The organism is Variovorax sp. Soil_C_39, from assembly GCF_057656815.1.
In genome coordinates this window covers 112,923-168,219 of sequence record NZ_JBDGJQ010000006.1, presented here as the reverse complement: position 1 = coordinate 168,219, position 55,297 = coordinate 112,923, and the positions used below count along the sequence as shown (strand labels likewise).

Sequence of the window (55,297 nt, the reverse complement as noted above, 5' to 3'; positions counted from 1 at the left end):
ACCTGGTCGAAGTGCCGCGTGATCCGGTCCAGCTTGCTGGTGACGTAGGTGCGCAAGGCAGGCGTGACGTCGAGGTGATGACCGCTGATCGTCAAATTCATGAAAGACCTCCTGAGAATTGACGGTTGGGAAAATGGCCACGCTGCGGAATGAAGCGTGACCGACGGAAATGAGTTAGGTGCGGGAGTGGGGAAAGAGAAGAAGGTCGATTCACTATGCCGAAGCTGTCACACCATTGCAATAGCAGAGTTGCCCGGGTGGCGGTCTGGCGCCGGCCGTGGCCCAATCCGCTATGGATCGGATAGCTGCCAAGCCTGCCGCCCCAGCGCCGCGGCGATCGGCAGGTCACGTGTTTCAAGCTGTGAGGGGGCGCTCAGTGACCCCTGCGCACGAAGGGCCAAAAGCGCGCCAGCCCAGCGACGCTCACTGCCAGGCGGCCCGCATGCGGTTGCGCAGATCGATCACGGCCGCGGGCGGCGGCACCGCGGGCGGGCGCACCGGCGGCGGGGGCCAGGTCTGCTGCTCGAAGCCTTCGAGATCGCGGTCGGAAATGAAGCGCGTTCGGTTGGCGTAGAGGTGCCGATCGCCGCGCACGGCCTGCTGCGTGACGTAGAAGCGCTGCGGCACCAGCAGGTGCAGGTGGTCGCGGGCCCGGGTCATGGCCACGTAGAGCAGCCGCCGTTCCTCTTCGAGTTCGTGCGCGCCCTGCGCCACATCGGCAGGCAGGCAGCCGTCGACGACGTTGAGCACATGCACCGAGTTCCATTCCTGCCCCTTGGCCGAATGGATGGTCGACAGGATCAGGTAGTCCTCGTCGAGCAGGGGCGGACCGGGCCGGTCGCTCGTGGCCTCGGGCGGATCGAGCGTGAGCTCGGTCAGGAAGCGTTCGCGCGAGCCGTAACCCGACGCCAGCCGCGCCAGCTGCTCGATGTCGGCGCGCCGCACGCCGGACGGGTCGTCATAGAGCCGCTCGAGATGCGGCAGGTACCAGCGCGCCGCCAGGTCCACGTCGGCAGGCCAGGACAGCGACGGATCGCGCAGGGCCGCGTAAGCCTCGGCGAACACGGCCCATTCGGCGCGCGCGGCGGCCGGCGGCACGAAGCCGCGCACCACCGCCGCCGGATCGGCCGCGCCCTCCATCGCGTCGAGCAGCCGGGCGCCCGTGGCGGGCCCGATGCCCGGGATAAGCTGCGTGACGCGAAAGCCCGCCATGCGCCCGCGCGGGTTCTCAGCGAAGCGCAGCACCGCGAGCAGGTCTTTCACATGGCCGGCCTCGAGGAACTTGAGGCCGCCGTACTTCACGAACGGAATGTTGCGGCGCGCAAGCTCGAGTTCGAGTGCCGCGCTGTGCGTGGAGGTGCGAAACAGCACCGCCTGCGACTTGAGCGCGAGCCCGCCCTCGCGGTGTTCGAGCACCTTGTCGGCCACCCACACCGCCTGCTGCGCCTCGTCGGGCACGAGCACCAGCTGCGGCCGCCCGGCCGAGGGCTTGTCGGTCCAGAGCGTCTTGGCATGCCGCTCGGCGGCCTGCGCGATGACACGGTTCGACACGTCGAGGATCGGCTGCGTCGAGCGGTAGTTGCGCTCCAGCGTGACCACGCGCGCGGCCTGCGAGAACTGCGACGGGAAGTCGAGGATGTTGCGCACCGTGGCGCCGCGGAACGAGTAGATCGACTGCGCATCGTCGCCCACCACGGTCACGCCGCGCCCGTCGGGCTTGAGCGCCTGCAGGATCGAGGCCTGCAGCAAGTTGGTGTCCTGGTACTCGTCGACCAGCACATGGTCGAAGCGTGCGCCGATCAGCGCTGCGAGCGAGGGCTCGGCCACCATCTCGGCCCAGTAGAGCAGCAGGTCGTCGTAGTCGAGCACGTTCTGCTGCTGCTTGGCCTCGACGTAGGCACCGAACAGGCGCTTGAGCTCTGCCTCCCACTCGGCGCACCAGGGAAAGGCCTCGGCCAGCACGCGCTCGATCGGCGCACGCGTGTTGACGCAGCGCGAGTAGATCGACAGGCAGGTGCCCTTGCGCGGAAATCGGTTGGCGGTGGACGACAGGCCGAGCGCGTGGCGCACCAGGCCCATGAGGTCCTCGGCATCGCCGCGGTCGTGGATCGTGAAATGGTCGTCCAGGCCGACGTGGGCCGCATATTCGCGCAGCAGCCGCGCGCCGATGCCGTGGAAGGTGCCGGCCCAGGGCAGCGCGGGTGGCTTTTCGGAACGCAGGCCGAGCACGCGCGCCAGCACCTGCCCGGCGCGCCGTTCCATTTCCTGCGCCGCACGGCGCGAGAAGGTCAGCAGCAGCAGGCGCTGCGGATCGACCCCATCGGCGATCAACCGCGCCACCCGGTGCGCGAGCGTGCTGGTCTTGCCGGACCCGGCGCCGGCGATCACCAGCAGCGGCCGGTCGTCGCGCCCCGCGACGGCGCCGACGCCGTGCTCCACCGCGGCGCGCTGCGCGTCGTTGAGGGCCGACAGCGCGGCAGCGAGGCGCTCGGCCTGGGTGGCGGCGGTGGCGGGGAGGACGGGAGGCGCAGTGGTCTGCATGGGTGCAACTCTACTGTATGTCCATCCAGATCGCCCGCGTCGTGACACAGGGCCGATGACATAATCGCGGCCTTGCTGCCACCCGAGACCGCACCATGGAAACCGCTCCGTCTCTGCAGCTTTCAACTCCCACCTGCTGACGCCTTCTGCGAAGCGCCGGCGCGGGGCCGGGATTTGAAAGCGCCCCTTCCCTGCCCCTCCGCCACAGCCATTTCAAGGGAGTGAGCCCATGCTCAATATCTTCACGCTCGCCAACGGCCGCCTTGTCCAGGAAGAGATCGAGGCCCTCGAGGAGCTGTCCAAGTTCCAGCCCATCTGGGTCGACCTCGAGTCGCCCACGCTCGAGGAAAAGCGCTGGATCAAGCAGTACTACGGCCTCTCGATTCCCGAAGACGCGATGGACGAGGACATCGAGGAGTCCGCGCGCTTCTACGAGGAAGACAACGGCGAGCTGCACATCCGCTCCGACTTCCTGATCGACGACGACGAGGATCCGCGCTCGGTGCGCGTGGCCTTCATCCTGAACCAGCACAACACCGAACTCCGCAGCTGCGGCGTGCTGTTCTCGATCCACGACGAGGACGTGCCGGTGTTCCGCCTGCTGCGCATGCGTGCGCGCCGTGCGCCGGGCCTGATCGAGGACGCGAAGGAAGTACTGCTCAAGCTCTTCGACGCCGACGCCGAATACTCGGCCGACACGCTCGAGAACATCTACGACGAGCTCGAGATCGCGGGCAAGAAGGTGCTCGAAGGCAACGTCAGCGACGAGCTGGCCGGCGAGGTGCTCGGCGCCATCGCGCGCCAGGAAGACCTGAACGGCCGCATCCGCCGCAACGTGATGGACACGCGCCGCGCAGTGAGCTTTTTGATGCGCAGCCGCATGCTCAACGCCGAGCAGTTCGAGGAAGCGCGGCAGATCATGCGGGACATCGAATCGCTCGACAACCACACGGCCTTCCTGTTCGACAAGATCAACTTCCTGATGGATGCGACCGTCGGTTTCATCAACATCAACCAGAACAAGACCATCAAGATCTTCTCGGTCGCGAGCGTCGCATTGCTGCCGCCGACGCTGATCGCGAGCATCTACGGCATGAACTTCAAGTTCATGCCCGAGCTCGACTGGGCGATCGGCTACCCGTATGCGCTCGCGCTGATGGCCGCGAGCGCGCTGGGGCCGATGTGGTACTTCCGCCACCGCGGCTGGCTCAAGTAGGGCCTGCTAACCCTGGGCAAGGGGTCGCGCTGCGAGCCAGCCGCTGACGAGCGCGAGGCTGTAGCGGCTCGCCACCTCGGCGACGAAGCGCGCGAAGTCGCCATGCGCCGCGTCGTCGGCGCGGTCGGATATGGTGCGCACCGCTGCGAAGGGCACGCCGTGGTCGTGGCACGCCTGGGCCATCGCTGCGCCCTCCATCTCCACCGCCAGCGCCTCAGGCAGGTCGCGGCGCAAGGCGGCGCTCTCGGCGCTGGTCGACACGAAGCGGTCGCCGCTCACGACCAGGCCGCGGTGCAGTTTCGGCGCACGCAGGCCGAAGGCATCGACCGCATGCCGCCCCAGCAGCGCCACGGGGTCGCGCAGCATGCCCTCGGCCGCCGCGGCAATGCCGTCGCTGATCGACGCATCCGCGGCGAAGCGCGACAGCCCCATGAGCGGCACTTCGTACTTCGGGAAGATCGGCGAGGCATCGAGGTCGTGCTGCAGCAGTTGCGTGGCGACGACCACGTCGCCCACCGCCACGCCCGGTGCCAGCCCGCCCGCCACGCCCGTGAACACGATCGCGCGCACGCCGAAGCGCTCGATCAGCACCGTCGCGGTGATCGCCGCGGCCACCTTGCCGATGCGCGACAGCACCGCGACGACCGGTTGGCCGTGCAGATGGCCGAGCCAGAAATCGCGCCCGGCCGCGCGCACGCGCTGTTCATCGGGCATCTGCGCGAGCAGCGCGCCGAGCTCCTCGTGCATGGCCGCGACGATGGCGACGGGGCCGCTCATCGGTCGGCGGCTACTTTTTCGCGTCGCGCAGCTCGCGGCGCAGGATCTTGCCGACGGGCGTCTTCGGCAGGTCGGTGCGGAACTCGATCACCCGCGGCTGCTTGTAGCCCGTGAGGTTGGCGCGGCAGTAATCGCGCACCTGCGCCTCGGTCAGCGAGGGGTCCTTCTTGACGATCACGAGCTTCACGGCCTCGCCGGTCTTCTCGTCGGCCACGCCCACGGCCGCGCACTCGAGCACACCGGGTATCTGCGCCACCACGTCTTCGACCTCGTTCGGATAGACGTTGAAGCCCGAGACCAGGATCATGTCCTTCTTGCGGTCGACCACCTTGAAATAGCCGCGCTCGTCGACCATGCCGATGTCGCCGCTCTTGAAGTAGCCGTCGGCCGTCATGACCTTGGCCGTCTCGTCGGGACGCTGCCAATAGCCCGCCATCACCTGCGGGCCCTTGATGGCGATCTCGCCGGGCTGGCCCGGCGGTACTTCGCGGCCCTCGTCGTCGAGCAGCTTGAGCCAGGTGCCCGGCAGCGGCAGGCCGATGGTGCCGGTGAAGGCCTTGCTGTCGGTCGGGTTGCAGGTGGCCGAGGGCGAGGTCTCGGACAGGCCGTAGCCCTCGCAGATCGGACAGCCGGTCTTCTCGAGCCACAGCTTCGCGACCGCGGCCTGCACCGCCATGCCGCCGCCCACCGACACCTTGAGGTTCTTCCAGTTGACGGTGTTGAAGTCGGGGTGGTTCGCGAGCCCGTTGAACAGCGTGTTGACGGCCGGAAAGCTGTGGACCGTGTGCTTCGAGAGTTCTTTGAGCACGCCCGCGAGGTCACGCGGATTCGGGATCAGGATCAGCTTGCCGCCCGTGCGCATGCTCAGCATCATGCCCACGGTGAACGCGAAGATGTGATACAGCGGCAACGCGCAAACGCCCGTGGGCTGCTCGCCCGCCGGCACCTGCGCCATCACGGGCTCGTTCCAGGCTTCGGACTGCAGCACGTTGGCGATCACGTTGCGGTGCAGCAGCACGGCCCCCTTCGAGACGCCCGTGGTGCCGCCGGTGTACTGCAGCACGGCCACGTCGTCAGGCCCGATGGCGGGCACCTGCAGCGTGCGGCTCGCGCCCTGGTCGAGCGCGTCGTTGAAGCGCACCGCGCCGGGCAGGCTGAAGTGCGGCACGAGCTTCTTCACGTTGCGCACGACGTAGTTGACGATCGCGCCCTTCAGGAAGCCGAGCCGGTCGCCCATGGCGGCCAGCACGATGTGCCGGACCGGCGTGGCCGCGATGCACTGCTGCAGCGTGGTGCCGAAGTTCTCCATGATGACGATGGCTTTCGAGCCCGAATCCTTGAGCTGGTGCTCAAGCTCACGCGGCGTGTAGAGCGGGTTCACGTTCACCAGGATCAGGCCGGCGCGCAGGATGGCCGCCACGGCGACCGGGTACTGCGGGCAATTGGGCATCATCACGGCCACGCGGTCGCCCTTGACGAGCCCCAGGCCCTGCAGGTAGGCCGCGAAGGCCTTGCTGAGCTTGTCGGTTTCGCCGAAGCTGACGTCCTTGCCCATGAAGCTGTAGGCCGTGCGGTCGGCGTACTTGGTGAAGCTCTCTTCCATGAGCGCCACCAGCGACGGGTACTGCGAAGCATCGATATCGGCAGGCACGCCTTGCGGGTAGCTGCTGAGCCAGGGACGGTCGGACATGGACTTGTCTCCTCCAAATCGGGTTATCTGAGATGGCAACGAAAAGCGGCGCACTGGAGTGCGCCGCAAAGATCTTGCGCGGATGGGCCTATTCGATGGCCTTGCCCATATCTTCCACTACTTTCTTCGCGTCCCCAAAGACCATCATGGTCTTGTCCATGTAGAAGAGTTCGTTGTCCAGGCCCGCATAACCTGCCGCCATCGAGCGCTTGTTCACGATCACGGTCTTGGCCTTGTAGGCCTCGAGGATCGGCATGCCGTAGATCGGGCTGCCCTTGGTGTGGGCGGCCGGGTTCACCACGTCGTTGGCGCCGAGGATGATCGCGACGTCGGCCTGGCCGAACTCGCCGTTGATGTCTTCCATCTCGAACACCTGGTCGTAGGGCACCTCGGCCTCGGCCAGCAGCACGTTCATGTGGCCCGGCATGCGACCCGCGACCGGGTGGATCGCGTACTTCACGGTGATGCCCTTTTCGGTGAGCTTGGCCGCGAGTTCCTTCACCGCGTGCTGCGCCCGCGCCACCGCCAGGCCGTAGCCCGGCACGATCACGACCGTCTCGGCATTGCCGAGCACGAAGGCCGCGTCGTCGGCGCTGCCGGTCTTCACGGGGCGCTGTTCCTTTGCGCCGCCCGTGGCGGCTGCGGCATCGCCGCCGAAGCCACCGAGGATGACGTTGAAGAACGAGCGGTTCATGGCCTTGCACATGATGTAGCTCAGGATCGCGCCCGAGGAGCCCACCAGCGAGCCGGCCACGATCAGCATCGCGTTGTTCAGGCTGAAGCCGATGCCCGCCGCCGCCCAGCCCGAATAGCTGTTCAGCATCGACACCACCACCGGCATGTCGGCGCCGCCGATCGGGATGATGATCAGCACGCCCAGCACGAAGGCCAGTGCCAACATCGCGAAGAATGCGGGCCAGTTCTCGGTGAACATGAACACCAGGCCCAGAGCCACCGTCGCGAGCCCCAGCACGAGGTTCAGCATGTGCTGGCCCGCGAACTGCACCGGGGCGCCCTGGAACAGGCGGAACTTGTACTTGCCCGAGAGCTTGCCGAAGGCGATGACCGAGCCGCTGAAGGTGATCGCGCCGATCGCCGCGCCGAGGAACAACTCGAGCCGGTTGCCCGCGGGGATCGGGTCGCCGCGCAGCGTGATGCCGAAGGCGTACGGCTCGGCCACGGCCGCAACCGCGATGAACACCGCGGCCAGGCCGATCATGCTGTGCATGAAGGCGACCAGTTCGGGCATCTTGGTCATCTCGACCTTGTTGGCCATGAAGGTGCCGAGTGCGCCGCCGATGACCAGCGCGACCAGCACGTAGCCCAGCCCGCCGAGGTTGCCCGCCGAGAGCTTGTAGATCAGCGCACCGGTGGTCAGCATGGCGATGGCCATGCCGGTCATGCCGAAGACGTTGCCGCGGATCGAGGTGGTGGGATGCGACAGGCCCTTCAAGGCCTGGATGAAGCAGACGCTGGCAACGAGGTACAGCAGCGTGACGAGGTTCATGCTCATTGGGCGGCTCCCGACTCGGCCTTGGGCGCCGCGGGCGCGACCTTCTTTTCCTTCTTCTTGAACATCTCGAGCATGCGCCGCGTGACCAGGAAGCCACCGAACACGTTCACTGCCGCGAGCGCCACCGCCAGCACGCCCATGGTCTTGCCGAGCGGGGTTTCGGTCAGCGCGGCCGCGAGCATGGCGCCCACGATCACGATCGCCGAGATGGCGTTGGTCACCGCCATGAGCGGCGTGTGCAGCGCGGGCGTGACGGTCCAGACCACGTGGTAGCCCACGTAGATGGCCAGCACGAAGATGATCAGGTTGATGACGGTATGGGAAACGATGTCCATGGGCTTCTCCTGGGCCGGCGTTGTTGTTTACTTCTTCGTGACCTGGCCGTCGTGCGCGACGCGGCAGGCAGCGACGATGTCGTCCTCGAGGTCGATCTTGAGCGCGCCCTCCTTGGTGACGATCAGCTTCAGGAAATCGAGCACGTTGCGCGCGTAGAGCGCCGAGGCATCCGCCGCCACCAGCGCCGGGAGATTCGTCTCGCCCACGATCGTGACGCCGTGCTTGACCACCGTGCGGTCGGCTTCCGAGAGCGGACAGTTGCCGCCCACGCCGTCGGCGCCCTTGCCGGCGGCGATGTCGACGATGACCGAGCCGGGCTTCATCGACTTCACCATCTCTTCGGTAATGAGCGTCGGTGCCGCGCGACCGGGGATGAGCGCCGTGCTGACGACCACGTCGGCCAGCGCCACGCGCTTGGCGACCTCGGCCTGCTGGCGCGCGAGCCAGCTCGGCGGCATGGGCCGCGCGTAGCCGCCCACGCCTTCGGCCGCGTCCTTTTCTTCCTGCGTCTCGTAGGGCACGTCGATGAACTTGCCGCCGAGCGACTCGATCTGCTCCTTGACGCTCGGACGCACGTCGGAGGCCTCGATCACGGCGCCGAGGCGCTTGGCCGTCGCGATCGCCTGCAGGCCCGCGACGCCAACCCCCAGGATGACCACGCGCGCCGCCTTCACGGTGCCCGCGGCGGTCATCAGCATCGGGAAGAAGCGCTGGTACTTGTCGGCCGCGATCATCACGGCCTTGTAGCCCGCGATGTTGGCCTGCGAGCTCAGCACGTCCATGCTCTGCGCACGCGTGGTGCGCGGCGCGGCCTCGAGCGCGAAGGCCGTGAGGCCGGCGGCCGCCAGGCGCTGCAGGCCGGCCGCGTCGAACGGGTTGAGCATGCCGATCACGACCGTGCCCGGCTTCATGAGCGCGGCTTCGTCGTCGCCGGGCGAACGCACCTTGAGCACCATCTCGGCGCCGAACGCAGCGGCGCGGTCGACGATCTCGGCGCCGGCGGCCTGGTAGGCCGCATCGGTGACGCTGGCCGCCACCCCGGCCCCTGACTGCACCCGCAGGGCATGCCCCGCAGCGACTAGTTTCTTCACCGTCTCGGGCGTGACGGCCACGCGGGTTTCGCCGGCCGTCGTTTCGGCTGGCACGCCTATCAGCATAGAGATCTCCTCAGGGCAGGGGGCAATACGGAACGCGGGCTGAGCTTACAGCAAGATTACACCGATCACTGTCGCTTAAATCTACCGTCTGTTCCGGCGTTGATGACCGCAGTCATTGCGTTTGCAGCTACATAAATGCTAGCGAATTGATGCGCGCGACGACCGCCCAGGTGCCGCCCAGGCCTGCGCTGCCATCAGCCCCGGGGGCGCGAGTTGAACTGCGCATTTGTTTGCAGTGATATGCAAAAACTCTGTTACCGAGGCCGAAATTCCCGAAATTGCGAATTAGTTGCGGGCCGCATTTACCCCTCCAGATGCAGATAGATACACTCCGCGCTGAAAAGCCCGTAGAGGCAGGATTGCACTAGAAAAGGGGACGGAATGCGCATCGCAGTACTTGACCAAGAGTCCGATCAGCGCCAGCTGATCAACGAGGCTATTGGCGGCCTCGGGCACGAATGCCACAGCTACAGCGAAGGCGGGCAGTTGCTGCAGATCCTTCGGCGACAGACCTTCGATCTCATCATCCTCGAGCGGTGTCTGCCCGATATCTGCGGACTCGAAGTCGTCCGGATCGCGCGCACCGAACTCAAGAGCCGCGTCCCGGTCCTCGTCGTGACCAGCCGCTGCGGCGAGGCCGATGTGGTCGAAGGCCTCAATGCAGGCGCCGACGATGTCATGGCCAAGCCGGTGCGCGCGCACGAGCTCGAGGCGCGGGTCACGGCCCTGCTGCGCCGCTCCTATCCGGCGCAGCACGAGCCCGAGCTCGTGTTCGGCCCCTACCATTTCTATCCGCCCTCGCGCACCCTCAAGGTCAGGGGCCAGCCAGTGGCACTCAAGAACCGCGAATACGAACTCGCGCTGTTCCTGTTCCAGAACCTCGGGCGATTGCTGTCGCGCGAATACCTGCACGAAGCGGTCTGGGGCGTCGGCGTGGAGGCGCTCTCCCGGTCGCTCGACACCCATGTCTCGCGCCTTCGGACCAAGCTCGGCCTGCGCCCGTCGAGCGGATTCCTGCTGCTGGCCATCTACGGCCTGGGCTACCGGCTCGAGATGGTCGACGCCAAGTCGCTGCCCGGCAGCTTCGCGCGCTGAGCGCGCCACGTCCGGCCTGCAGCCGGCATCTCCGTCGCGAATGGGTTCCAATCGGTTTCGGCCACGGGGGCCACCAAGGAACGGAGCCGAAATGACATCGCGCTGGAAACCCAACGTCACCGTCGCGGCGGTGATCGAACAAGACGGCCGCTTCCTGCTGGTCGAGGAACACACCGCCGACGGGCTGCGGCTCAACACGCCGGCCGGACACCTCGACCCCGGCGAATCGCCAGCCGAGGGCTGCGCGCGCGAGGCGCTCGAGGAAACCGCCCACGCCTTCGAACCGACCGCGCTGATCGGCATCTACATGGCCCGTTCGCGCCGTGCCGGCGACGAAGAAGACGACGAAGACCCCGTGGACGTGACCTACATGCGCTTTGCCTTCACCGGCACCCTGGGCCCGCGCGAAGCGGGCCACGAGCTCGACACCGGCATCGTGCGCACCCTCTGGATGAGTGCCGACGAGATCCGCGCCAGCGTGGCGCGCCACCGCAGTCCGCTGCTGCTGCAATGCGTCGAGGACTACCTGGCCGGCCGGCGCTTTCCGCTCGACCTGGTGCACGTCGACCCGTCGGTGCGCTGAGGGACCCGGCGCCCGCGCGTCAGACGATCACGCCGCCGCCCAGGCAGCGCTCGCCGTCATAGAGCACCGCCGACTGACCCGGCGTGACGGCCCACTGCGGCGCGTCGAAGCGCAGCATGAAGCCCGCCGCAGCCTCGCCACCCTGGGGCGCCGCATCCATTTCGCATCCCGCGTCCGCCTGTCGATAGCGTGCCTTCGAACCGTAGCGGCCCGGCGCGGGCGGCTCGCCCGCGGTCCAGCTGACGTCGCCCGCCACGAGCGACGACGACAGCAGCCAGGGATGGTCGTGGCCCTGCACCACCCAGAGCGTGTTCTTCTCGACGTCCTTGCGCGCCACGAACCACGGCGAGTGATCGCCCGCACCGCGCTGTGCGCCCTTCTCCTTGACGCCGCCGATGCCCAGGCCCTGCCGCTGGCCCAGCGTGTAGAAGCTCAGGCCCTGGTGCTCGCCGAGCTTGCGGCCGCGGTCGTCCTTGATCGGACCCGGTTCTTTCGAGATGTAGCGGTTGAGAAACTCGCGGAACGGGCGCTCGCCGATGAAGCAGATGCCGGTCGAATCCTTCTTCTTCGCATTGGGCAGGCCGATCTCCTCGGCGATGCGGCGCACCTCGGTCTTGTGCAGTTCGCCGACCGGGAACAGCGTCTTCGACAACTGCGCCTGGTTCAGGCGATGCAGGAAGTAGCTCTGGTCCTTGGCGGGATCAAGCCCCTTCCGCAGTTCGTGGCGCCCCGAGGCCGCATCGAAGCGCACGCGCGCGTAATGGCCGGTGGCGATCTTCTCGGCGCCCAGGCGCATCGCGTGGTCGAGGAAGGCCTTGAACTTGATCTCGGCGTTGCACAGCACATCGGGGTTCGGCGTGCGGCCCGCCTTGTATTCGCGCAGGAACTCGGCGAACACGCGGTCCTTGTAGTCGGCCGCGAAGTTGACGTGCTCGATCTCGATGCCGAGCACGTCGGCCACGCTCGCGGCGTCGACGAAATCGATATTCGACGAGCAGTACTCGCTGTCGTCGTCGTCTTCCCAGTTCTTCATGAAGATGCCGACCACTTCGTGCCCCTGCTGCTTGAGCAGGTGCGCCGTGACGGCGGAGTCGACCCCGCCGCTCAGTCCCACCACGATGCGTTGCTTTGCTGCTGCCATAAGCGCGCCATTGTCCCAGCCCCGCGCCAGGGCCCGGCGGCGTGGGGGAAATCAGCCCTGCGCGCGCAGGCCGGCCAGCAGCTCGTAGGAGCGCAGCCGCGCCGCATGGTCGAAGACCTGCGAGGTGATCATCAGCTCGTCGGCCCCCGTGCGCTCGATGAAGGCGCGCACGCCTTCGCGGACCGTGGCGGGCGATCCGACGGCCGAACACGACAGCACCGAGTCGAGCAGCGCGTTCTCGGCCGGGCCCACCTTCTCGCGGTAGCCCTCCACGGGCGGCGGCAGGCGCCCGGGGCGGCCGCTGCGCAGGTTCACGAAGGCCTGCTGCCACGAGGAGGCGCGAAATTCGGCTTCGGCATCGGTGTCGGCCACGAACACGTTGAAGCCCAGCATCACGTACGGCTTCTGCAGCTGCGCCGACGGCTTGAATGTCTCGCGGTAGATCTGGATCGCCTGCATGAGCTGCTGCGGCGCGAAATGCGACGCGAAGGCGTAGGGCAGGCCCAGGTGCGCGGCGAGCTGCGCGCCGAAGGTGCTGGAGCCGAGGATCCACACCGGTACCTCGAGCCCCGCGCCCGGCACGGCGCGCACGGCCTGCTGCGGATTCTTCGACATGAAGTCCATCAGCTCGACCACGTCCTGCGGGAACTGGTCGGCGTCGGACTCGAGGTTGCGCCGCAGCGCGCGCGCGGTGCGCTGGTCGGAACCCGGCGCACGGCCCAGGCCGAGGTCGACGCGCCCCGGGTACAGCGACTCCAGCGTGCCGAACTGCTCGGCGATCACGAGCGGCGAATGGTTCGGCAGCATCACGCCACCGGCGCCGATGCGGATGGTCGAGGTGCCCGCGCCGATGTACGACAGCAGCACCGCCGTGGCCGCGCTGGCGATGCCGGGCATGCCATGGTGCTCTGCGAGCCAGTAGCGTGCGTAGCCGAGCGCCTCGCCATGCCGCGCCAGCGAGAGCGAGTTGCGGAACGACTGCGCAGCGTCGCTGCCTTCGGTGATGGGCGAGAGGTCGAGGATCGAGAACGGGATCATGCGCCCGATGATCGCGCGAACGCGCGACCCTTGCTGGCGCAGGCCATTGCCGCTGCGCCCGCAAGGGCCACGCTCAGGCCCGCGGGCTGCGCTTGCGCCACTGGCCGAGGTCGGCTTCGATGCGCTCGCTGACGTTGCCGCTCCAGCGCGCCTCGAAGCCCGCCGACTGCAGCAGCTCGACGATGCGCCGGCCAACCGCCACGGTGTTCGCCTCGCGCTGCTCGAGCTCGGGGATCATGCCGCCGCTGAACGCCAGGTGGAGCCTTCCTGTGCGTACCGCCGTATCGAGGTCCTGCGCGTGATAGAAGCAGCACCCGCGGATGCCGGAGTCCATGCGCCCTGCCGCGCGCCACTGCTCGCGCACGTCGTCGTGGCCGTCGGACAGCGTGTTGCCCGCGCGGTGCAGCGCGATGATCTTCTCGGCGCGCAGCTGCACGAACACGGCCTCGAGCCGGTCGTGCTCGGTCTGGGCGGGCCAGCCGGCCTCTGCAGCGTGCTTCTCGGCGCAGGCGCGTGCGGCCTCGGCCTTGATCCAGGCGCGGTCCTCGACCGTGAGCTCGTCGGGATCGAGGTACTCGTCGGTGACCATCCACTCGACGTCGGCATCGGGATGAAAGCCGCACCACACCAGGTCGTGGATGCGCGCGCGTGTGTCTTCGGGGTCGAGAGTGAGTGCCATGCGTGTCGGAGCGCCACCGGTGCGGCGACGGATCATGCTTTCTTTCTTTTTTCGCAGCGGAAGCAGTCCGGCATTCTCGCGTGAGCCGGGCACCACGACCTATAAGGCGAAAGCATGCGTTGCGCGATACCCAGCGGCGCACAGGCATGAAAAAGCCGGCCCCGCTTACGCAAGGGCCGGCTTTCGGGGGCGGGCAGCAGGTGCCCGGGCCTGCCGTGGATTACAGCGGCAGCGCGTCGCCGTGAGCGGCAGCGCGGGCTGCGGCACGCACCGTGGCGCGGTCGACGGTGCTGGCGACGAGCGGTGCCACGCCGGACGAAGCGCCTTCGGCATACGGGTCGGCGCTGCGTGCGGCGGCCACGGCTTCGGCGCGGACTGCGTCAACGCTGGCGGTCGAGATGAAGGCGCGGGCCGGGCCGGCCTGGGCACCGGTGGCGTACGGGTCGGCGCTGTGCGCAGCGGCCACGGCTTCGCTGGCGACTTCGGCGCGGCTGACGCCCGAGGTCAGGGGGTGCACGCCTTCATAGGTTTCGGCGTGGGCGGAACCGGCAACGGCCATGAGGGCAACGGCAACGGCGGAGAGGATCTTCGAGGCGGTCATTTTGATTTCCTTCAGTTCAGTTCAGTTTTCGTCTGGATGATTCGAACCGGTCTTGGGTAGGTCACCGCCCCTTGCCGGGGCAGGCACCTCGCTCGGGGGCCTTGTTCACCCAGGTCAGCGGGTGGCTGGCCTGTGAGATGAATTGTGCGCCGATCCCTAGGTAAAAACCCTCATTAGAAGGAACCACGGTGTTCACGGAATCGAAACAATCACAGCAAAAGGAAGGGGCGATGCGGTCCAGCTTAGAGTCTGGCCATGTCATCGGCTTCCTTATCGACTTCCGCGGCCTGGGGTGCGCCTGACCAGATCTTCGACCGCCTGGAGGGTCTCTGGACGCTGGCCCGCACGATCGTGGGCCAGGCCACGATGCAGGGAAAGGCCGAGTTCAGGCGCGATGCCGCAGGCCGGTTGGCCTACCGTGAGGCCGGGCGGGTGCAGTTGCTCGCCAGCGGGCAAAGCTTCGAAGGCCGCCGCGACTACCTGTTCGAGCGCAGCCCCGGCGGCTTCTCGGTGTTCTTCGCCGAGACGCCGCCGCGGCTCTTTCACCGCATCGCGCTCGCGCCCGATGGCGACGCGCTCGCCGGATCGGCCGGGCACCTTTGCGTGGCCGACCAGTACGACAGCCGCTACCGCTTTCGCGCCGACGGCACCTTCGAGGTCGAGCACACCGTGGCCGGCCCGCGCAAGGACTATCTCTCGCGCACCGTCTTCACGCGCGTCGGATAACCGCGAATACAACCCAGTGCACCCGTGGATCGGGCTCCGCCCGTCCACCGGGTGCGCCCCCCAGTGGGGGGAGGCGCCGCAGGCGCTTCGGGGCGCGTCTCAGTCCTTGTCGAGCCGCCAGTGCGGCAGGCCGCTCATCACCGTTTGCACGAGCAGCGCGCAAAGGCCGCACTTGATCAGGTCGCCGGGAACGAAGACCAGCACCGCGAGCGCCGCCTGCGACAGCGACATGTGGGCCACGAGCGAGAGCCCCGCGATGCCGAAGGCATAGACCACGAGGATGCCGCCGACGAAGGCCGACAGGAAGGCCGCGGCCAGCAGCCCCTTGCCGGTCGCGCCGGCCATGCGGCGCATCAGCAGCCCGCAGGCGAAGGCACCGAACATCCAGCCGAACAGAAAGCCCGAAGCCGGCGCCACGAACACCGCGAGGCCGCCGCGGCCACCCGGCAGGAGCGGCAGGCCGAGCGCCACCGCGAGCAGGAACAGCGCCATGGCCAGGAAGCCGCGCCGCGGCCCGAGCAGGCAGCCGGCGAGCATGACGCCGAGCGACTGCAGCGTGATCGGCACCCCGAACGGCAGGTCGACCTTCGGAATCAGGCCGAACACCGCCATCAGCGCCGCGAACAGCGCGATGTACGACAGGGAACGGGACGAGTGGGCGGAGCCGGAAGAGGTCATGGCAAGGCGGTGTGGGTGGATGGATGGAGAAAGCGACGGTGCCTCGCGCGGCCGGTCAGCGACCCATGCGGGCCGCGAGGGCATCGGCCACGCGCTCGGCGGTCTGCAGCGTGCGGATCGTCAGCGGTGCCAGCAGCCGCAGCCCGCCGCCCTGCCCGCTGCGGGCGCGGTGGGCATCGTCGAGGCGCTGCCACTGCACGTAGAAATTCTCGGCGAAGCGCAGCATCAAACCGATGCCGAGCGCGATCCGCTCGGTCGGCACGCCGAAGCGTTGCAGGGGCTGCATCAGCGTTTCGAGCAGCGCCAGCAGGTCCTCGAAGCGCGTGGTCAGCGTCAGCATCAGCGCGAGCACCGCGGCGCTCGCGAGCCGCAGCGCGCTTGCGACGCCGAGCGGCAGCGAGCCCAGGAACGCATGGAACGCGACGATCAAGGCACCCGCCACCGCAATGCCGACGAGCATGCGCACGCGGCGCCAGGCGACCTGCCCGAGCGACGCAAAAAGCAGCAGCACCACGGCGCATGCCGCGGCCAGGAGAAGCGGACTGTCGACCAGCACCAGCAAGGTGCCGCAGGCCGACAGCGCCGCGAGCTTGCACCAGGCGGGCAGCGCGTGCATCCAGGTGGCGTGCGACGAATAGAGGCTACGCATCGGCGGCCCCCGGCTGCTGCGCTTGCGCGCGCCGGCGCACGTCCTCGGCATAAGCCGCGCAGATCTCCCGGCCCGGGCCGTCGCCACGCACCCGGCCGCCGTCGAGCCACAGCACGCGCTCGAAGCCCTGCACATGCGCGAGCAGGTGCGTGGAAAGAATCACCTGCTGGTCGGTGGCCGCCAGTTGCGCCGCGAGCCGCGCCTGGCTCGGCAGGTCGAGGCTTGCGAAAGGCTCGTCGAGCAGCAGCGTGGCCGGCCGGCCGATCTGCAGCGCAAGCAGGCAGACCTGCTGGCGCTGGCCCTGGCTCAGTTCGCCGACGGCGCGCCCGGCCCAGGCCGCGAGGCCGTGCTGCGCGAGGAAGTCGTGCGCCAGGCGGCGCGCCGCCTGGCGCGATTCGCCGCGCGCGCTCAGGCTGAACGCGAGCTCCTCGGCAACGGTCGGGAAGATGATCTGGTCGTCGGGGTTCTGGAACATCAGCCCGACGCGCTGCGGCAGTTGCCGGCGCTCGGCGCGCGTGTCGCAGCCGTGCACCACGACCCGCCCCTGCTGCGGCGCATCGAGCCCCGCGAGCAGGCGGAACAGGCTGCTCTTGCCGGCGCCGTTGTCGCCGACGAGGCCGATGCGGGCTTCGTCGAGGCGAAGCGTCAGCCCATCGAAGACGCGTTGGTCGCCGCGGACCAGCGTGACCGCCTCGAGGCGGATGCTGCGCGGTGCGGCAGAAGAGGGAGCGGTGGGTGTCGGCAGCGGCAAAGGGTCGTCAATGTACCCCAATGCGCTGCAGCGGCAGCCACAGCGTGAAGACGGTGCCCTGCGGCCCCGATTGCCAAGAGACGCTGCCGCCGACCGCCAGCGCGCGGCGCATCTGGTTGTGCATGCCGCGCCCGCCGCTGCCGCTCAGCGCCTTCTCGACGTCGAAGCCCTGCCCGTTGTCCTCGACCGTCACCCGCACGCCCGCGGCCTCCGGCGCGGTCGAAAGCCGGACCTCGGTCGCGCGGGTGTGGCGCAGGATGTTGCCGATGCTTTCCTGCACGATGCGCAGGATGTGCAGCGCGCTCGAGGGATCGAGCCAGTCGAGCGGCGGCAGCTCCTGCACGTTCCACTGCAGCGCCACGCCCGAACTCTCGAGCCGCGGCGCGAGCCGGTAGCGCAGGGTGGCGAGAAGCAGCAGCAGGTCGTCCTCGAGCGGCTCCATCGAGTCGATGGTCAGCTTCAGGTCCTCGAGGCAGCTCTTCAGGAGTTCGGACACCTGCTCTTCCTTCATGCCGCCGCCCTCCACCGAGCGGATCGCGCTGATCAGCGAGGAGCCGAGGCCGTCGTGCATGTCCTGCATCAGGCGCCGGCGCTCGGTGCCGATCGTCTGCAGCCGCTCGACCTCGCGCAGCCGCTCGTGGCTCGCATCGAGCTCGGCCTCGCGGACCTGCAGGCGATCGGCCAGGCCGGCGTTGACGCGTTCCACCTCGCCGATGGCGTTGACGTAGCGGCGGTACATGAGCACGCCGAAAACGCTGAAGGTCACAGCGTTGGTGTAGGCCCCCATGTACCAGCCCTCGGGGCTCGAGAAGTTGTTCTGCAGCAGCCAGTCGGACGCGCCCAGCAGCACGCACAGGGCGATGCCGACGGCCACCAGCCGCCCCTCGTTCGAGCGGCGCCACGCGCTGATGCCGCCCACGAGCGCCACCGCCGCGCCCATCGCGCCACCGGCAAAATAGATCAGCGGCGTGACCTGCGGCGGATGCCGCAGGATCGCAAGCGCCGGCAGGGTCAGCACGCCGACCAGCACGGTGAGCACCACCACGGCGGTCGTCATCCAGCGCAGCCGGCGCCCATGCAGCTGGCGCAGCGCGAAATGCACCACCGCCACCAGCCAGAACAGCGAGTTGACCGTGAGCCAGGCAAACCAGTCGTTGGCGATCGGAACCGCCACGTAGAAATGCAGCCCGCGCAGGAAGGAAGTGATCGCGAGGTTGAAGAACAGCAGGTAGATGGTTTCGCGGCGCCGCCGCAGCCACACGAACAGCGCGAACATGCCAAGGGCCAGGAAGGCCGCGTTGAGCATGGCCGGCAAGTCCTGCTGAAGCCACTGGCGCCTTTGGTAGCGGTCGCTCAGCGCTTCCTCGGGCCCGGCCCACAGCGAGGAGACCGCCACCTGGGTGTTGCGCGTGTGCTCGAGTCGCAGCAGGATCTCCTCGAGCCGCGCCTCTGCCGGCATGCGCTCGATCACCACCCAGAGCGGCGTGCGGGTGCTGTTCCAGAGCGGGCCTTCCTCCTGCGCGCGATGGACCAGTTGCCCGTTCGCGTACACGGCCACGGTGCCGTCGGTCTTGATGCGCCGCGCGAACAGCGCGATCGCCCCCGCGTCGGACGCCAGGCCCGGCGCGGCGATGCGCAGCCACGAAATGCGGGTTGAACCGGCCAGGGACCGGTCCCTGGCCTGGCGAACCAGCGCGATCGGCGGTGCGAACGGCAGCTCGGCCGGCTGCCAGGTCCCTGGCAGCGTGCGGCTGTCGAGCGTGCGCGGCGGCTCGCTGAAGCCCTCGGCCTCGGCCAGCAGCCACTCGGCTTGCGTGAGGTGCAGGGCGCCGGATTCGGCGGGCGACTGCCGCAACCCGAAGGTCGCGATCATGCCCGCGAGCAGCGCGAGGGAGGCGACCAGCACGGTCGTGGTCCAGAAGGCCGCGGCGCGGTCGCCGGAGAGGCTCCTGGACAGCCACCCCTGGCGCCGAGGCGGCACAGGGGCGCTCACTGGTTACCCCCGGCTGGAACGACCTCGATGGCGATTGCGGTCAAGAGAAGATGGCCTCGTCCCTTTTGATGGCGCCCGCCCCGTGGCATGCGGGCGGGTTCGTACCTTGTGGGTGGCGAACATTCTCCCCGTCCCAACAAAAAAGGCCAGCCCTCGAAAGAGCCGGCCCTTGCCTGCGAAACCGAAGGATCGGCTTCAGAACGGAATGTCGTCGTCCATGTCGTCGAAGCCCGACGACGACTTGGCCGGCGCCTGGCGTGGCGCGGGTGCCGGCGCGCGCGGTGCCGCAGCAGGCGCGCGGGGCGCGTAGCCACCACCGCCACCGGCGCCGGCGCCGGCGCCACCACCTTGCGAATAGCCGCCACCGCCCTGCTGCGAATAGCCGCCGTCGTCGTCGCCGCCGCCCGACGCAGGGCCGCCCTGGCCCTGGCGGCTGCCGAGCATCTGCATCTGGTCGGCGCGGATCTCGGTGGTGTATTTCTCGATGCCGTCCTTGTCGGTCCACTTGCGCGTGCGCAGGCTGCCTTCGACGTAGACCTGCGAGCCCTTGCGCAGGTACTGGCCGGCGATCTCGGCCAGGCGGCCGTTGAAGACGATGCGGTGCCATTCGGTGGCTTCGCGCATTTCGCCGCTCTGCTTGTCTTTCCAGCGATCGGTGGTCGCCACGGTGACGTTCGCGACCTGGTCGCCGCTCGGGAAGGTACGCATTTCGGGATCGCGACCCAGATTGCCGACGACGATGACTTTGTTGACCGATGCCATATGCACTGCCCCTGATGAGTGGATGAAGGAGAAGGAAAAAAAGAACCACGGATTGTGCCCGATGCCCGCCCTGGGCGAAGCCACGGCCGGGGGGCGATGCCAGAATGCATTCGCATGAACCGCGAACCGGACTTTCTCGAGCATCTGCGCGCCGAACTGTCGAGCGGGCGGGTCTGGCTGGACCGGGCCATCGTGCTGGGCTACGCCATCGCGGCGGGGCTGTTCGTGGTGGGCTTCACGATCGCGAGCGACTGGATCTTCGAGCGCTTCCACCATGTCTACAGCGAATGGCCGTGGGCCGTGCTGCTGACGACACCGCTGATCACCGTCGCCATCGTGTGGTGCACGCTGCGCTTCTTCCCCGGCGCGGGCGGCTCGGGCATTCCACAGATCAAGGCGGCGCTGCATCCGGCACTGCCCGAAGAACGACGCTTCCTCTTCGCGTCGCTGCGGCTCACGGTCGCCAAGATCGGCCTCGGCGCGGCGGGTTTTGCCGCCGGCCTGTCGATCGGGCGCGAAGGACCGTCGGTACAGGTGGCGGCCGGGGTGATGCAGCATGCGCGGCGCTGGCTCTCGCCCGGCACCACCATCGACAGCCGCGCGCTGCTCGTGGCGGGCGGTGCCGCGGGCATCGCCGCCGCCTTCAACGCGCCGCTCGCGGGCGTGGTGTTCGCCATCGAAGAACTGTCGGGGCGCCTCGAGGCGCGCTCCAGCGGCCTGATCATCACCGCCATCGTGTTGGCGGGCCTGGTGGCGGTGTCGGTCTTCGGCAACGTCAGCTACTTCGGCGTGATCCATGTTCCGCGGCTCGGCTGGGACGCGCTCGGCCCGGGCCTGGTGGTCGCACTGCTGAGCGGCGTGGCGGGCGGGCTGTTCGCGCGGCTCCTGATCGCCTCGCTCACCGGCAGCGCCGGGCGCATCCAGCAATGGCGCGCGCGCCATCCGCTGCGCTTCGCGGCCGCGGCCGGCTTCGCGATCGCCGTCATCGGCCTGACCACGGGCGGCGTGACCTTCGGCGCCGGCTCCGAGTCGGTCAAGCAGATGCTGCAGGGGCATAACGAGCTCACGCCGCTCTACACGGCGCTCAAATTCATCGCCACATGGCTCACCGCCTGGTGCGGGGTGCCGGGCGGCATCTTCGCGCCGTCGCTGTCGATCGGCGCGGGCATCGGCGACGCGGTGGCCGCCTTCGCGAGCAGCGACCTGGGGCCCGCGCTCATCGCGATGGGCATGGCCGCCTTCCTGGCGGCCGTCACCCAGGCGCCGCTCACGTCCTTCATCATCGTGATGGAGATGGTCAGCGGCCATGCGATGGTGCTGAGCCTCATGGCCGCCGCGATGCTCGCGAGCCTGGTCTCGCGCATGATCAGCCGGCCGCTCTACGACACGCTGGCCGAGCACATGGTCGGGCGCGCCATCGGCAGCACCGAACCGGTGCATCCGGCGCCGGAAGCCGCCGCGCCGGAGCCGCCGCAACCCGGCCGCTCGCCATGAAATCGACGGCGGTCTATCATGTCCGGTTGCCCTCGGACGATCGCCCCCTTGAACCAAAGAGCCACTGACACAGAAGAAGCAGAGCGCGACGCCTACCTCGGCGCGGTGCTCGCGCAGCAGCGCATCAGCATCCGCGGTGCGCGCACCCACAACCTGAAGAATGTCGACCTCGACATTCCGCGCAACAAGCTGGTGGTGATCACCGGCCTGTCGGGCTCGGGCAAGTCGAGCCTGGCCTTCGACACGCTCTATGCCGAAGGGCAGCGGCGCTACGTCGAGAGCCTGTCGGCCTATGCGCGGCAGTTCCTGCAGCTCATGGACAAGCCCGACGTCGACGTGATCGAGGGCCTGTCGCCCGCGATCAGCATCGAGCAGAAGGCCACGAGCCACAACCCGCGCTCGACCGTGGGCACGGTGACCGAGATCCACGATTACCTGCGGCTGCTGTACGCACGCGCCGGCACGCCCTTCTGCCCCGAGCACCAGCTGGCGCTGCAGGCGCAGACGGTGTCGCAGATGGTCGACGCCACGCTCGCCATTGCCAACGAGCCCCGGCTGATGATCCTCGCGCCCGTGGCGCGCGAGAAGAAAGGCGAGTTCCTCGAGCTTTTCGCCGAGATGCAGGCCGCCGGCTACGTGCGCTTCCGCGTCGACGGCGAGACCTACGAATACAACGACCTGCCCAAGCTCAAGAAAACCGAGAAGCACGACATCGACGTCGTCATCGACCGGCTGCGCGCGCGCCCCGACATGCAACAGCGCCTGGCCGAGAGCTTCGAGGCCGCGCTGCGCCTGGCCGAGGGCCGCGCCATCGCGCTCGAGCTGGGCGCCGAGGGCACGCCCGACCGGGAGCATCTGTTCAACGCCAAGTTCGCCTGCCCGATCTGCCACTACTCGCTGTCGGAGCTCGAGCCGCGCCTCTTCTCCTTCAACTCGCCGGTGGGCGCCTGCCCGAGCTGCGACGGCCTCGGCCACCGCGAAGTGTTCGACCCGGTGCGCGTGGTGGCCTTCCCGTCGCTCTCGCTCGCGAGCGGCGCGATCAAGGGCTGGGACCGCCGCAACGGCTACTACTTCAGCATGATCGAGAGCGTCGCGAAGCACTACAGGTTCGACGCCGACGCGCCCTGGGAATCGCTGGCCGCATCGGTGCAGCAGGTGCTGCTCTACGGCTCGGGCAGCGAGGAGATCAAGTTCAACTACACGATGGAGTCGGGCAACTTCGCGGGCAAGAAGCTCACGAAGAAGCACCCTTTCGAAGGGATCATCCCGAACATGACGCGGCGCTACCGCGAGACCGATTCGGCCATGGTGCGCGAAGACCTGGCGCGCTTCCGCAACCTGCAGCCCTGCCCGGATTGCGGCGGCTCGCGCCTGCGCCCCGAGGCGCGCAACGTGTTCCTGGTCGACGAGGCGAGCCGTCCCGCCGACGGCGGTGATCCGCCGCGCATGGCGATCTTCGAACTGAGCCACCTCACGCTGCGCGAAAGCCATGCCTGGTTCCAGGGCCTGAAACTGCGCGGCGCCAAGGCCGAGATCGCCGACAAGGTGGTGCGCGAGATCGGCCTGCGCCTCAAGTTCCTCAACGACGTGGGCCTCAACTACCTGAGCCTCGACCGCAGCGCCGAGACCCTCTCGGGCGGCGAGGCGCAGCGCATCCGGCTGGCGTCGCAGATCGGCTCGGGCCTCACGGGCGTGATGTACGTGCTCGACGAGCCCAGCATCGGCCTGCACCAGCGCGACAACGACCGCCTGATCGGCACGCTCAAGCATCTGCGCGACATCGGCAACAGCGTGATCGTGGTCGAGCACGACGAGGACATGATCCAGGCCGCCGACCACGTGATCGACATGGGCCCGGGCGCCGGCGTGCACGGCGGGCGCGTGATGGCGCAGGGCACCTGCGCCGAGGTGGCGGCCAATCCGGGCTCGCTCACCGGCCAGTACCTCTCGGGCACTAAGAAGATCGAGGTGCCCAAGCACCGCACCGCCTGGCTGCCGGTGGTGAAGCAGCCCGCCTTCAACGAAGGCAAGAAGGCCTCGCGCTTCCCGCCGAGCCCGGCGGCCGAGCGCCGCGCGGCACGCGAGGCCGCGCACCTCGCCACGCAGAGCGTGCTGCAGGAGATCCGCGTGGTCGGTGCCACCGGCAACAACCTGCGCAACGTGAGCGTCGCCTTCCCGGTCGGCCTGCTGACCTGCGTGACCGGCGTCTCGGGCTCGGGCAAGTCCACGCTCGTGAACGACACGCTCTATGCCGCCGTGGCGCGCACGCTCTACCGCGCGCACGAGGAGCCCGCGCCGCACGAGGCGGTCGAGGGCATCGAGTACTTCGACAAGGTCATCAACGTCGACCAGTCGCCCATCGGCCGCACGCCGCGCAGCAACCCGGCCACCTACACGGGCCTGTTCACGCCGATCCGCGAACTGATGGCCGAGACCAACACCGCGCGAGAACGCGGCTACGGCCCGGGCCGCTTCAGCTTCAACGTGGCGGGCGGGCGCTGCGAGGCCTGCCAGGGCGACGGCGTGGTCAAGGTCGAGATGCACTTCCTGCCCGACGTGTACGTGCCGTGCGAGGTGTGCCACGGCCAGCGCTACAACCGCGAGACGCTCGAAGTCCAGTACAAGGGCAGGAACATCGCGCAGATCCTCGAGATGACGGTCGAGACAGCGCACGAGTTCCTGAAGGCCGTGCCGACCATCGAGCGCAAGCTGCGCACGCTGCTCGACGTGGGCCTTTCCTATATCAAGCTCGGCCAGTCGGCCACCACGCTGTCGGGCGGCGAGGCGCAGCGCGTGAAGCTCGCACTCGAGCTCAGCAAGCGCGACACCGGCCGCACGCTCTACATCCTCGACGAGCCGACCACCGGGCTGCACTTCGCCGACATCGAGCTGCTGCTCAAGGTGCTGCACCAGCTGCGCGACGCGGGCAACACCATCGTCGTGATCGAGCACAACCTCGACGTGATCAAGACCGCCGACTGGCTCATCGACATGGGCCCCGAAGGCGGCGCGGGCGGCGGCCTGGTGGTGGGCGAAGGCACGCCGGAAGACATCGCGACGAACGCGGCGAGCCACACGGGGCGATACTTGAAGCGGCTGTTGTAGCCGCGGGCGCTGCACGATTGCGCGCACCGCGCCACAATCGCGCCCCATGCCCTCCTTCACCCCGCGCCAGTTCGCCCTGCTCGTCCTCCTGACCCTGGCATGGGGCCTCAACTGGCCGGTGATGAAGCTCGGCGTGGCCGACCATCCGCCGCTGGCCTTCCGCGCCATCTCGATCTGGCTCGGCCTGCCGGTGCTGGCGCTGGCGCTGGTATGGATGAAGGTGCCGTTCCGCGTGCCGCGCAGCGCCTGGCCCGAGCTGCTGTGGCTGGCCGCGACCAACATGTTCGTCTGGCATGCCTGCATCATCCTCGCGGTGAAGGCGCTGTCGGGCGGGCGCGCGGCGATCCTGGGCTACACGATGCCGGTGTTCTCGGCGGTGATCGGTGCGTTGCTGTTCTCGGCGGTGCTCACGCGGCGCACGTGGGTCGGCGTGGGCGCCTGCGCAATCGGCGTGGGCCTCTTGCTCTGGCACGAACTCACCGGTCTGGCGGGCCGGCCCGGCTACGTGGCGCTGGCGCTCGTGGCGGCCGCCACCTGGGCGCTCGGCACCCAGCTGCTGCGCCACACGCGCATCGGCCTGCCCACGCTCACGCTGTCGTTCTGGATGACGGCACTTACCGCCGTGGTGATGACGGTGCTATCGCTGCTGTTCGAGCAAGAGCCGCTGCGCTGGCCGAGCGCGGTGGCCTGGGGCGCGATCGGCTACAACGCGGTGCTGATCTTCGGCTTCGCGCATGCCGCATGGTTCTACCTCGCGCGCGGCCTGCCGCCCGTGGCCTCGACGCTGAGCGTGATGTTGATTCCGGTGCTCGGCGTCTTCAGCGGCGCGCTGTGGCTCGGCGAGGTCGTGCACTGGCAGGACGGCGTGGCCGTGGCGCTGATGATGGTGGCGATCGCGTCGGTGCTGTGGCCGGCGCGCGCTGCGAAGGCCTGAGCGTCCGGCGCGATCAAGCCAGCGCTTCGTCCGCCGCCTGACGGCCGCGATAGTGCCCTGGCGCCTGGCCGGTCCACTTGCGGAAGGCCTTGCGGAAGTTGGACGCCTCCGAGAACCCCACGCGCTGCCCCACCTCCTCCACCGACAGCGTGGTCTGGGTCAGGAACTCGATGGCGAGGGAGGCGCGCACCTCGTCGACGATGTCGTGGTAGCGCCGGCCCAGCTCCGTGAGGCGGCGCTGCAGTGTGCGTGGCGAGAGCCCCAGCCGCACGGCCATCTCGTCGAGCCCCGGAAAGTCGCCGCAGCTGTTGAAGCAGGCGGTGCGGATGCTGCGTTCCAGGTCCGATTCCTCGGGCAGGCTGCGTGACAGGCGCTCGCACATCTGCACGCAAAGCTCGGCCGTGATCGGGTTCGCGTTGGGACACGCCGCGCCGAGCACCGCAGCATCGAAATGCCACTCCATCGTGCCGGCGCCGAAGCGCACCGGGCAACCGAACAGCCGCTCGTACGCCTGCGCATGCGCCGGGCGCGCATACGGCAGCATCAGCAGGCGCGAGGGCAGCGGCGCCTCCAGCACGCAGGTGCATAGCTTGTGCACCGACGCGAACCAGTACTCGGTGACCATCGGCAGCAGCTCGCCCAGGTCGACCACGTCGTGCCCCTCGAAGATGGCGGTATCGCCCTCGACGCGGAAGCGCTTCTCGAGCACCGGGCCGGCCAGCTTGATGTGGCTCACGCCCAGCGCCACCGCGGCGCCGAAGGTGGGGCTGCTGGCCAGCGCATAGCCGTAGATGCCGAAGTCGCTGAGCCGCTGGCGGGCGCCGGCGCGCAGACCGAGGTCGGGCACCTGCGAGAGGCGACGCGCGTTGCGGAAGATCGTGATCTTCTGTGCCTGTGACATCAGCGCCAGCGGGTCGACGAGCTGCCGTGCGGTGAGCCCCGTGCCCTGCAGCAATGCCTCGGGCGCCACGCCATGGCCACCCATCTCGGCCACCAGCGCGCCCAGGCCCAGCATGCTGTGCGCCGCGGCCTGCCTGTCGTGGCCATGGCCGTGGGCAGATTCGGAAGCCGTCAGGTCCATCGGGTTTTCACTAGTTTTGGCGGTGTTGGCGCATTTTCACCTGCCGTTGGCGCACATCAACCTCGTGAAAGCACGAGGCCCACGCGCACACTGCGCCACCATGAACGACCGCTCCCTCCCCACGCAGTCCACTGCCGAAGCCGCCTCCCGCCTGCATGCCCTGTTCGCGGCCCAGAGCGCGGCCTGTGCGCTCGCGCCCTACCCCGGCGCGAGCGAACGCCAGGCCGGCCTGCGGCGCCTGAGGCGGCAGCTGCACCGCTACCAGGACCAGCTGGCCGAGGCGATGAGCAGCGACTTCGGCTTCCGCTCGCCGGCCGAATCGAAGATGCTCGACGTGCTCGGCGCGACGCTCGAGATCAACCATTCGCTGTCGCACCTGGCGCGCTGGATGCGCCCGCGCCGGCGCCGGCCCGAGCTGCTCTTCCTGAGCAACAGCCTGAAGGTCACCTACCAGCCCAAGGGCGTGGTCGGCGTGATCGTGCCGTGGAATTTTCCGGTGTACCTGGCGCTCGGCCCGCTGGCCGCGGCGCTGGCGGCGGGCAACCGCGTGATGATCAAGATGCCCGAGGTCACGCCGGCCACCAATGCGGTCCTGCGCCGCATGCTGGGCGAAGCCTTTTCCGAGGACGAGGTGGCGCTGGTGGGCGAAGAGCTGGAAGACCCCAACGCCTTCACTGCGCTGCCGTTCAACCACATCGTCTTCACCGGCTCGCCGGCGGTGGGCCGCATCGTGATGCGCACCGCGGCCGACAACCTGACGCCGGTGACGCTGGAACTCGGCGGCAAGTCGCCGGCGCTGGTGGCGCGCGGTTTTCCGCTGGCCGAGGCGGCGCGCCGCGTGGCGCACGGCAAGGGCACCAATGCCGGCCAGATCTGCGTCGCGCCCGACTACGCGCTGGTGCCGCGCGAGGGCGTGGGCGAATTCGTCGCGCAGGTGAAGGCCAGCTTCACAGCGATGTTCGGCGCCAGCCTCGCGGGCTCGCACGACTACACCGCGATCGTCAACGACCGCCAGGCCGCGCGCCTCGAGGCACTGCTCGACGACGCACGCGCCAAGGGCGCCCACGTCGAGGTCTGCGCCCAGCCCGGTGCCGGCCGCCAGATGCCGCTGCACATCGTCACCAACCTCGCGCCCGGCATGCGCCTGATGCAGGAGGAGATCTTCGGGCCCATCCTGCCGGTGCTGCCGTACGACGAACTCGACGACGCCGTGGCGCACATCAACGCCGGCCCGCGTCCGCTCGCGCTGTATTGCTTCAGCCACGACGCGGCCGAGCGCGAGCGCGTGCTGCAGCGCACGCACTCGGGCGGCGTCACGCTCAACGACTGGGGCTGGCACACCATCAACCACGACGCGCCGTTCGGCGGCATCGGCAACTCGGGCATGGGCACCTACCACGGCGAAGAGGGCTTTCGCGAGCTCTCGCATGCCAAGACCGTGTTCAAGCGGCACCGCTTCTATCCGATCGCCCTGTTCTATCCGCCCTACGGCAACTGGGTCCAGCGCCTGGCGCTGAAGTACTTCCTGGGCCAGGCCGATCCCGCGCTGACATCCGTTGCGCCAACACCACCACAACAACAAGCGGCCAAGCCGCTGAAGGAGACCGCACCATGAGCCATCCCGAGGAAGCGTTCGACTACGTCGTGGTCGGCGCCGGCTCCGCCGGCTGCGTGCTCGCCGCGCGCCTGAGTGCGCACCCCGGCATCAGCGTCTGCTTGCTGGAGGCCGGCGGCCCGGATCGCAGCGTGCTGATCCACGCGCCGGTGGGCGTGGTGGCGATGATGCCCACCAAGATCAACAACTGGGGCTTCGAGACGGTGCCGCAGGCCGGCCTCAACGGCCGCCGCGGCTACCAGCCGCGCGGCAAGACGCTGGGCGGATCGAGTTCGATCAACGCGATGCTGTACGTGCGCGGCAACGCCTGGGACTACGACCACTGGGCCTCGCTGGGCAACCCCGGGTGGTCGTACGACGAAGTGTTGCCGTACTTCAGGCGCTCGGAGCACAACGAGACCTTCGGCAGCGACGCGCGTCACCACGGCACCGGCGGTCCGCTCAACGTGGGCTATGCGCAGCACGTGAGCCCGCTCAACCAATGCTTCCTCGATGCCGCGGCCACGCAAGGCATCGCGCACACGCCCGACTACAACGGCGCGCGGCAGGAAGGCGCCTTCATCTACCAGGTGACGCAGAAGAACGGCGAGCGCTGCAGCGCGGCCAAGGGCTTTCTCACGCCGCACCTGTCGCGCCCCAATCTCGACGTGCGCACCCGCGCAGTGTCGGCGCGCATCCTCATGGAGGATGGACACGCCGCCGGCGTGGCCTACCACCAGGGCGGCGAACTGAAGCAGGTGCGCGCCCGACGCGAGGTGATCGTGTGCTCGGGCGCCTTCGGTTCGCCGCAGCTGCTGATGCTGTCGGGCATCGGGCCGGGCGAGCATCTCCGGCAGATGGGCATTCCGGTGCTGCAGGACCTGCCCGGCGTGGGCCAGAACCTGCAGGACCACATCGACTACGTGCAGAGCTGGCGCGTGGCCAGCCACACTGCGAGCTTCGGCGTCTCGGCACGCGGCGGCGCCAGCTTCGCCTCGGCCATCCTCGAGTGGAAGAGGAAACGCACCGGCATGGTCACCAGTCCTTTCGCGGGCGCGGGCGCGTTCATCTGCTCGAGCCCCGACGTGAAGGTGCCCGACCTGCAACTGGTGTTCGTGATCGCCATCGTCGACGACCACGCGCGCAAACTGCACCTGGGCCACGGCATCTCGTGCACGTGGACGTACTGCGCCCGCACAGCCGCGGCGAGGTTCGCCTGCGCAGCACCGATCCGCGCGACGCGCCGCACATCGACCCACGTTTCCTCAGCGACGAGCGCGACCTCGAGCTGCTCGTCAGGGGCGCGCAGATCCAGCAGCGCATCATCGAGTCGCGTCCGTTCGACGGCGTGCGCGGCAAGCAGCTCTATCCGACCCGCGCCGACGATCCGGCGGGCCTGGCGCGCGACATCCGCCAGCGCGCCGACACGCAATACCACCCGGTGGGCACCTGCCGCATGGGCGCCGACGGCATGGCCGTGGTCAACGCCCGGCTGCGCGTGCGCGGCGTGCGGGGCCTGCGCGTGGTCGATGCCTCGGTGATGCCGACCGTGATCGGCGGCAACACCAATGCACCGACCCTCATGATCGGCGAGAAGGCGGCCGACATGATCCTGGAGGATGCGCGCACGGCCGACCGCGCCATGCCAGCCTCCCAGCCCACGGCCACGTCCGTGCCGATGCCCGCACTCGCCTGACCTGTCGCACGCACCACGACTCTTTTCCGTTCCGATCACAGAGACACCATGTCCATCAAGCCCATCGTCTTCGCCGCAGCCCTGTGCGCCGCACTGTCCGCGCAAGCGCACGATCCCAAGCCGGCCACCGCCACCACCGCCCAAGCCAACCGGCAGTTCGGTGCGGCGCTGTCCCTCGCCGACCCGCAGGACTTCGAGGACGCCGCGCGCGGCCTCGTCGCGCGCCTGCCCGACACGCTCGTCAAGGACGCCCAAGGCAACACCGTCTGGGACGGCAACCAGTTCGGCTTCATCCAGGGCGAAGCGCCGGCCTCGGTCAACCCGAGCCTGTGGCGCCAGGAGAAGCTCAACAACGAGGCGGGCCTGTTCAAGGTCACCGAGGGCATCTGGCAGGTCCGCGGCTACGACCTCGCCAACATGACGCTGGTCGCCGGCAAGACGGGCTGGATCGTCATCGACCCGCTGCTCACGGCCGAGATGGCCAAGGCGACGCTTGCGTTCGCGATGGAGAAGCTCGGCAAGCGGCCGGTGGTGGCCGTCATCTACACCCACAGCCACGTCGACCACTTCGGCGGCGTGCGCGGCGTGGTCGACGAGGCCGACGTGAAGGCGGGCAAGGTGCCGGTCATCGCGCCCGAGGGCTTCATGGACCATGCGGTGGCCGAGAACGTGCTGGCCGGCAATGCGATGTCGCGGCGCGCGCACTACCAGTTCGGCACACCGCTGCCCTTCGGCGAGCGCGGCGGCGTCGGCAGCGGTCTCGGCAAGGGGTTGAGCATCGGCAGCATGGGCCTGATCGCGCCCACCGACTACGTCAAGAAGACCGGCGAGGAACGCGTGGTCGACGGGCAGCGCATAGTGTTCCTGATGGCCAACGGCTCGGAGGCGCCATCCGAGTTCGCCTTCTACTTCCCCGAGCTGAAAGCACTGTGCCTGTCGGAGGTGGTGACCGCCAACATGCACAACATCTACACGGTGCGCGGCGCCAAGGCGCGCGACGCGCTCGGCTGGAGCAAGTACATCAACGAGATGATCGACTTCGCACCGGAAGCGGCGGTCGCGTTCCGCAGCCACCACTGGCCCGTGTGGGGCCCGGAGCGCATTCGCAAGCACCTGGCAAACCAGCGCGACATCTACCGCTACATGCACGACGCCGCGCTGAACCTGGCGAACAAGGGCGCCAAGATGAACGACCTGGGCAACGTGGGCTACATCCCGCAGGGGCTGCGCAACGACTTCTCCACGCGCGGCTACTACGGCACGCTGAGCCACAACCTGCGCGGCGTCTACAACTACTATCTCGGCTACTACGACAGCAACCCCGCCACGCTCGACCCGCTGCCGCCGGCCGAGAACGCGAAGCGCTACGTCGCGGCCATCGGTGGCGCCGAGGCCGTGATGGCCAAGGCCCGCAGCGCGTATGACGCAGGCGACTACCGCTGGGCCGCCGAGCTCAACAACAACGCCGTGATGGCCGAGCCCGGCAACGAGAAGGCGCGCCTTCTGCAGGCCGACATCCTCGAGCAGCTCGGCTACCAGGCCGAGTCGGGCGTGTGGCGCAACGCCTACCTCGTGGGCGCGCAGGAGCTGCGCAACGGCATCCGCAAGATCCGCCTGTCGAGCCAGGGGCCCGACATGGTGCGCGGCATGACGCCCGAGCTGATCTTCGACTTCCTCGCGGTGCGGTTGAACCACCGCAAGGTCGACGGACTGAACCTCGGCGTGCAGGTGAACTTCACCGACAGCCAGGAGACCTATGCGCTCGAGCTGTCGAACGCCGTGCTCAACAACACCAAGGGCCGCAAGCTCGCGGCGCCGCGAGCCACGCTGTCGCTCACGCAGCCGGCCTTCTTCAAGATGCTGCTGGCCAAGGTGCCCCTGCCCAAGCTGGTCGAAAGCGGCGAGGCGCGGCTCGAAGGCGATCCAAAGGCGCTCGGTGCAATCTTCACGAACCTCGAGGAGTTCGATCCGCTGTTCGGTATCGTCAAGCCCTGAAGACAGAAAACAATCCGAAGGAGACATCCCATGCAACAACGCCCCTGGCTCGCGACCTACCGAGAGTTCGGCATCCCGGCCGAGATCGCTCCCGAGACCCACGCCAGCGTCACCGCGATGATGGAGTCGGCCATGACCCGCCACGCCGCGCGGCCGGCGTTCCGCTCGCTGGGCCAGACGCTCACCTACGGCGAACTCGACCGGCTGTCGCGCAACTTCGCGGCCTGGCTGCAGGCGCAGGGCGTGAAGCCAGGCGACCGCGTGGCGGTGATGACGCCCAACATCCTGGCCTTTCCGGTGATGCTGCTCGGCATCCTGCGCGCGGGCGCAGTGCAGGTGAACGTCAATCCGCTCTACACGCCGCGCGAACTCGCGCACCAGCTCGCCGATGCCGATGCGCAGACGCTCGTCATCTTCAATGGCGCCACGCCCACATTCGCCGAGGTCGCGAGCGCCACGCCGGTGCGCCGCGTGGTCACCGCGGGCCTGGGCCTTGCCGCCGACAGCCCGCTGCCGAGCCCGCCGGTCGATGCGCGCCTGACCGATGCAGCGAGCCTCGCCGAAGTGCTCGCCGCTGGCGAGACGCTGCCGTTCACGCCCGTGAAGGCCGCGTCCGACGACCTGATCTTTCTGCAGTACACGGGCGGCACCACCGGCGTGTCGAAGGGCGCGGCGCTCTCGCACGGCAACCTGCTCGCCAACTGCGCGCAGTTCGCGCTCTTCATGCCGGCCGCGCGCGCCGAAGGCGAAGAGGTTGTCGTCACCGCGATCCCGCTCTATCACATCTTCGCGCTGATGGTGAACTTCATCAGCTACTTCAGCATCGGTGCCGAGAACTGGCTGGTGGCCAATCCGCGCGACATGGACGGCTTCGTCGCCACGCTGCGCGCTGCGCGGCCCACGGTGATCACCGGGGTCAATACGCTCTACGCCGGGCTGACGCTTCATCCGCAACTGCCCGAGGTCGACTGGTCGCGCCTGAAGCTCGCGGCCGGCGGCGGCGCGGCCATCGTGCCCACCGTGTCGGCGCGCTGGCAGGCGATCACGGGGCAGTTCATCCGCGAGGGCTACGGGCTGTCGGAGACCTCGCCGATCGTCACGTTCAACCCGGCCGCGGTGAACGAGTTCACGGCCACCACCGGCCTGCCGCTGCCGTCGACCGACGTCAAATTGCTCGACGACGCGAGCCGCGAGGTGGCCGGGGGCGAGGCCGGCGAGGTCTGCGTCAAGGGCCCGCAGGTGATGCGCGGCTACTGGGAGAAGCCCGAGGCGAACACCGAGGCCTTCACCGCCGACGGCTACTTCCGCACCGGCGACGTGGGCGTGTTCGACGCGCGTGGTTTCCTCAAGATCGTGGACCGCAAGAAGGACATGATCCTGGTCTCGGGCTTCAACGTGTACCCCAACGAGATCGAGGCCGTGGCCAGCGCCTGCCCGGGCGTGGCCGAATGCGCCTGTGTCGGCGTGCCCGACGAAAAGATGGGCGAGACGGTCAAGCTCTTCGTGGTGCGCACGCCGGGCGCCAGCGTGACCGAGGACCAGGTGGTCGCCTTCTGCCGCACGCAGCTCACCGGCTACAAGCTGCCACGCCAGGTGCAGATCGTGGAGGCACTGCCCAAGTCGACGGTCGGCAAGATCCTGCGGCGCGAACTGCGCGGCAGCTGACCGCGCCGGTCAACCGGTTTTCTTCATGCGAGGCATGACCTCGCAGGTCATCGATTCGGTGCGCCGATTGCGCGACAGTCGGTCCATCGATCAACCACCCAGGAGAAAACACCATGACCACCGGCTTCAACATCCTCCCGCTCGCCGTCGCGCTGCTGATCGGCATTGCCGCGCTCGGCTCATGCATCGGCATTGCCCTCGTCGGCCAGAAGTTTCTCGAAGGCACGGCGCGCCAGCCCGAGATGGTCGACTTGATGCAGACCAAGTTCTTCCTCGTTGCAGGCGTGACCGACGGCGCCTTCATCATTGCGACCGGCATCGGCCTGTGGTTCGCGACCGCCAGCCCCTTCGGCTGAGCCGGGCGTGGCGGCGCCCCGATCGGGCTCAGACCGAGCGCGTGATGCCGCCGTCGACGCGCAGGTTCTGCCCCGTGATGTAGCCCGCGCCCTCGGAGGCGAGAAAGCCGATGGTCGCGGCGATCTCGTCGCTGCGGCCGTAGCGCCCCATCGGGATGCGCGCACGGAACGCCTCCTTCTCGGGCAGGCTGTCGATGAAGCCCGGCAGGACGTTGTTCATGCGCACGTTGTGCTGCGCGTACTGGTCGGCGAAGAGCTTGGTGAAGGCCGCGAGCCCGGCGCGGAACACACCGGAGGTCGGGAACACCGGATCGGGCTCGAAGGCCGCGAAGGTCGAGATGTTGATGATCGCGCCGCCGCCCTGGCGCACCATGTGCGGCGCCACGAGCCGGCTCGGGCGCACCGCGCTCAGCAGGTACACGTCCATGCCGCGGTGCCAGTCCTCGTCGCTGATGTCGAGGATCGCGGCGCGCGGGCCGTGGCCTGCGCTGTTGACCAGCACGTCGATGCGGCCCCATTCGGCCACGACGCGGTCGACGAGCTTTGTCAGGTCGTCGTTCGACTGGTTGGAGCCGGTCACGCCGATGCCGCCGAGCTCGGTGGCGAGCGCCTCGCCCTTGCCCGAAGACGACAGGATGGCAACGCGGAAACCGTCCGCTGCGAGCTTGCGCGCCGCGGCGGCGCCCATGCCGCTGCCGCCGGCCGTGACGATGGCGACCTTCTGCTGTGGCTGTTCGGAATTCATAGGGTGTCCTTCTCGGGGGGACGGCCGGTGTCGGGCTTCAGCGCCGCACGCGCACCATGCCTTCCTGGACGGCCGAAGCCACCAGCCGGCCGTCGCGCGTGTAGAGCGTGCCGCGGCAAAGGCCGCGCGCGCCGCCCGCGCTCGGCGAGTCGATCACGTACAGCAGCCAGTCGTCCATGCGGAAATCGCGGTGGAACCACATCGCGTGGTCGAGGCTCGCGGGGCGCACCTTGCCGCTCATGAAGCTCAGCCCGTGCGGCAGCATCGCGGCGCGCAGCAGGCCATGGTCGGACGCATAGGCCAGCAGCGCACGGTGCACCGTCGGATCATCGGGCAGCGGCGCGATGGCGCGCATCCAGATCGCGCTCTGCGCGGCGACCGGGCGCCGCTGCGGCGTGATCAGGTCTTCGGGGTCGACGCGCCGGTACTCGATGCCGTGCGGCTGCGTGCCCTTGTCGCGCCAGCGCTCGGGCAGGCGGTCGCCGAGCGCGATGCGCAGGTCGAGTTCGCTGACGAGCCCCTCGGGGCCTGGGAAAGACGGCATCTCGAACTGATGCTCGACGCCCTCGTCCACGGTCTGGAACGAGGCCGACATCTCGAAGATGATGCGCTCCTGCTGGCGTGCCACCACATGCCGCGTGGTGAAGCTACGGCCATCGCGGACGCGGTCGACGCTGTACTCGATCGGCGCGTGCTCGCCCGGCAGCAGGAAATACGCATGCATCGAATGCACGGGCCGGTCGGCGGCCACCGTGAGGCTCGCGGCCATGAGCGACTGCCCGAGCACCTGGCCGCCGAAGACGGCCGGCGTGCCGAGGTCTTCGCTCTGCGCAAGAAAGCGGTCGTCGCCGAGCGGCTCGAGCTGCATTAGCGCGACGAGTTCGTCGATGAGGCGGGCGGCGGTTGCGGTATCGGTCGTCATGGGCGTGCAGGGAACATGGGAGCCGCTGACGATAGCAAACATGCGGCGGGCGGGGTGTCGCGCGTGAACGCGACAGCGCCCACCATCGGCTTCATCAGCGGTCCAGGTCGGCGCCGTCCGCCACGAGCTTCTGCTGCAGCGCCGGCACGTCGACCGCGGCGAACCGCCCGCTGCCGAGCGACGCCGCGGCCGTGCCCGCGGCCTGGCCCATGACGAAGCAGCCGCCGCTTGCGCGCGCGGCCGACTGGCCCTCGTGCGTCATCGCGGCGCAGCGGCCGGCGACGAGCAGGTTGTCGACGGTGCGCGGCACCAGCATGCGCCACGGCAGCTGGTTGTAGGTGCGGTTTTCGTCGCGCGGGAAGGCCCATTCGATGCGGCCATCGGCATGCATCTCCATCGGCCAGGCGTTGACGCCGATGCTGTCATCGAAGCGCGCCGACGAGAGGATGTCCTCGCCTGTGAGCGCATAGAGGCCCTCGATGCGGCGGGTCTCGCGAATGCCCACCTGCGGCGCGATCTCGACGATGGCCGATTGCGCGAAGCCCGGCACCTCGGCCTTCATGAAGCGGAAGTACTCGGCGATCTGGCGCCGGCCCTCGAGTTCGCCTTCGGTGAGCTCGCGTGCGTCGACACCGTTCATCGCGCGGCCCGCGGCATTGCGGATCTGCGTGACGTTGGCACGCCATTCGCGCGGATCGATGTTGGGCCGCAGGATCGCGCCTTCGCGCGGAAAGCGGTAGGCGCCGGGCTTCTGCTGCTGCACGCGCGCCATCAGGTCGTTGATGGCCTTGAACTCGCCCACGGCGTCGAGCGCCGGCTTCGCATCGACCTGGCCGACGCGGAACATGGTGGTCGGGAACAGCCCGCTGCCATGGCCGTCGCCGACCTCGAACGGCACGCCCGCGAAGGCCGCCACGTCCGCATCGCCGCTCGCATCGATGAATGCATTGGCACGGATCGCCTGCCGGCCCGACTTGGTCTCGACCACGAGCGCCGCGATGCGGTCGCCGTCGCGCACCACCGCCGCGGCCCAGGCATGGAACAGCAGGTTCACGCCGGCATCGACCAGCAACTGGTCGGCGGCGATCTTGTAGGCCGAGGTGTCGTAGGAGCGCACGCGGATGCGGCCCTGCATGCCGTCCTGCGGCTTGTTGAGGCCGCCGAGTGCATCGATGCGCGCGAGCAGTTCGTCGGCGACGCCGCGCACCAGCAGCGTCATCTCGCCATCGCGCTTGCCGTACAGCCCCGCAAAGTTGGTTACGCCACCCGCGGTGCCCATGCCGCCGAGGAAGCCGTAGCGCTCCACCAGCAGCGTGTTCGCACCGTGGCGCGCCGCGCTGACGGCGGCGGCAATGCCGGCGGGGCCGCCGCCGACCACCACCACGTCGTATTCCCCGAACACCGGCAGCGCGCGCGCCGGCTCGTTCACGGTCATGGTCGAAGCGCTCATTGCAGCTTGATGCCGCGCGTGGAGATGATCCTGGTCATGATCGCGGCCTCTTCCTTCACGCGCAGGCGCATGCCGTCGGGCGAAGTGCCCACGGCCTGCCAGCCCTGCTCGAAGAGCCTGCGGCGCACGTCGGGGTCCTTCATGACGACGGCGAGTTCGCGGCTGATGCGCGACTGCGCCGCCTGCGAAAGATTGGCCGGGCCGAGCAGGGCCACCCACACTTCGAGATTGAAGTCCTTCACCCCGGCATCGGCCAGCGGTGCGAGCTCGGGCACCAGCGCGCTGCGTCCGCCCGTGAGGCCGATGGCCTTGAGCTTGCCGGCGCGAACCTGCGGCATGGCCACGCCCGGGGGAATCAGGCCCATCTGGACCTGGCCGCCGAGCATCGCGGTGACGACCTGCGGGTTGCCCTGGTAAGGGACGTGCTCGGGGTTGAAGCCCGCGACGCGGCTCTTGAGCAGTTCCATGCCGAGGTGCCCGACCGAGCCTACGCCCACCGAGCCGTAGTTCCACTTGTCGCCGCCCTTGCGCGCCGCGTCGAAGAAGGCCGTGCCCGAAGGCAGGTCGTTCGGCGCCACCAGCACCAGCGGCGCGGTCGCGATCAGCGAAAGGTAGGTGAAGTCCTTGACGGGGTCGTAAGGCAGCTTCGGGTAGAGCATCTTCGACGAGGTGAGATTGCCGTTGATGACGATGCCGATCGTGTGGTCGTCGCTGGCCTTGGCCACCTGGTCGGCCGAGATGTTGCCCGAGGCGCCGGGCTTGTTGTCGACCACCACTGGCTGGCCGAGCGCTTTAGAGAGCGGCTCGGCGATGGTGCGTGCGGCGATGTCGGGCGTGGAGCCGCCCGGGAAGCCCACGAGCAGGCGGATGGGACGGGTCGGCCAGGCGGCGTCTTGGGCGCTGGCAGCGAGGGGCAGCGCTGCGGCGGCGGCCAGGCCGCAGGCGATCAGGAGGGCTCTCTTGGTGGCTTGCATGGTGAAGGTCGAAGTGTGAAAAAACGTAATGATGACAGCCGAGCGTGTTCGTTCTACGAACAGCTGCGGCTATTCGAGGCTGATGTTGCCGCGGCGCACCAGATCGCCATAGATCTTCGACTTGGCCTCGGCGTTGCGCTGGATCTCTTCGGGCGACCAGGCCAGCGGCTCGAAAGCAAAGGTGTCGAAGCGCGCGCGAATCTCGGGATCGGCGATGACCTTGGCGACGTCGGCGTTGATTTTCGCCTTCACTGCCGCGGGCACGCCCTTGGGCGCGAGCAGCGAGACGAAGGAGTTCACCTCCAGCGACGCCGGGCCACCCGCTTCGGCCATGGTCGGCACGTCGGGCAGCTGCGGAATGCGCTTTGGCGCCGCCACCGCGATGTAGCGCAGCTTGCCGGCCTTGTAGATGCCCTGGCTCGACGGAATGCTCGCGAAGGCCCATGGCACGTCGCCGGTGCCCACGTTCGAATAGAGCTGCGAGACCTCGCGGTACGGTGCATGGCGCATGCGGATGCCCGTGAGCGCCTCGAGCTGCTGCGCGCCGAGATGGCCGGGGCTGCCGACGCCCCACGAGCCGTAGACGATGGCCTCGGGCTCGGCCTTGGCCGAGGCGATCAGGTCGCCCATGGTCTTCCATTTCGAGTCGGTGCCCACGGCCACGAAGAACGGCGTGCGGAACAGCGAGGCCACCGGATCGAAATGCTGCAGCGTGACGAAGTTGCGCGACTTGTACAGGTGCGGCAGCGCGGCGACGTGCTCGCTGTCGAGCTGCAGCAGCGTGTAGCCGTCGGGCGCGGCGCGCCGCGCCTGGTCGATGGCGATGAAGCCGCCGCCGCCGGGCTTGTTGTCGACCACCACGCGCTGGTTCCACAGCCGCGAGAGCTTGTCGGACACGAGCCGCAGTACCGCGTCGGGGCCGCTGCCGGCGGCGAACGGCGTGACCAGCGTCACCGGCTTGCGCGGGAAGTCGGCCTCGGCCTGCGCCAGGGCGGCGGTGGCGGCGCCGAGGCCGAGCACGGTGGCCAGCAATGTGCGCGAAAAGTTGTTCATGGTGTCTTGTCTCCTGGGCCTTGGGCCTCGAATGGTGATGTTGTCAGTGCGACGACGCCGCGGCAGCCGCATCGTCCAGGCAGCGCTCCGGCCGCCAGGCATAGAGCCACTCGACCGCATCGTAGAAGCGTTCGGGCGTGCGGCCGGCCCAGAGGCTGTTGCGCACCAGCCGCTCCACGCCCTTGGCATGGTAGAGCCGGCCCATCTCGCGCACCGACAGCACCACGCGCGCGGTGCGCGCGATGCGCGCCGATTCGTAGAGCCTGAAGGCGGCGGGCATGTCGAAACCGCAGGCCTTCACGGCCTCGCCGAGCGTCACCGCATCTTCGAGCGCCATGCAGGCGCCCTGTGCGAGGTACTGCATCATCGGATGCGCGGCGTCGCCGAGCAGCGTGGCGGGGCCGTCGCTCCAGCGCTCGACCGGATCGCGGTCGGCCGTGCTCCAGCGGCGCCACGAGGTCGGCCGGTCGAGCAGTTGGCGCGGGCGCGCATGCACGCCCTCGAAGTACGAGAGCACCTCGTCCTTGCTGCCGTCGGTCACGCCCCACTCCTCCTGCTCGCGGCTGTGGAAGGTGACGACCAGGTTGTACTGCTCGCCATGGCGCAGCGGGTAATGCACCAGGTGGCAGTTGGGCCCGGCCCAGACCACGGGCGCGTTCCAGCGCAGGTCGGCCGGCATGTCGGCCACCGGCACCACGGCGCGGTAAACCACATGGCCTGAGACGCGCGGCGCATCGCCCACGATCTGCTCACGCACCACCGACTTGACGCCGTCGCAGCCGACGATCGCGTCGGCCTGGAAGCGCCGGCCGTCGCGCGTGACCGCGGTCACGCCGCGCGCGCCGCTGTCGATGGCTTCGACCTGCGCCGAGGTGTGGAAGCGGATCAGCGGATGGCGTTTCACCGCCTCGTGGATCGCGCCGTGCAGGTCGGCCCGGTGGCTCACCGCGTACGGATTGCCGAAGCGCGCGCGGAACCCCTCGCCCACCGGCACCGAGGCGACTTCGCTGCAGTCGACGGCGTCCATCATCACCAGCCGGTCGGTGAACACCGAGTCGCGCCGCACCGCCTCGCCCACGCCGAGTGCGTCGAGCGCCGCAAACGCATTCGGGCCGAGCTGCAGGCCGGCGCCGATCTCGCCGATGGTGGCGCTCTGCTCGAGCAGGTCGATCGACACGCCGAGCCGCGCGAGCGCCAGCGCCGCGGCCATGCCGCCGATGCCGCCGCCAACCAGCAGCACGGTGGGAGGGTTCTTCTGCGAGCGGGTCATGGCCGGTCAGTCGATGCGCACGGTGAGCGAGGGCAGGCGGTCGATGCCGACCTTGATCGTCTGCCCGGGCTTCACCGCGCCCACGCCTTCGGGCGTGCCTGTGAAGATCAGGTCGCCGGGCTGCAGGGTGAAGAGCGTCGACAGATTGGCGATCACTTCGTTCACCGACCAAATCAGGTGCGTGATGTCGCTCTTCTGGCGCACCTCGCCGTCGACCTCCAGCACGATGGCGCCATCGTTGATCTCGCCCACGTCGGCCAGCGTGCGCAGCGGCGCGATGGGTGCCGAGAAGTCGAAGGCCTTGCCGATCTCCCACGGGCGGCCCTGTTCGCGCATCTTCATCTGCAAGTCGCGGCGCGTCATGTCGAGGCCCACCGCATAGCCGTGGATGTGGCTCGCGGCCTGCTCGACCGGAATGTCGCGGCCGCCCTTGCCGATGGCGACGACGAGCTCGGCCTCATAGTGGTAGTTGCTGGTGAGCGGCGGATAGGGAATGGCGCCCGTCTGGCCTTCGGCCACCGGCACCACCGAGGCGTCGTCATTGGGCTTGCAGAAGAAGAACGGCGGCTCCCGGTCGGGGTCGAAACCCATCTCGCGCGCGTGCGCCGCGTAGTTGCGGCCCACGCAGTAGACGCGGCGCACAGGAAACTGCTGGTCGCTGCCCACGATGGGCAGGCCGACGATCGAAGGGGGCGTGAAGACGAAGGACATGGGGAACTCCTGCCGCTCGGGGCGGCACACGGTCGAACAAGAAAATAACGGAAGCGGTCGCCGCGCTTCAGGCGTCGTCGAGGAAGGCTTCGCGCAGCACGCCCATGGCCTGCTGCACCGGACGGTCCGAGAAGCTGAACAGCACCACGTCTTCGCCCGGCGCCAGCAGGCGCAGCGGCGCCCACGAGGGCACGACGAAGGTGTCGCGCGGCGCGAAGTCGAAGCGCTGGCCCGCGATCTCGGCCGTGCCGCGGCCCTCGACCACGCTGTAGACGGTGCCGTCGGTCGTGCGATGCGATCGGCCCGCAAAGCCCTTGGGCAGCAGCTGCAGCTGGGTGCCGATGGTCGGCATCGGCGCGCCGCCGGTCAGCGGGTTGATGTAGCGCAGCTTGTGGCCGAGCCAGGCGTCGGGCGCTTCCTGCTTCTGCAGCAGGGCCAGCGCCTCGCGGCTGCGGGCGTAGGGATAGTTGAAGATCGGCGAGGTCGGCGACACATGGTCGTGGCGCACCGGCACCATGTTGTGGCCGAAGCGCGCGAGGCTGTTGCCCTCGGGGCGTGCCACATGCTGCACCTTGGCATCGTCGTTCTCGGCGAAGCCGGCATCGAAGAAGCGCAGCATCGGGATGTCGAGGCCGTCGAGCCAGACCACCGGCTCCACCGTGCCGCCGATGCCCTCGTTGCCATGGTCGTGCCAGGCCCACGACGGCGTGATGATGAAGTCGCCCGGGAACATGGTGGTGCGCTCGCCGCCCACGGTGGTGTAGGCGCCCTTGCCGTCGACGATGAAGCGCAGCGCCGACTGCACATGGCGGTGCGACGGTGCGACCTCGCCCGGCATGATGAGCTGCAGGCCGGCGTAGATCGACTGCGTGATCGACGAGTTGCCGGGCAGCGCGGGGTTCTCGAGCACGAGCACGCGGCGCACGGCCTCCTCGGCGGTGATGAGCTCGGCCGATGCCATCAGCAGCGGCCGGATCTCCTCGTAGCGCCAGAGCGCGGGCACGCACGGCGTGGCGGGCTCGCGTGGCACCAGCGCATGCAGCGACTCCCACAGCGGCGTGAGGTTCAGCGGGCGAATGCGCTCGTAGTAGGCACGGCGCTCGGCCGCATTGGCGGGAGCCGGGGCGGCCGGCTTGCTGGCAGTGGGGTTCATTCGTGGTCTCCGGCGGCGTGTGGCCGTGGCTCCTGGGCAAGCGGCGATCTTGCGCCGGCACTACTATTGGCGCAACAGGTCTCGGGCGATAGGCCCGATCGCATTTTTCGATAATGGTGGCTTCACACGACGCACAGGAGTGGCGACATGGCCCAGCTCGATCTCGAATGGCTGCTGGTGTTCGACGAGGTCTACAAGACGGCCAACGTGTCGAGCGCCGCCGAGCGGCTCGGCCTTTCGCAGTCGGCCGCAAGCACCGCGCTGGCGCGGCTGCGCACGCATTTCGGCGACCGGTTGTTCGTGCGCACCTCGCGCGGCATGGAGCCCACGCCCTATGCGCGGCAGATCCAGCCGCTGGTGCTCGACATCCTCGACCGGCTGAACCGCGCCAAGGGCGGGCGCGCCAGCTTCGATCCGGCCACCGCGCAGCGCAGCTTCCGCATTTGCATGACCGACATCAGCGAGGTGGTGCTGCTGCCGGGCCTGCTCGACCACCTGCGGCAGGCCGCGCCCGGGGTGCGCATCGAGACCGAGATCATCTCGACCGAGAGCGCGCGCCGGCTCGAGGACGGCGCGGTCGACCTGGCGGTGGGCTTCATGCCGCAGCTCGACGCGGGCTTCTACCAGCAGACGCTCTTCATGCAGAACTTCGTCTGCCTCGCGGCGCGCAACCATCCGCGCATCGGCGCGCGCCTCACGCAGAAGCGCTTCGAGACCGAGGCGCACGCGGTGGTGGCCTCGTCGGGCACCGGCCATGCCATCGTCGACAAGACCATCGCGCGGCTCGGCCTGCGGCGCCACGTGGTGGTCAGCCTGTCGAGCTTCCTGAGCGTGGCGCGCATCGTGGCACACACCGAGTTGATCGTGATCGTGCCGGCGATCCTCGGCAAGGTGCTCGTCACGCAGGAGCCGGTCAAGTTGCTGGAGCCGCCGTTCGAACTGCCGGCCTACGCGGTCAAGCAGCACTGGCACGAGCGCTTCCATGCCGATGCCGGCAATGCCTGGCTGCGGCGCACGCTGGCCGAGCTGTTCGGCCGCGGCTGAACGCGCCTGCCGGGCCGACCGGCGGTGCATTCCGGCGGCGGGCGCCTCGCATAATTGCGCTCCCCAGATTTAACAGTTGCAAAGGCGGCGCATGTCTTCCATCACCCTCCGGTTCCTGGCCGAGCCCAGCACCGTGAACTTCGGCGGCAAGGTCCATGGCGGCACCGTCATGAAGTGGATCGACGAGGCGGGCTACGCCTGCGCCACCAGCTGGGCCAAGCGCTATTGCGTGACGGCGTTCATCGGCAGCATCCGCTTTCACCATCCGATCATGATCGGCGACCTGGTGGAGGTCGAAGCGCGGCTGGCCTATACCGGCAAGACCAGCATGAACATCTCGGTCGAGGTGCGCAGCGGCGACATGAAGGGCGGCTCGATGGACAAGACCACCGAATGCCTGATCGTCTTCGTCTCGGTCGATTCGCATGGCCGTCCGCTGCCGGTGCAGCCCTACATCCCGCAGACGCCGGGTGAGATGGCGCTGGCCGAGCGCGCGAAAACCCATCTCGAAGCGAGCCGCGCCGCTGGAGGATAGGTGCGCGGCTCTAAAGGTGGAGGCGGCTTGCGGCTAGAGTGGCCCAACCCTTTGCTTTCACAGGAACACCCCATGGCGACCCAGGACGACGACGAACAAGGCGGCAAGAACGCCGACCGCATCAAGGATTCCGCGCAGCAGATCTGGCTCGCAGGGCTCGGCGCCTTCGCCAAGATGCAGCAGGAAGGCAGCAAGGCCTTCGAGGCGCTGGTGAAGGACGGCACCGGCATGCAGAAGAAGACGCAGCAGGCGGCCGAGGAAACGCTTGCGCAGGCCCAGGCGCGCATGACGGGATTTGCCAGCGAGTTCGGCACCAAGGCCGCAGGCCAGTGGGGCAAGCTCGAGAACATCTTCGAAGAACGGGTGGGACGCGCCCTCGAAAAGATCGGCTATCCCTCGCCAGCCGAGCACGCCGCACTGCAGGCCCGCGTGGCAGCGCTCGAGGCCGAGCTGCAGCGCGCCGGCAAGGCCGCCGCACCGGCGCGCGGCGCGAGCCGCAAGACCGCTGGCCGCAGCGCAGCCCCCACGGCCACGGCCGCCAAGAAGACCGTGCGGCGCGGCACCGGCAAGGCCGCGTAGGCGACCGTCTTCTTCTTTTTGCGGCGGTGCACAAAATGCGCGCTGCCGCAAAACATGGCCCTGCCGGTTCATGCTGCAGCGCACATGCGCTAGAGTGTTCCCAAGAGACAAACCTGGGGACCGACATGGCCAAGAAGGCGCCACGCCGAACCGCGCAACGCATCCTCGAAGCCGCACTCGCGCTTTTCAACAGATTCGGCGAGCCGAACGTCTCCACCACGCTCGTGGCGGGCGAACTGAACATCAGCCCGGGCAATCTCTACTACCACTACCCCGCCAAGGAAGAGCTGATCAACCGGCTTTACGAAGGCTATGAAGCCGAGCTCAACGAGCTGCTGCACGCGAGCGAAGGCGTGCACGACGTGGAGGACGCCTGGTTCTTCATGCACAGCTTGTTCGAGCTGATCTGGCGCTACCGCTTCCTCTACCGCGACCTCAACGACCTGCTGAGCAAGAACCGGCATCTCGAGACGCAGTTCCAGCTCGTGCTCAAGAACAAGGCGCGCGCGATCCGCACGCTGGTCGAGGGGCTCGGACGGTCCGGCCACCTCGACATCGATGCCGACGAGATCGACACGCTGGCGCAGAGCATGGTCGTGGTGCTGACCTACTGGCTCAGCTACGAATACGTGCGCAATCCGCGTGAGGCGCTCGAACCGAGCCATGCGCAGGGTGCGCTGATGCGCGGCGCCCAGCACACGCTGCACCTGCTCGCGCCCTACCTCGGACGCGAACAGCGGCGGCATTTGCTGACACTGAGCCACGCCTACGGCGGCGAAGATCACGATGAGAACGCCGCCGCCGCGCGGCCCTCGGCAGCCTCCTCCCGCGTGGCTGCCTAGCGCAAGTGAAAGCCATGCCCGACTTCAAGCCGCTCTCGCTGATGTCCGCCGGTCCGGTTGCTGCTGCGGCGGCGGAACCCTGGACGCCGCTGCCCTACCCCGACGTGCCGCGCTACGACGCCCACAGCCTGCTCGACCACTGGCACCGGCTGCATGCCGGCCATGCGCTACCGCCGCCCGCCGCGGGCGACCCGCTGGCCGAGGGCTGGGCGCTGTACCACAGCGGCCAGTTCGAGCTGGCTGCCGCGCTCGGCCTCGCGCACGGCGCCGACGGGCTGCTGCTCGCCAACCAGGCCACGGCCGTCTACGCCAACTACCTGGAGCCGCGCGAATCGGTGCGGCTCGCGATGTTCCGCCATGTGATCGAGCGCGCGGGCGCGCAGGCCGAGGCCGAACCCGACAACTGCCATGCGCTCTACTGGCAGTCGTATGCGCTGGGCCGCTACAGCCAGGGCATCAGCGTGGCGCGCGCGCTGGCGCAGGGGCTCGGCAGCAAGCTCAAGCATGCGCTCGAGCGCGTGATCGAACTGCAGCCCGCCCATGCCGACGCGCACGTGGCGCTCGCCGCCTTCCATGCCGAAGTGATCGACAAGGTCGGTGCGCTGGTGGGCCGCATGACCTACGGCGTGCGTGCCGAGACCGCGGTCGAGCTGTTCGAGCGCGGTCTCCAGCTGAACCCGCATTCTCCGGGCGCGCTCATGGAATACGGCCGCGCGCTGCTCATGCTGCACGGCGACGGCCGCATGGGCGAGGCCACGCGGCTGTACGAGAAGGCCGCGGCATTGACGCCGGCCGATGCCAAGGAACGCCTCGACGTGGAGCTGGCCCGCGCCGGGCTGTCCGAGTGAACCACGGCGCGGTACCAAGGCGTACCGCGCCGTAAGATGCGCCATCCGACCCAACTTCTTCAGATTGACCGCCAATGTCCGACGACCTCAACGCCCAATTCGAAGCCGCCCAGGCCAATTCCAAGCTCCTGGCCGAGCGCCCCGACAACCCGACGCTGCTCAAGATCTACGGCCTGTTCAAGCAGGCGACCGAAGGCGACAACACCGCCAAGAAGCCCAGCTTCAGCGACATCGTCGCGCGCGCCAAGTGGGACGCCTGGACCGCCAACAAGGGCACCGGCAGCGACGAGGCCAAGCAGAAGTACATCGACCTGATCGAGTCGCTGCGAAGCTAGGCTCTCCCCCAGGCTCCGCGCACTGCGTGTCGCTTCTCCCTCCCCCTCGCCGGGGGCGGCACCGGCGGCCCGGCAAAGCCGGTTCCGCGGTGCCTCACGGACGGCCGCCCACGATGCCGCGCGCATGCAGCGCGGCGATCTGCTCGGCGCTGAGTCCGATCTCCTTCAGCACCGCGTCGGTATCGGCACCGAGCGCCGGTGCGTTGCGCCGGTGGCCGGCCGGCGTGAGCGACAGCTTGGGCACGAAGCCGGGCACCGCGAGCGCGCTGCCGTCGGGCATGCGCACCTGCTGCAGCATGCCGCGCGCCGCATAGTGCGGATCGGCCGCAATGTCGGCGATGGTGTAGATGCGCCCGGCCGGCACCTGCGCCGCCTCGAGCGCGGCGAGCACCTCGTCCACCGTTCGCGCGGCGGCCCAGTCGCCGATCGCGGCATCGAGCATCTCGACCTGCGCGACCCGGCCCGCGTTGCTCGTCAGGGCCGGATCGGCCGCCAGGTCGGGCCGGCCGATGCAGGCCATGAGGCGGCGGAAGATGCTGTCGCCGTTGCCCGCCACGATGGCGTAGCCGCCGTCGCCGCAGCGGTAGGCATTGGTCGGCGCGATGCCCGGCAGCGCGCTGCCGGCCGCCTCGCGCACCGCCCCGAAGGCGCTGTACTCGGGCAGCAGGCTTTCCATGCAGTTGAAGACAGCTTCGTAGAGCGCCACGTCGACCACCTGGCCGCGGCCTTTCGGATGCGCGGCGCTCACGGTGGCATGGCGGTGCTGCAGCGCCATCAGCACGCCGATGACGCCGTGCAGCGACGCCAGGGTGTCGCCGATCGACACGCCCACGCGCACCGGCACGCGGCCCGGCTCGCCCGTGAGGTGGCGCAGCCCGCCCATGGCCTCGGCCACCACGCCGAAGCCGGGCCTGTCGCGGTAGGGGCCGGTCTGGCCGTAGCCGCTGATGCGCAGCATCACGAGCGCGGGGTTGGCGCCCAGCAGCGCGTCGGGGCCGAGCCCCCAGCCTTCCATTGCGCCGGGCCGGAAGTTCTCGACCAGCACATCGGCCTCGGCTGCGAGCTGCCGCACGATCGCCTGGGCCTCGGGCTGACGCAGGTCGAGCGCGAGCGAACGCTTGTTGCGCGACTGCACCTGCCACCAGACCGAGGTGCCGTCCTTCAGCAGCCGCCAGGTGCGCAGCGGGTCGCCCGCGCCGGGAGGCTCGATCTTGATCACGTCGGCGCCGAAGTCGGCCAGCGTGCGCGCCGCGAACGGCCCGGCGATCAACTGGCCGAGCTCGACGACCTTGAGGCCGGCGAGCGGACCCGCAGGGGAAGAAGAGGAATCGGGATGGGTCATGGCACGAGAGTGTGCCCGGCCCGTTCAGGCAAAGTGCGTGGCGCCGGGGCTGCCCAGCAGCGCGTCGAGCTTGCCCGCGATCTTCTGCTCGATCTGCTGGCTGAAGCTGCTGAACAGGAAGCCCAGCGTGGCCTCCAGCCGCAGGCTGTCGGCCGTGACCTCGACCTTGCCGTCGATGCCGGCGCGGCTGAACTCGGCGACGTCGCAGGACTCGCCCTCGGTGTAGCTGCAGGCAAGGCCGTACTCCTGCTCGACCTGCCGGACCCACCGGCGCGCGACCCTGCGGGCGCCCGCGATGCCGAGCGCGTGCTTTCTTTCGATTTCAATGTCAGGCACCGTGCTGATCTCCGTGGTTGTGCTCTTCGTGTCGTGTCTGTTGCACGCCGCTCGCGGCCTGCAGGGCCTGGCGGCGCTCGGCGTCGGTGGGCAGCGCGGCGATGCGGCGCACCTCCTGGTAGAAGGGCGGCCACTGCCGGCCCTGGCGCTCGAACAGCGCCTCGAAGGCCGGCACCAGGTCGTCGTAGGCGCCCTGCGCCGCAAAGGCCGCGTTGTTCGCGCGCGCCACCCAGCCGTCGTAGGCGCCCTGGCGCGGGCCCTGCCAGCCGGCGCGCAACTGCGCATAGCGTGCGCGGAAGTCGTCCATGGCCGCCTTCTTCATCGCGTCGACGGCCACCCAGTCGCCCGCCTTGGCTTCGGCCGAGGCGTACACCGCGTTGAGCGCGCGCCGCGTCGAGAGTGCCAGCGCGCGGAATTGCTGGCGCTGCGCGTCGAAGCGCGCGTACTCGGTACGCGCCGCCTCGCCGGCCTCGCGCGCGAGCCAGGCCGCGCCGCCGATGCGCTCGACGGCCGTGGCATACGACTCGTTGAAGACGGTGTCGCCCGACACGTAGAGCACCTGGTGCGCAAGCTCGTGGAACACGATGCGCGCCAGCTCGCCCTCGGGGTAGCCGATGAAGGTGGACAGCAGCGGATCGCCGCCCGCCCAGTTCATCCAGCCGAGCGTGGAATAGGCCGGCACCGGGTACACGGCGGCCTCGAGGCCCTTCGCGCGCTGCGCCTCGGCTTCGGCGCTTGCCGCGGCCTCGTCGTAGTAGCCGCGATAACCCACGCAGCCCGCCACCGGGAAGCACCAGGTCTCGAGCGTGAGCGAGTACGGCGGCGCGGCCACCACGTTCCACACCGCGGCCCGGCGTTGCAGGTCGGCGTACGAGGTGTAGCTCGGGTTGTCGGGCAGCGCCAGCTCGGTCACCGCGAAGCGGCGGATGCGCTGCGCGAGTGCGAGCTTGGCCTTGAGCGCCTCGGAAGCGGCCGGGTCCGCGAGCCATTCGGGCACCGGCCTGGCGGCCCGCATGATGCCGAGGTGGCCGCTCGCCGACTGCCAGTAGTAGCCCATGTCGGCGCAGCCCCCGAGCAGCAGCGTGCCGGCGAGCGCGACGGCGGCGGCAGCGACCGGCCTCACGCGCGCTCCACCTCCACGAGGCAGTCGTAGAAGGTCGGGCCACGGCCGATGTCGGTCAGGCGCTGGCTCGTGAGCTGGTTGACGTTGGTGCCATCCAGGCCGAACTTGCGCCACCAGATGCCCATGCCGTGCACCACCCCGGGCCGCGCCCGGCGCGAGACCTCGGCGCGGCAGCGGTGCTCGCCGCGCTGGTTGAACACGCGCACGATGGCGCCGTCCTCGATGCCGCGCGCGGCTGCGTCGGCCGCATGGATCTCGAGCAGCGGCTCGCCCTCGATCGCGCGCAGGCTCCGGACGTTGACGAAGGTCGAGTTGAGGAAGTTGCGTGCGGGCGGCGAAATCATCGCGAGCGGAAACGCGGCCGAACTGCCCGCCGGCTCATGGTTGGGCACATGGTCGGGCAGCCCGTCGAGCCCCTGCGCTTCGAGTCGCGCACTGAAGAACTCGCAGCGGCCCGACGGCGTCGGGAAGCGGCCTTCGGCAAAAGGCGCCTCGGGCAGCGCGAGGCTCGCGAAGCCCTTCGCGCGCAATGCGTCCTGGTCGATCGCGCCGGGCGCAAAGGCCATGCGGCACAGCGCCTCGTCGTCGTCCGAGAAACAGGGCTCGTCGAAGCCCATGCGGCGCGCGAGTTCGCGGAACACCCAGGCGTTGCTGCGCGCCTCGCCGCGCGGCGCCACTGCGGGGCGATTCAGCAGCACGTCGGTGTGGCCGTAGCTGCAGTGGATGTCCCAGTGTTCGAGCTGCGTGGTGGCGGGCAGCAGGTAGTCGGCGTAGTCGGCTGTGTCGGTGCGGAACTGCTCGAGCACCACGGTGAACAGGTCTTCGCGCGCGAAGCCCGCCACCACCTTGCCCGAATCGGGCGCCACCGCGACCGGGTTGCTGTTGTAGACCACGATGGCCTTGATGGGCTTCTCGCGGTCGGAGAGCGCATCGCCGATGGTGCTCATGTTGATGGTGCGCGGCCGGCGGCCCGCAAGCAGGTCGGGCCGCTGCAGCGCAGCCCGGTCGGCCGGAAAGTGGCCCGAGCTGCTCAGCAGCAGCCCGCCCGCACGGTCGCGCCAGGCGCCCACGAGCGCGGGCAGGCACGCGATGGCGCGCGCCGCGTTGCCGCCGCCGTGCACGCGCTGCATGCCGTAGTTGAGGCGGATCGCGGCTGGCCTGGTGGTGCCGTATTCGCGCGCCAGCGCGACGATCTGCGCTTCGGGCACGCCGCACACGGCCGCCGCGCGCGATGGCGGCCATTGCAGCGCGCGCTCGCGCAGTTGTTCCCAGCCGAGCGTGTGGTGCGCGATGTAGTCGTGGTCGAGCCAGTCGTGCACGATGAGTTCGTGCATCAGGGCCAGGGCCAGCGCGGCGTCGGTACCGGGCAGCAGCGCGATGTGCTCGTCGCACTTGTCGGCGGTCTCGGTGCGGCGCGGATCGATGCACACCAGGCGTGCCCCGGCGCGCTTGGCGGCCTGGGCATGGCGCCAGAAATGCAGGTTGCTGGCAATGGAATTGCTGCCCCAGATCAGGATCAGCCTGGCCTCGGCAAAGAACTCGACCCGCATGCCGACCTTGGCGCCGAGCGTGTAGACCATTGCCTCGCCCCCCGCCATGGAGCAGATCGTGCGGTCGAGCAGCGAGGCACCGAGCTTGTGGAAAAAGCGCCGGTCCATCGATTCGCCCTGCACCAATCCCATCGTGCCTGCGTAACTGTAAGGCACAATTGTTTCTGGATCTGTCTGAAATGTGCGGAGTTGCGCGGCGATGGCGTCGAGTGCGCTGTCCCAGCTGACCGGTTCGAACTGGCCGCTGCCCTTGGGGCCGGTCCGTTTCATCGGCTGGACCAGACGCTCGGGATGGTCGTTGCGCTCGATGTAGCGCGACACCTTGGTGCAGAGAACGCCCGCCGTGTGCGAATGGGCCGGATTGCCCTGCAGCTTCACGGCCACGCCGTCCTGCACGGTGGTGACCAGGGCGCAGGTGTCCGGACAGTCGTGCGGACAGGCACCAAGCACCGTGGACGTGGTGGGGAGAACAGCAGCAGTGGGACCAGAGACCGGGGCATCGACCATCCGGCGAGTCTAAAGTTTTCCAGCTTGTGGCGCGGGGGCGCGCAGAAGAGGTTTTTCACCATGATGAATCGCAGACATTTTTCCGTGGCAGCCGGTGCGGCGGCGCTGGGCGTCACCCACTGGGCGCGGGCCCAGGGCGAAGGGCCGCTGGTGCTGGGCCAGTCGGCCGCCTTCACGGGGCCGGCCGCGCAGCTCGGCATCCAGTTCCACCAGGGCGCCAAGCTCTTCCTCGACCAGTACAACGCGCAGCCGGGACGGCGCAGCGTGGTGATCAAGAACCTCGACGACGGCTACGAGCCCGACCGCTGCGCGGCCAACACGCAGAAGCTGATCGAGGAAGACGTGTTCGCGCTCTTCGGCTACATCGGCACGCCCACGAGCATGGCGGCGCTGCCGCTGGCGGTGAAGGAGAAGGTGCCGTTCATCGCGCCGTTCACCGGCGCGATGTCGCTGCGCGAGCCCTTCCACCGCAACGTGTTCCACCTGCGCGCCTCATACAACGACGAGACCGCGCTGATCGTGAAGCAGCTCACGCACCTGGGCCTGAAGAAGATCGCGGTCTTCTACCAGAACGATGCCTACGGCAAGGCCGGGCTCGACGGCGTGACGCTGGCGCTGTCGCAGCAGCAGCTCCAGCCGGTGGCGCTCGCGACGGTGGAGCGCAACTCGGTGGACGTGGCGCAGGCGGTCAAGAGCATCACGGCCGCGCGCCCCGACGCGGTGGTGCAGGTGGGTGCGTACAAGGCCTGCGCCGCCTTCATCCGCGAAGCACGCAAGGCGGGCTACGGCGGCACCTTCTTCAATGTGTCGTTCGTGGGCACGCAGGCGCTGGCCGACGAACTCGGCAAGCAGGGCGCGGGCGTCATGGTGACGCAGGTTGTGCCGTCGCCCTACAACCCGGCGAACGCGATCACGCGCGAATTCAGCGAGGCGGTGAAGAAGGCCGGCGCAGGCGCGAGCGCCAACTTCTCGAGCCTGGAAGGCTATCTCGCGGCCAAGGTGCTGGTCGAAGGCCTGCGCCGCGCACCGGGCAAGCCCACGCGCGAGGGCCTGATTGCCGGGCTCGAAAGCATCGATCGCCAGCCATTCGGCGGTTTCGAGGTCTCGTTCTCGCCGCGCAACCACGTGGGCTCGAAGTTCGTCGAGCTTTCGATGATCACGGGCGACGGGCGCATCAGGACCTGAGGCCGCGCATCAGGGCGCCAGGCCGTCGACGGCCTGGAACATCGCCTGCCGTGCCTGGCTGATGACCTGCCCGCGCCAGGCGTCGGCGTCGGTATAGAAGGCCTCGCGCATGCGCGCGCGGATGCCGTCGGCCAGGTCGGCCGGCGCCGCCGGGTGCTTGTGCAGCCAGTGGTCGGCGCGCAGCGCACCTGTCACTTCGAGCATCGGCAGCGTGCCGTACTCGAGCGCGATGCCGGTGTACTCGGCCCGCGGGCATTCCTGGTACGCGGCATCCCACATCAGCCCGCGCAGCAGCGCCGAGCTGGAAGAACCGTCGTAGATCGAGGTGACCGGCGCCGCGGGCGTGCCCCACCAGGCGTTGGCGCGCGCATAGGCGGCCGGGTCGTCGCGGCAGGCAAAGATGCGCTCGCCGATGCCGTTCGGCCCGAGCCCCGTGTGCAGGTCGATCCATGCGAGCCGGCGTGCCCCGCCGGCATGCCGTTGCAGCACCGCACGCAGGGTCCGGTTGCTCCAGGTCGGCTCGGTGCCGCCGAAAAACAGGCCGTCGTCGAACTGGTACTGGCCGCTCGTGACCGCGGCCTGGTACGCCGTGGCGCCATGCGCCTCGATCCACTGGCCGATCGCGGCCTGGTTCTCGGGCGTCGGCGGCCAGGTGTCGGGGACGAGCAGCGGATGCAGGCTGGCGTAGGCCTCGTTGACGGGCAGCGGCTGCGAGAAGTCGACGAAATTGCGGTTGAGGTCGACGTTTTCGTGCGTTACGCGGCGGCCGTGCGAAAAGCCGTGCGGGTTGAGCGCATGGATGTAGAGCACCGCCACGCCCTGCGCGCGCGCCTTCTCGCGCCATTCGGTATCGTGCAGCGCAAACACCTGCACGCCGCTGCCGCAATGGCCCTCGACGCCGTGGCAGGCACTGGTCACGATGAGCAGGCGCTCGGCGCCGGGTTCGCCGTCGAGCGCCACGTCCATCGACAGCGCCTCGCCGTCGCGGCCCTTCTCGGGGTGTGCATGCGGCTCGACCACGAGGCCCGCGCTCACGCAGGCCTGCAGGAACTTCTGGCGCGCCTGGGCGTAGCGCGGCGAGAACGCCTCGCCGATGCCGATCAAGACGCCGCTCCCCCGGGCTTGGGCGCCAGGAACTGCTCGGCGATCTGCACCCAGCAGGTGGCGCCGAGCGGGATCAGGTCGTCGTTGAAGTCGTAGCTCGCGTTGTGCAGCGTGCACGGGCCCTCGCCGTGGTGCACGTCGCGGTGCGAACCGTCGCCGTTGCCGATGAAGGCATAAGCGCCGGGCTTGGCCTGCAGCATGAAGGCGAAGTCCTCCGAGGTCATCGCGGGCTCCTGCCGGAGCACGTTCTCGGCGCCGACGATGCCGCCCATCACGCGGCGCGCGAAATCGGCCTCGGCCTCGGTGTTGACCGTGGGCGGGTAGTAGCGCTCGAAGCGGAATTCGCAGGTGGCGTCGTGCGCGGCGCAGATGTGGTCGCAGACCTGCTTCATGCGCGCCTCGATCATGTCGAGCACTTCGAGCGAGAAGGTGCGCACCGTGCCCGAGAGCTCGCAGTTGTCGGGGATCACGTTGTTGGCCTCGCCGGCATGGATCGTGGTGACCGAGATCACGGCCGAGTCGGTCGGCTTCATCTTGCGCGTGAGGATGGTCTGGAAGGCCTGCACGATCTCGCAGGCGATCGGCACCGGGTCGATACCGGTCTGCGGCAGCGCCGCATGGCCGCCCTTGCCGATCACGTTGACGAAGAACTTGTTGCCCGAGGCCATGACCGGACCAGGGCTCACGGCGAACTGGCCCGCCTTCATGCCGGGCCAGTTGTGCATGCCGAACACCGCGTCCATCGGGAACCGGTCGAACAGCCCCTCCTTGATCATTTCGCGCGCGCCGCCGCCGCCCTCTTCCGCGGGCTGGAAGATCAGGTAGACGGTGCCGTCGAAGTTGCGGTGCTTCGCAAGGTGCTGCGCCGCGGCCAGCAGCATGGCCGTGTGGCCGTCGTGGCCGCAGGCGTGCATCTTGCCCTGGTGCTTGCTGGCATGCGCGAAGGTGTTGAGTTCGGTGACGGGCAGCGCGTCCATGTCGGCGCGCAGGCCCACGGCACGGTTGCTGGTGCCGTTCTTGACGATGCCCACCACGCCGGTGGTGCCCAGGCCGCGGTGGATGGGAATGCCCCATTCGGTGAGCTTGCCTGCCACCACGTCGGCGGTGCGGACTTCTTCGAAGCAGAGTTCGGGATGGGCATGGAGGTCGCGCCGGACGGCGGCGATGCCGGCCGCCTGCGTGACGAGCGAATCGATGAGTTTCATGGGCACAGTCTAGGCTTTGCGAGAACCTCCGCAAAGACCGTGCCCAGGCAAACCCTTAGCGGCCCATGCGCTTCAGGTAGTCCGCACGCGCCGCGAGCGCGGTGTCCGGAAAGTCGGTGAAGACACCGTCCACGCCGAGCCGGTAGTAGGCTGCGTATTCCTTGGCGCCGTCCTTGTCGTAGTCGGCCGCGAGCCGGCGCGACTCGTTGCGGAAGGTGAAGGGGTGCACGAACAGGCCCGCCTTGTGCGCATCGGCCACGAGCGACGTGGGCGAGACCGAGGTCGCGTCGGCGTCGTCGACCTTGCCATCGCGGTTCAGGTCCACCGGCTTGCCGTCGGGCCCGATGACACCTTTCAAGCTGACGATGTAGCGCTTCCACGGACCGATGCCGTCGGCATAGGTCTTGATCTCCGCCAGCCCGGCGGGCGTGACCATCACGTCGAAGTTGCGCCTGTCGCCGGCCTTGGTCCATTCGTAGGGGCGATCGAAGGGCACGGCGTAGGTCATGGCGCCGGTGGCCATGTCGATGCCGTCGCCGTCGATGAGCTGCACCAGCTTGGCGTTGAGTCCCCTGGCCCGCAGGATCTTCAGGCTGCCGGGCTCGAAGGACTGCACGAACACCGGCGCGGCCTTGCTG

General features: G+C 68.9%; 50 protein-coding genes and 1 pseudogene (2 of these 51 only partly in view). 19 read left to right on the top strand and 32 right to left on the bottom strand.

The features are described 5' to 3' along the window. Positions 1-101: the 5' portion of a ribosome hibernation-promoting factor, HPF/YfiA family gene (gene hpf, locus AC3A6J_RS17520; RefSeq protein ID WP_435438958.1), read on the bottom strand. Its footprint begins 229 nt before the window's first position; only the first 101 of its 330 coding nucleotides appear in the window; it begins with the start codon at positions 99-101; its stop codon lies beyond the left edge, outside the window. Positions 102-423: 322 nt separating this feature from the next. Beyond that, a complete protein-coding gene (locus AC3A6J_RS17515) occupies positions 424-2,541 on the bottom strand; it encodes an ATP-dependent helicase (RefSeq protein WP_487861244.1) in 2,118 nt (705 codons plus the stop codon). A 229-nt stretch (positions 2,542-2,770) separates the two neighbouring features. Here AC3A6J_RS17515 and corA point away from each other — a divergent pair, with 229 nt between their 5' ends. Continuing rightward, positions 2,771-3,757 carry a magnesium/cobalt transporter CorA gene (corA, locus tag AC3A6J_RS17510; protein WP_487861243.1) on the top strand — a complete coding sequence of 329 codons (987 nt, stop codon included), beginning with the start codon at positions 2,771-2,773 and terminating at the stop codon, positions 3,755-3,757. Positions 3,758-3,763: 6 nt separating this feature from the next. Here the strand turns inward: corA and AC3A6J_RS17505 are convergent, their stop codons facing one another. The 5 genes from AC3A6J_RS17505 to AC3A6J_RS17485 form a co-directional block, all read right to left on the bottom strand. Then, on the bottom strand, positions 3,764-4,534 hold the full coding sequence (locus tag AC3A6J_RS17505; RefSeq protein ID WP_487861242.1) for a 5'-methylthioadenosine/adenosylhomocysteine nucleosidase: 771 nt from the start codon (positions 4,532-4,534) through the stop codon (positions 3,764-3,766). Positions 4,535-4,544: 10 nt separating this feature from the next. Continuing rightward, complete coding sequence (locus AC3A6J_RS17500; protein ID WP_487861241.1) at positions 4,545-6,224, bottom strand: long-chain-fatty-acid--CoA ligase; 1,680 nt, start codon at positions 6,222-6,224, stop codon at positions 4,545-4,547. A gap of 88 nt (positions 6,225-6,312) precedes the next feature. Further along, positions 6,313-7,737, bottom strand: coding sequence for an NAD(P)(+) transhydrogenase (Re/Si-specific) subunit beta (locus tag AC3A6J_RS17495; protein WP_487861240.1), 1,425 nt, complete (start codon positions 7,735-7,737; stop codon positions 6,313-6,315). Next, positions 7,734-8,072, bottom strand: a complete 339-nt coding sequence (locus AC3A6J_RS17490; RefSeq protein ID WP_487861239.1) for an NAD(P) transhydrogenase subunit alpha part 2 — start codon at positions 8,070-8,072, stop codon at positions 7,734-7,736. Before AC3A6J_RS17490 ends, AC3A6J_RS17495 begins: the two co-directional genes overlap by 4 nt. 27 nt (positions 8,073-8,099) lie before the next feature. After that, on the bottom strand, positions 8,100-9,230 hold the full coding sequence (locus tag AC3A6J_RS17485; protein ID WP_487861238.1) for a Re/Si-specific NAD(P)(+) transhydrogenase subunit alpha: 1,131 nt from the start codon (positions 9,228-9,230) through the stop codon (positions 8,100-8,102). 381 nt (positions 9,231-9,611) lie between these two features. On the opposite strand from AC3A6J_RS17485, the gene AC3A6J_RS17480 reads away from it, so the two are divergent. After that, positions 9,612-10,325, top strand: a complete 714-nt coding sequence (locus AC3A6J_RS17480) for a response regulator transcription factor (RefSeq protein WP_487861237.1) — start codon at positions 9,612-9,614, stop codon at positions 10,323-10,325. 91 nt (positions 10,326-10,416) lie between these two features. Then, on the top strand, positions 10,417-10,908 hold the full coding sequence (locus tag AC3A6J_RS17475; RefSeq protein ID WP_487861236.1) for an NUDIX hydrolase: 492 nt from the start codon (positions 10,417-10,419) through the stop codon (positions 10,906-10,908). Positions 10,909-10,927: 19 nt separating this feature from the next. Here AC3A6J_RS17475 and mnmA read toward each other — a convergent pair whose 3' ends face one another. The 4 genes from mnmA to AC3A6J_RS17455 form a co-directional block, all read right to left on the bottom strand. Further along, positions 10,928-12,049, bottom strand: coding sequence for a tRNA 2-thiouridine(34) synthase MnmA (gene mnmA / locus AC3A6J_RS17470; protein ID WP_487861235.1), 1,122 nt, complete (start codon positions 12,047-12,049; stop codon positions 10,928-10,930). A 51-nt stretch (positions 12,050-12,100) separates the two neighbouring features. After that, positions 12,101-13,087: an LLM class flavin-dependent oxidoreductase gene (locus AC3A6J_RS17465; RefSeq protein ID WP_487861234.1), complete on the bottom strand. Its 987-nt coding sequence runs from the start codon at positions 13,085-13,087 to the stop codon at positions 12,101-12,103. Between the two features lie 73 nt (positions 13,088-13,160). Continuing rightward, a complete protein-coding gene (locus AC3A6J_RS17460; protein WP_487861233.1) occupies positions 13,161-13,766 on the bottom strand; it encodes a DUF6891 domain-containing protein in 606 nt (201 codons plus the stop codon). 220 nt (positions 13,767-13,986) lie between these two features. Then, positions 13,987-14,367, bottom strand: coding sequence for a helicase SNF2 (locus tag AC3A6J_RS17455; protein WP_487861232.1), 381 nt, complete (start codon positions 14,365-14,367; stop codon positions 13,987-13,989). A 255-nt stretch (positions 14,368-14,622) separates the two neighbouring features. Here AC3A6J_RS17455 and AC3A6J_RS17450 point away from each other — a divergent pair, with 255 nt between their 5' ends. Continuing rightward, the gene (locus AC3A6J_RS17450; protein WP_487861231.1) at positions 14,623-15,093 is read left to right on the top strand and encodes a DUF6314 family protein; all 471 of its coding nucleotides are present in this window, start codon (positions 14,623-14,625) and stop codon (positions 15,091-15,093) included. Between the two features lie 99 nt (positions 15,094-15,192). Here the strand turns inward: AC3A6J_RS17450 and AC3A6J_RS17445 are convergent, their stop codons facing one another. From AC3A6J_RS17445 to ssb, 5 genes are all read right to left on the bottom strand, one after another. Further along, positions 15,193-15,771, bottom strand: a complete 579-nt coding sequence (locus tag AC3A6J_RS17445) for a biotin transporter BioY (RefSeq protein ID WP_487861230.1) — start codon at positions 15,769-15,771, stop codon at positions 15,193-15,195. Between the two features lie 55 nt (positions 15,772-15,826). After that, the gene (locus AC3A6J_RS17440) at positions 15,827-16,420 is read right to left on the bottom strand and encodes an energy-coupling factor transporter transmembrane component T family protein (RefSeq protein ID WP_487861229.1); all 594 of its coding nucleotides are present in this window, start codon (positions 16,418-16,420) and stop codon (positions 15,827-15,829) included. After that, positions 16,413-17,171, bottom strand: coding sequence for an energy-coupling factor ABC transporter ATP-binding protein (locus AC3A6J_RS17435; protein WP_487861228.1), 759 nt, complete (start codon positions 17,169-17,171; stop codon positions 16,413-16,415). Before AC3A6J_RS17435 ends, AC3A6J_RS17440 begins: the two co-directional genes overlap by 8 nt. A 7-nt stretch (positions 17,172-17,178) precedes the next feature. Beyond that, on the bottom strand, positions 17,179-19,044 hold the full coding sequence (locus tag AC3A6J_RS17430; protein WP_487861385.1) for a sensor histidine kinase: 1,866 nt from the start codon (positions 19,042-19,044) through the stop codon (positions 17,179-17,181). A 315-nt stretch (positions 19,045-19,359) separates the two neighbouring features. Then, entirely contained in the window at positions 19,360-19,926 is a 567-nt protein-coding gene (ssb, locus tag AC3A6J_RS17425; protein WP_487861227.1) for a single-stranded DNA-binding protein, read from the bottom strand. Positions 19,927-20,040: 114 nt separating this feature from the next. On the opposite strand from ssb, the gene AC3A6J_RS17420 reads away from it, so the two are divergent. Genes AC3A6J_RS17420 through AC3A6J_RS17410 form a run of 3 tightly spaced genes read left to right on the top strand, consistent with a single transcriptional unit; the run spans position 20,041 to position 25,459 of the window. Beyond that, entirely contained in the window at positions 20,041-21,420 is a 1,380-nt protein-coding gene (locus AC3A6J_RS17420) for a chloride channel protein (RefSeq protein WP_487861226.1), read from the top strand. Positions 21,421-21,438: 18 nt separating this feature from the next. Beyond that, positions 21,439-24,525: an excinuclease ABC subunit UvrA gene (uvrA, locus tag AC3A6J_RS17415; protein ID WP_487861225.1), complete on the top strand. Its 3,087-nt coding sequence runs from the start codon at positions 21,439-21,441 to the stop codon at positions 24,523-24,525. A 46-nt stretch (positions 24,526-24,571) separates the two neighbouring features. Next, the gene (locus AC3A6J_RS17410) at positions 24,572-25,459 is read left to right on the top strand and encodes a DMT family transporter (protein ID WP_487861224.1); all 888 of its coding nucleotides are present in this window, start codon (positions 24,572-24,574) and stop codon (positions 25,457-25,459) included. A 13-nt stretch (positions 25,460-25,472) separates the two neighbouring features. Here AC3A6J_RS17410 and AC3A6J_RS17405 read toward each other — a convergent pair whose 3' ends face one another. Next, a complete protein-coding gene (locus tag AC3A6J_RS17405) occupies positions 25,473-26,540 on the bottom strand; it encodes an AraC family transcriptional regulator (RefSeq protein WP_487861223.1) in 1,068 nt (355 codons plus the stop codon). A 100-nt stretch (positions 26,541-26,640) separates the two neighbouring features. Here AC3A6J_RS17405 and AC3A6J_RS17400 point away from each other — a divergent pair, with 100 nt between their 5' ends. The 5 genes and pseudogenes from AC3A6J_RS17400 to atpE all read left to right on the top strand — a co-directional run bounded on the left by AC3A6J_RS17400 (position 26,641) and on the right by atpE (position 33,846). Next, positions 26,641-28,155, top strand: a complete 1,515-nt coding sequence (locus AC3A6J_RS17400) for a coniferyl aldehyde dehydrogenase (protein WP_487861222.1) — start codon at positions 26,641-26,643, stop codon at positions 28,153-28,155. Further along, positions 28,152-29,830: pseudogene (locus AC3A6J_RS17395) on the top strand (GMC family oxidoreductase). The gene AC3A6J_RS17400 and the pseudogene AC3A6J_RS17395 overlap by 4 nt, the downstream one beginning before the upstream one ends. A gap of 48 nt (positions 29,831-29,878) precedes the next feature. Next, the gene (locus AC3A6J_RS17390) at positions 29,879-31,825 is read left to right on the top strand and encodes an alkyl/aryl-sulfatase (protein WP_487861221.1); all 1,947 of its coding nucleotides are present in this window, start codon (positions 29,879-29,881) and stop codon (positions 31,823-31,825) included. Positions 31,826-31,855: 30 nt separating this feature from the next. Then, positions 31,856-33,490, top strand: coding sequence for an AMP-binding protein (locus AC3A6J_RS17385; protein ID WP_487861220.1), 1,635 nt, complete (start codon positions 31,856-31,858; stop codon positions 33,488-33,490). Between the two features lie 113 nt (positions 33,491-33,603). Next, positions 33,604-33,846: a F0F1 ATP synthase subunit C gene (gene atpE / locus AC3A6J_RS17380; protein ID WP_487861219.1), complete on the top strand. Its 243-nt coding sequence runs from the start codon at positions 33,604-33,606 to the stop codon at positions 33,844-33,846. A gap of 28 nt (positions 33,847-33,874) precedes the next feature. On the opposite strand, the gene AC3A6J_RS17375 is transcribed toward atpE, so the two are convergent. The 8 genes from AC3A6J_RS17375 to gtdA all read right to left on the bottom strand — a co-directional run bounded on the left by AC3A6J_RS17375 (position 33,875) and on the right by gtdA (position 42,124). After that, entirely contained in the window at positions 33,875-34,591 is a 717-nt protein-coding gene (locus AC3A6J_RS17375) for an SDR family oxidoreductase (RefSeq protein ID WP_487861218.1), read from the bottom strand. Positions 34,592-34,628: 37 nt separating this feature from the next. Continuing rightward, a complete protein-coding gene (locus AC3A6J_RS17370; RefSeq protein ID WP_487861217.1) occupies positions 34,629-35,513 on the bottom strand; it encodes an acyl-CoA thioesterase in 885 nt (294 codons plus the stop codon). Positions 35,514-35,607: 94 nt separating this feature from the next. After that, positions 35,608-36,963: an FAD-dependent oxidoreductase gene (locus AC3A6J_RS17365; RefSeq protein WP_487861216.1), complete on the bottom strand. Its 1,356-nt coding sequence runs from the start codon at positions 36,961-36,963 to the stop codon at positions 35,608-35,610. Continuing rightward, positions 36,960-37,937, bottom strand: coding sequence for a Bug family tripartite tricarboxylate transporter substrate binding protein (locus AC3A6J_RS17360; RefSeq protein ID WP_487861215.1), 978 nt, complete (start codon positions 37,935-37,937; stop codon positions 36,960-36,962). Before AC3A6J_RS17360 ends, AC3A6J_RS17365 begins: the two co-directional genes overlap by 4 nt. 69 nt (positions 37,938-38,006) lie before the next feature. Continuing rightward, a complete protein-coding gene (locus tag AC3A6J_RS17355; RefSeq protein ID WP_487861214.1) occupies positions 38,007-38,990 on the bottom strand; it encodes a Bug family tripartite tricarboxylate transporter substrate binding protein in 984 nt (327 codons plus the stop codon). A gap of 43 nt (positions 38,991-39,033) precedes the next feature. Then, on the bottom strand, positions 39,034-40,260 hold the full coding sequence (locus AC3A6J_RS17350) for a 3-hydroxybenzoate 6-monooxygenase (protein ID WP_487861213.1): 1,227 nt from the start codon (positions 40,258-40,260) through the stop codon (positions 39,034-39,036). Positions 40,261-40,266: 6 nt separating this feature from the next. Continuing rightward, positions 40,267-40,971 (bottom strand): fumarylacetoacetate hydrolase family protein, encoded by a 705-nt coding sequence (locus tag AC3A6J_RS17345; protein WP_487861212.1) that lies wholly within the window; start codon positions 40,969-40,971, stop codon positions 40,267-40,269. A 67-nt stretch (positions 40,972-41,038) separates the two neighbouring features. Next, on the bottom strand, positions 41,039-42,124 hold the full coding sequence (gene gtdA / locus AC3A6J_RS17340) for a gentisate 1,2-dioxygenase (protein WP_487861211.1): 1,086 nt from the start codon (positions 42,122-42,124) through the stop codon (positions 41,039-41,041). A 147-nt stretch (positions 42,125-42,271) separates the two neighbouring features. Between gtdA and AC3A6J_RS17335 the strand changes: the two genes are divergently transcribed. The 6 genes from AC3A6J_RS17335 (at position 42,272) to AC3A6J_RS17310 (ending at position 46,307) form a co-directional block, all read left to right on the top strand. Then, positions 42,272-43,168, top strand: coding sequence for a LysR family transcriptional regulator (locus AC3A6J_RS17335; protein ID WP_487861210.1), 897 nt, complete (start codon positions 42,272-42,274; stop codon positions 43,166-43,168). Positions 43,169-43,259: 91 nt separating this feature from the next. Beyond that, the gene (locus AC3A6J_RS17330; protein ID WP_487861209.1) at positions 43,260-43,703 is read left to right on the top strand and encodes an acyl-CoA thioesterase; all 444 of its coding nucleotides are present in this window, start codon (positions 43,260-43,262) and stop codon (positions 43,701-43,703) included. A 72-nt stretch (positions 43,704-43,775) separates the two neighbouring features. Next, positions 43,776-44,282 (top strand): phasin family protein, encoded by a 507-nt coding sequence (locus AC3A6J_RS17325; protein ID WP_487861208.1) that lies wholly within the window; start codon positions 43,776-43,778, stop codon positions 44,280-44,282. 125 nt (positions 44,283-44,407) lie between these two features. Next, positions 44,408-45,124, top strand: coding sequence for a TetR/AcrR family transcriptional regulator (locus tag AC3A6J_RS17320; RefSeq protein WP_487861207.1), 717 nt, complete (start codon positions 44,408-44,410; stop codon positions 45,122-45,124). 14 nt (positions 45,125-45,138) lie between these two features. Next, positions 45,139-45,972, top strand: coding sequence for a hypothetical protein (locus tag AC3A6J_RS17315; protein ID WP_487861206.1), 834 nt, complete (start codon positions 45,139-45,141; stop codon positions 45,970-45,972). A 74-nt stretch (positions 45,973-46,046) separates the two neighbouring features. Then, positions 46,047-46,307 (top strand): acyl-CoA-binding protein, encoded by a 261-nt coding sequence (locus AC3A6J_RS17310; protein ID WP_487861205.1) that lies wholly within the window; start codon positions 46,047-46,049, stop codon positions 46,305-46,307. Between the two features lie 94 nt (positions 46,308-46,401). Here the strand turns inward: AC3A6J_RS17310 and AC3A6J_RS17305 are convergent, their stop codons facing one another. The 4 genes from AC3A6J_RS17305 to AC3A6J_RS17290 form a co-directional block, all read right to left on the bottom strand. Further along, positions 46,402-47,649, bottom strand: coding sequence for a CaiB/BaiF CoA transferase family protein (locus AC3A6J_RS17305; protein WP_487861204.1), 1,248 nt, complete (start codon positions 47,647-47,649; stop codon positions 46,402-46,404). A 24-nt stretch (positions 47,650-47,673) separates the two neighbouring features. Next, the gene (locus AC3A6J_RS17300) at positions 47,674-47,985 is read right to left on the bottom strand and encodes a polyhydroxyalkanoic acid system family protein (RefSeq protein WP_487861203.1); all 312 of its coding nucleotides are present in this window, start codon (positions 47,983-47,985) and stop codon (positions 47,674-47,676) included. Beyond that, positions 47,978-49,042, bottom strand: coding sequence for an aminopeptidase (locus tag AC3A6J_RS17295; protein WP_487861384.1), 1,065 nt, complete (start codon positions 49,040-49,042; stop codon positions 47,978-47,980). The genes AC3A6J_RS17300 and AC3A6J_RS17295 overlap by 8 nt, the downstream gene beginning before the upstream one ends. A 62-nt stretch (positions 49,043-49,104) precedes the next feature. Next, entirely contained in the window at positions 49,105-51,165 is a 2,061-nt protein-coding gene (locus AC3A6J_RS17290) for a molybdopterin-containing oxidoreductase family protein (RefSeq protein WP_487861202.1), read from the bottom strand. A gap of 60 nt (positions 51,166-51,225) precedes the next feature. Between AC3A6J_RS17290 and AC3A6J_RS17285 the strand changes: the two genes are divergently transcribed. After that, a complete protein-coding gene (locus tag AC3A6J_RS17285; RefSeq protein ID WP_487861201.1) occupies positions 51,226-52,350 on the top strand; it encodes an ABC transporter substrate-binding protein in 1,125 nt (374 codons plus the stop codon). A 9-nt stretch (positions 52,351-52,359) separates the two neighbouring features. On the opposite strand, the gene AC3A6J_RS17280 is transcribed toward AC3A6J_RS17285, so the two are convergent. The 3 genes in view from AC3A6J_RS17280 to AC3A6J_RS17270 are tightly spaced (at most 55 nt apart) and all read right to left on the bottom strand, a layout consistent with a single transcriptional unit that may run on beyond the window. Continuing rightward, the gene (locus AC3A6J_RS17280) at positions 52,360-53,454 is read right to left on the bottom strand and encodes a M14 family metallopeptidase (protein WP_487861200.1); all 1,095 of its coding nucleotides are present in this window, start codon (positions 53,452-53,454) and stop codon (positions 52,360-52,362) included. Further along, a complete protein-coding gene (locus tag AC3A6J_RS17275; RefSeq protein ID WP_487861199.1) occupies positions 53,451-54,659 on the bottom strand; it encodes a M20 aminoacylase family protein in 1,209 nt (402 codons plus the stop codon). The genes AC3A6J_RS17280 and AC3A6J_RS17275 overlap by 4 nt, the downstream gene beginning before the upstream one ends. 55 nt (positions 54,660-54,714) lie before the next feature. Next, positions 54,715-55,297: the 3' end of a glycerophosphodiester phosphodiesterase gene (locus tag AC3A6J_RS17270; protein ID WP_487861198.1), read on the bottom strand. The gene runs 608 nt beyond the window's last position; 583 of the gene's 1,191 nt are visible here — the last part of the coding sequence; the start codon falls outside the window, past its right edge; it ends in the stop codon at positions 54,715-54,717.

What these genes read in the sequence shown, in the direction of transcription:
- AC3A6J_RS17515 (WP_487861244.1), bottom strand. Translation starts at nt 2,541, where the DNA reads ATGCAGACCACTGCGCCTCCCGTCCTCCCCGCCACCGCCGCCACCCAG.
- corA (WP_487861243.1), top strand. Translation starts at nt 2,771, where the DNA reads ATGCTCAATATCTTCACGCTCGCCAACGGCCGCCTTGTCCAGGAAGAG.
- AC3A6J_RS17505 (WP_487861242.1), bottom strand. Translation starts at nt 4,534, where the DNA reads ATGAGCGGCCCCGTCGCCATCGTCGCGGCCATGCACGAGGAGCTCGGC.
- AC3A6J_RS17500 (WP_487861241.1), bottom strand. Translation starts at nt 6,224, where the DNA reads ATGTCCGACCGTCCCTGGCTCAGCAGCTACCCGCAAGGCGTGCCTGCC.
- AC3A6J_RS17495 (WP_487861240.1), bottom strand. Translation starts at nt 7,737, where the DNA reads ATGAGCATGAACCTCGTCACGCTGCTGTACCTCGTTGCCAGCGTCTGC.
- AC3A6J_RS17490 (WP_487861239.1), bottom strand. Translation starts at nt 8,072, where the DNA reads ATGGACATCGTTTCCCATACCGTCATCAACCTGATCATCTTCGTGCTG.
- AC3A6J_RS17485 (WP_487861238.1), bottom strand. Translation starts at nt 9,230, where the DNA reads ATGCTGATAGGCGTGCCAGCCGAAACGACGGCCGGCGAAACCCGCGTG.
- AC3A6J_RS17480 (WP_487861237.1), top strand. Translation starts at nt 9,612, where the DNA reads ATGCGCATCGCAGTACTTGACCAAGAGTCCGATCAGCGCCAGCTGATC.
- AC3A6J_RS17475 (WP_487861236.1), top strand. Translation starts at nt 10,417, where the DNA reads ATGACATCGCGCTGGAAACCCAACGTCACCGTCGCGGCGGTGATCGAA.
- mnmA (WP_487861235.1), bottom strand. Translation starts at nt 12,049, where the DNA reads ATGGCAGCAGCAAAGCAACGCATCGTGGTGGGACTGAGCGGCGGGGTC.
- AC3A6J_RS17465 (WP_487861234.1), bottom strand. Translation starts at nt 13,087, where the DNA reads ATGATCCCGTTCTCGATCCTCGACCTCTCGCCCATCACCGAAGGCAGC.
- AC3A6J_RS17460 (WP_487861233.1), bottom strand. Translation starts at nt 13,766, where the DNA reads ATGGCACTCACTCTCGACCCCGAAGACACACGCGCGCGCATCCACGAC.
- AC3A6J_RS17455 (WP_487861232.1), bottom strand. Translation starts at nt 14,367, where the DNA reads ATGACCGCCTCGAAGATCCTCTCCGCCGTTGCCGTTGCCCTCATGGCC.
- AC3A6J_RS17450 (WP_487861231.1), top strand. Translation starts at nt 14,623, where the DNA reads ATGTCATCGGCTTCCTTATCGACTTCCGCGGCCTGGGGTGCGCCTGAC.
- AC3A6J_RS17445 (WP_487861230.1), bottom strand. Translation starts at nt 15,771, where the DNA reads ATGACCTCTTCCGGCTCCGCCCACTCGTCCCGTTCCCTGTCGTACATC.
- AC3A6J_RS17440 (WP_487861229.1), bottom strand. Translation starts at nt 16,420, where the DNA reads ATGCGTAGCCTCTATTCGTCGCACGCCACCTGGATGCACGCGCTGCCC.
- AC3A6J_RS17430 (WP_487861385.1), bottom strand. Translation starts at nt 19,044, where the DNA reads ATGATCGCGACCTTCGGGTTGCGGCAGTCGCCCGCCGAATCCGGCGCC.
- ssb (WP_487861227.1), bottom strand. Translation starts at nt 19,926, where the DNA reads ATGGCATCGGTCAACAAAGTCATCGTCGTCGGCAATCTGGGTCGCGAT.
- AC3A6J_RS17420 (WP_487861226.1), top strand. Translation starts at nt 20,041, where the DNA reads ATGAACCGCGAACCGGACTTTCTCGAGCATCTGCGCGCCGAACTGTCG.
- uvrA (WP_487861225.1), top strand. Translation starts at nt 21,439, where the DNA reads ATGTCCGGTTGCCCTCGGACGATCGCCCCCTTGAACCAAAGAGCCACT.
- AC3A6J_RS17410 (WP_487861224.1), top strand. Translation starts at nt 24,572, where the DNA reads ATGCCCTCCTTCACCCCGCGCCAGTTCGCCCTGCTCGTCCTCCTGACC.
- AC3A6J_RS17405 (WP_487861223.1), bottom strand. Translation starts at nt 26,540, where the DNA reads ATGGACCTGACGGCTTCCGAATCTGCCCACGGCCATGGCCACGACAGG.
- AC3A6J_RS17400 (WP_487861222.1), top strand. Translation starts at nt 26,641, where the DNA reads ATGAACGACCGCTCCCTCCCCACGCAGTCCACTGCCGAAGCCGCCTCC.
- AC3A6J_RS17390 (WP_487861221.1), top strand. Translation starts at nt 29,879, where the DNA reads ATGTCCATCAAGCCCATCGTCTTCGCCGCAGCCCTGTGCGCCGCACTG.
- AC3A6J_RS17385 (WP_487861220.1), top strand. Translation starts at nt 31,856, where the DNA reads ATGCAACAACGCCCCTGGCTCGCGACCTACCGAGAGTTCGGCATCCCG.
- atpE (WP_487861219.1), top strand. Translation starts at nt 33,604, where the DNA reads ATGACCACCGGCTTCAACATCCTCCCGCTCGCCGTCGCGCTGCTGATC.
- AC3A6J_RS17375 (WP_487861218.1), bottom strand. Translation starts at nt 34,591, where the DNA reads ATGAATTCCGAACAGCCACAGCAGAAGGTCGCCATCGTCACGGCCGGC.
- AC3A6J_RS17370 (WP_487861217.1), bottom strand. Translation starts at nt 35,513, where the DNA reads ATGACGACCGATACCGCAACCGCCGCCCGCCTCATCGACGAACTCGTC.
- AC3A6J_RS17365 (WP_487861216.1), bottom strand. Translation starts at nt 36,963, where the DNA reads ATGAGCGCTTCGACCATGACCGTGAACGAGCCGGCGCGCGCGCTGCCG.
- AC3A6J_RS17360 (WP_487861215.1), bottom strand. Translation starts at nt 37,937, where the DNA reads ATGCAAGCCACCAAGAGAGCCCTCCTGATCGCCTGCGGCCTGGCCGCC.
- AC3A6J_RS17355 (WP_487861214.1), bottom strand. Translation starts at nt 38,990, where the DNA reads ATGAACAACTTTTCGCGCACATTGCTGGCCACCGTGCTCGGCCTCGGC.
- AC3A6J_RS17350 (WP_487861213.1), bottom strand. Translation starts at nt 40,260, where the DNA reads ATGACCCGCTCGCAGAAGAACCCTCCCACCGTGCTGCTGGTTGGCGGC.
- AC3A6J_RS17345 (WP_487861212.1), bottom strand. Translation starts at nt 40,971, where the DNA reads ATGTCCTTCGTCTTCACGCCCCCTTCGATCGTCGGCCTGCCCATCGTG.
- gtdA (WP_487861211.1), bottom strand. Translation starts at nt 42,124, where the DNA reads ATGAACCCCACTGCCAGCAAGCCGGCCGCCCCGGCTCCCGCCAATGCG.
- AC3A6J_RS17335 (WP_487861210.1), top strand. Translation starts at nt 42,272, where the DNA reads ATGGCCCAGCTCGATCTCGAATGGCTGCTGGTGTTCGACGAGGTCTAC.
- AC3A6J_RS17330 (WP_487861209.1), top strand. Translation starts at nt 43,260, where the DNA reads ATGTCTTCCATCACCCTCCGGTTCCTGGCCGAGCCCAGCACCGTGAAC.
- AC3A6J_RS17325 (WP_487861208.1), top strand. Translation starts at nt 43,776, where the DNA reads ATGGCGACCCAGGACGACGACGAACAAGGCGGCAAGAACGCCGACCGC.
- AC3A6J_RS17320 (WP_487861207.1), top strand. Translation starts at nt 44,408, where the DNA reads ATGGCCAAGAAGGCGCCACGCCGAACCGCGCAACGCATCCTCGAAGCC.
- AC3A6J_RS17315 (WP_487861206.1), top strand. Translation starts at nt 45,139, where the DNA reads ATGCCCGACTTCAAGCCGCTCTCGCTGATGTCCGCCGGTCCGGTTGCT.
- AC3A6J_RS17310 (WP_487861205.1), top strand. Translation starts at nt 46,047, where the DNA reads ATGTCCGACGACCTCAACGCCCAATTCGAAGCCGCCCAGGCCAATTCC.
- AC3A6J_RS17305 (WP_487861204.1), bottom strand. Translation starts at nt 47,649, where the DNA reads ATGACCCATCCCGATTCCTCTTCTTCCCCTGCGGGTCCGCTCGCCGGC.
- AC3A6J_RS17295 (WP_487861384.1), bottom strand. Translation starts at nt 49,042, where the DNA reads ATGGGCTACTACTGGCAGTCGGCGAGCGGCCACCTCGGCATCATGCGG.
- AC3A6J_RS17290 (WP_487861202.1), bottom strand. Translation starts at nt 51,165, where the DNA reads ATGGTCGATGCCCCGGTCTCTGGTCCCACTGCTGCTGTTCTCCCCACC.
- AC3A6J_RS17285 (WP_487861201.1), top strand. Translation starts at nt 51,226, where the DNA reads ATGATGAATCGCAGACATTTTTCCGTGGCAGCCGGTGCGGCGGCGCTG.
- AC3A6J_RS17275 (WP_487861199.1), bottom strand. Translation starts at nt 54,659, where the DNA reads ATGAAACTCATCGATTCGCTCGTCACGCAGGCGGCCGGCATCGCCGCC.